The 56,882-nt window shown below is 56.4% G+C and carries 54 protein-coding genes and 1 tRNA gene (2 of these 55 running past the window's edge); 36 read left to right on the top strand and 19 right to left on the bottom strand.

Annotated features, from left to right (window positions below):
* Positions 1 to 1,243, bottom strand: partial view of a fumarate reductase (quinol) flavoprotein subunit gene (frdA, locus tag A3466_RS13370; protein ID WP_063450944.1) — the 5' portion only. The gene continues 548 nt to the left of window position 1, outside the view; only the first 1,243 of its 1,791 coding nucleotides appear in the window; it begins with the start codon at positions 1,241 to 1,243; the stop codon falls past the left edge of the window.
* 309 nt (positions 1,244 to 1,552) lie between these two features.
* Here frdA and epmA point away from each other — a divergent pair, with 309 nt between their 5' ends.
* A complete protein-coding gene (gene epmA, locus A3466_RS13365) occupies positions 1,553 to 2,530 on the top strand; it encodes an elongation factor P--(R)-beta-lysine ligase (protein ID WP_063450943.1) in 978 nt (325 codons plus the stop codon).
* Between the two features lie 179 nt (positions 2,531 to 2,709).
* Positions 2,710 to 4,209 carry a glutamate/gamma-aminobutyrate family transporter YjeM gene (gene yjeM, locus A3466_RS13360; protein ID WP_063450942.1) on the top strand — a complete coding sequence of 500 codons (1,500 nt, stop codon included), beginning with the start codon at positions 2,710 to 2,712 and terminating at the stop codon, positions 4,207 to 4,209.
* Between the two features lie 39 nt (positions 4,210 to 4,248).
* On the opposite strand, the gene mscM is transcribed toward yjeM, so the two are convergent.
* From mscM to rsgA, 3 genes are all read right to left on the bottom strand, one after another.
* Complete coding sequence (mscM, locus tag A3466_RS13355; RefSeq protein WP_063450941.1) at positions 4,249 to 7,572, bottom strand: miniconductance mechanosensitive channel MscM; 3,324 nt, start codon at positions 7,570 to 7,572, stop codon at positions 4,249 to 4,251.
* A 19-nt stretch (positions 7,573 to 7,591) separates the two neighbouring features.
* Positions 7,592 to 8,560 (bottom strand): archaetidylserine decarboxylase, encoded by a 969-nt coding sequence (asd, locus tag A3466_RS13350; protein ID WP_063450940.1) that lies wholly within the window; start codon positions 8,558 to 8,560, stop codon positions 7,592 to 7,594.
* Between the two features lie 97 nt (positions 8,561 to 8,657).
* Positions 8,658 to 9,710: a small ribosomal subunit biogenesis GTPase RsgA gene (gene rsgA / locus A3466_RS13345; protein WP_003855964.1), complete on the bottom strand. Its 1,053-nt coding sequence runs from the start codon at positions 9,708 to 9,710 to the stop codon at positions 8,658 to 8,660.
* A 107-nt stretch (positions 9,711 to 9,817) separates the two neighbouring features.
* On the opposite strand from rsgA, the gene orn reads away from it, so the two are divergent.
* Both orn and A3466_RS13335 read left to right on the top strand, forming a co-directional pair.
* Positions 9,818 to 10,363: an oligoribonuclease gene (orn, locus tag A3466_RS13340; protein ID WP_063450938.1), complete on the top strand. Its 546-nt coding sequence runs from the start codon at positions 9,818 to 9,820 to the stop codon at positions 10,361 to 10,363.
* Between the two features lie 196 nt (positions 10,364 to 10,559).
* Positions 10,560 to 10,635: transfer RNA gene (locus A3466_RS13335), tRNA-Gly, on the top strand.
* Between the two features lie 270 nt (positions 10,636 to 10,905).
* Here A3466_RS13335 and queG read toward each other — a convergent pair.
* Positions 10,906 to 12,045, bottom strand: a complete 1,140-nt coding sequence (gene queG / locus A3466_RS13330; protein ID WP_063450937.1) for a tRNA epoxyqueuosine(34) reductase QueG — start codon at positions 12,043 to 12,045, stop codon at positions 10,906 to 10,908.
* Between queG and nnr the strand changes: the two genes are divergently transcribed.
* The 14 genes from nnr to rlmB all read left to right on the top strand — a co-directional run bounded on the left by nnr (position 12,044) and on the right by rlmB (position 27,818).
* Positions 12,044 to 13,567, top strand: a complete 1,524-nt coding sequence (gene nnr / locus A3466_RS13325) for a bifunctional ADP-dependent NAD(P)H-hydrate dehydratase/NAD(P)H-hydrate epimerase (protein ID WP_063450936.1) — start codon at positions 12,044 to 12,046, stop codon at positions 13,565 to 13,567. The two genes, queG and nnr, sit on opposite strands and share 2 nt — an antisense overlap.
* Positions 13,560 to 14,021: a tRNA (adenosine(37)-N6)-threonylcarbamoyltransferase complex ATPase subunit type 1 TsaE gene (tsaE, locus tag A3466_RS13320; RefSeq protein WP_063450935.1), complete on the top strand. Its 462-nt coding sequence runs from the start codon at positions 13,560 to 13,562 to the stop codon at positions 14,019 to 14,021. The genes nnr and tsaE overlap by 8 nt, the downstream gene beginning before the upstream one ends.
* A 16-nt stretch (positions 14,022 to 14,037) precedes the next feature.
* Entirely contained in the window at positions 14,038 to 15,378 is a 1,341-nt protein-coding gene (gene amiB, locus A3466_RS13315; RefSeq protein WP_063450934.1) for an N-acetylmuramoyl-L-alanine amidase AmiB, read from the top strand.
* 9 nt (positions 15,379 to 15,387) lie between these two features.
* On the top strand, positions 15,388 to 17,232 hold the full coding sequence (gene mutL / locus A3466_RS13310) for a DNA mismatch repair endonuclease MutL (protein ID WP_063450933.1): 1,845 nt from the start codon (positions 15,388 to 15,390) through the stop codon (positions 17,230 to 17,232).
* On the top strand, positions 17,225 to 18,175 hold the full coding sequence (gene miaA, locus A3466_RS13305) for a tRNA (adenosine(37)-N6)-dimethylallyltransferase MiaA (protein ID WP_063450932.1): 951 nt from the start codon (positions 17,225 to 17,227) through the stop codon (positions 18,173 to 18,175). Before mutL ends, miaA begins: the two co-directional genes overlap by 8 nt.
* Positions 18,176 to 18,260: 85 nt before the next feature.
* Entirely contained in the window at positions 18,261 to 18,572 is a 312-nt protein-coding gene (gene hfq, locus A3466_RS13300) for an RNA chaperone Hfq (protein ID WP_006810391.1), read from the top strand.
* A 74-nt stretch (positions 18,573 to 18,646) separates the two neighbouring features.
* On the top strand, positions 18,647 to 19,927 hold the full coding sequence (gene hflX, locus A3466_RS13295; RefSeq protein ID WP_003855991.1) for a ribosome rescue GTPase HflX: 1,281 nt from the start codon (positions 18,647 to 18,649) through the stop codon (positions 19,925 to 19,927).
* Between the two features lie 56 nt (positions 19,928 to 19,983).
* Complete coding sequence (hflK, locus tag A3466_RS13290; protein WP_063450931.1) at positions 19,984 to 21,243, top strand: FtsH protease activity modulator HflK; 1,260 nt, start codon at positions 19,984 to 19,986, stop codon at positions 21,241 to 21,243.
* Positions 21,244 to 21,245: 2 nt separating this feature from the next.
* Complete coding sequence (gene hflC, locus A3466_RS13285) at positions 21,246 to 22,250, top strand: protease modulator HflC (protein ID WP_063450930.1); 1,005 nt, start codon at positions 21,246 to 21,248, stop codon at positions 22,248 to 22,250.
* Between the two features lie 71 nt (positions 22,251 to 22,321).
* The gene (locus A3466_RS13280; RefSeq protein ID WP_063450929.1) at positions 22,322 to 22,519 is read left to right on the top strand and encodes a DUF2065 domain-containing protein; all 198 of its coding nucleotides are present in this window, start codon (positions 22,322 to 22,324) and stop codon (positions 22,517 to 22,519) included.
* Between the two features lie 104 nt (positions 22,520 to 22,623).
* Entirely contained in the window at positions 22,624 to 23,922 is a 1,299-nt protein-coding gene (locus tag A3466_RS13275) for an adenylosuccinate synthase (RefSeq protein WP_032628076.1), read from the top strand.
* Positions 23,923 to 24,114: 192 nt separating this feature from the next.
* Positions 24,115 to 24,540 carry a nitric oxide-sensing transcriptional repressor NsrR gene (gene nsrR / locus A3466_RS13270; protein WP_063450982.1) on the top strand — a complete coding sequence of 142 codons (426 nt, stop codon included), beginning with the start codon at positions 24,115 to 24,117 and terminating at the stop codon, positions 24,538 to 24,540.
* Positions 24,541 to 24,578: 38 nt separating this feature from the next.
* Complete coding sequence (rnr, locus tag A3466_RS13265; protein WP_063450928.1) at positions 24,579 to 27,020, top strand: ribonuclease R; 2,442 nt, start codon at positions 24,579 to 24,581, stop codon at positions 27,018 to 27,020.
* 63 nt (positions 27,021 to 27,083) lie between these two features.
* Complete coding sequence (gene rlmB / locus A3466_RS13260; RefSeq protein ID WP_063450927.1) at positions 27,084 to 27,818, top strand: 23S rRNA (guanosine(2251)-2'-O)-methyltransferase RlmB; 735 nt, start codon at positions 27,084 to 27,086, stop codon at positions 27,816 to 27,818.
* Between the two features lie 90 nt (positions 27,819 to 27,908).
* Here the strand turns inward: rlmB and A3466_RS13255 are convergent, their stop codons facing one another.
* Positions 27,909 to 29,183 (bottom strand): MFS transporter, encoded by a 1,275-nt coding sequence (locus A3466_RS13255; RefSeq protein WP_063450926.1) that lies wholly within the window; start codon positions 29,181 to 29,183, stop codon positions 27,909 to 27,911.
* A 195-nt stretch (positions 29,184 to 29,378) separates the two neighbouring features.
* Here A3466_RS13255 and A3466_RS13250 point away from each other — a divergent pair, with 195 nt between their 5' ends.
* Positions 29,379 to 31,001 carry an isovaleryl-CoA dehydrogenase gene (locus tag A3466_RS13250; RefSeq protein WP_063450925.1) on the top strand — a complete coding sequence of 541 codons (1,623 nt, stop codon included), beginning with the start codon at positions 29,379 to 29,381 and terminating at the stop codon, positions 30,999 to 31,001.
* Here A3466_RS13250 and A3466_RS13245 read toward each other — a convergent pair.
* The 3 genes from A3466_RS13245 to bsmA all read right to left on the bottom strand — a co-directional run bounded on the left by A3466_RS13245 (position 30,998) and on the right by bsmA (position 33,853).
* Positions 30,998 to 32,929: a methyl-accepting chemotaxis protein gene (locus tag A3466_RS13245; RefSeq protein ID WP_063450924.1), complete on the bottom strand. Its 1,932-nt coding sequence runs from the start codon at positions 32,927 to 32,929 to the stop codon at positions 30,998 to 31,000. The genes A3466_RS13250 and A3466_RS13245 overlap by 4 nt on opposite strands.
* Before the next feature lie 170 nt (positions 32,930 to 33,099).
* Positions 33,100 to 33,375 (bottom strand): DUF1471 family protease activator YjfN, encoded by a 276-nt coding sequence (yjfN, locus tag A3466_RS13240; RefSeq protein ID WP_063450923.1) that lies wholly within the window; start codon positions 33,373 to 33,375, stop codon positions 33,100 to 33,102.
* Positions 33,376 to 33,523: 148 nt separating this feature from the next.
* Entirely contained in the window at positions 33,524 to 33,853 is a 330-nt protein-coding gene (bsmA, locus tag A3466_RS13235) for a biofilm peroxide resistance protein BsmA (protein ID WP_063450922.1), read from the bottom strand.
* 137 nt (positions 33,854 to 33,990) lie between these two features.
* On the opposite strand from bsmA, the gene yjfP reads away from it, so the two are divergent.
* The gene (gene yjfP / locus A3466_RS13230) at positions 33,991 to 34,713 is read left to right on the top strand and encodes an esterase (protein WP_063450921.1); all 723 of its coding nucleotides are present in this window, start codon (positions 33,991 to 33,993) and stop codon (positions 34,711 to 34,713) included.
* Here yjfP and ulaR read toward each other — a convergent pair.
* Both ulaR and ulaG read right to left on the bottom strand, forming a co-directional pair.
* A complete protein-coding gene (ulaR, locus tag A3466_RS13225) occupies positions 34,710 to 35,465 on the bottom strand; it encodes an HTH-type transcriptional regulator UlaR (RefSeq protein ID WP_063450920.1) in 756 nt (251 codons plus the stop codon). The two genes, yjfP and ulaR, sit on opposite strands and share 4 nt — an antisense overlap.
* Positions 35,466 to 35,575: 110 nt before the next feature.
* Positions 35,576 to 36,640: an L-ascorbate 6-phosphate lactonase gene (ulaG, locus tag A3466_RS13220; RefSeq protein ID WP_063450919.1), complete on the bottom strand. Its 1,065-nt coding sequence runs from the start codon at positions 36,638 to 36,640 to the stop codon at positions 35,576 to 35,578.
* Positions 36,641 to 36,999: 359 nt separating this feature from the next.
* Here ulaG and ulaA point away from each other — a divergent pair, with 359 nt between their 5' ends.
* The 6 genes from ulaA to A3466_RS13190 are packed head-to-tail and all read left to right on the top strand — an operon-like array spanning position 37,000 to position 41,407.
* Positions 37,000 to 38,400, top strand: coding sequence for a PTS ascorbate transporter subunit IIC (ulaA, locus tag A3466_RS13215; protein ID WP_063450918.1), 1,401 nt, complete (start codon positions 37,000 to 37,002; stop codon positions 38,398 to 38,400).
* Between the two features lie 12 nt (positions 38,401 to 38,412).
* The gene (ulaB, locus tag A3466_RS13210) at positions 38,413 to 38,718 is read left to right on the top strand and encodes a PTS ascorbate transporter subunit IIB (RefSeq protein WP_025758276.1); all 306 of its coding nucleotides are present in this window, start codon (positions 38,413 to 38,415) and stop codon (positions 38,716 to 38,718) included.
* Between the two features lie 9 nt (positions 38,719 to 38,727).
* Entirely contained in the window at positions 38,728 to 39,195 is a 468-nt protein-coding gene (gene ulaC, locus A3466_RS13205) for a PTS ascorbate transporter subunit IIA (protein ID WP_063450917.1), read from the top strand.
* 12 nt (positions 39,196 to 39,207) lie between these two features.
* Positions 39,208 to 39,858: a 3-keto-L-gulonate-6-phosphate decarboxylase UlaD gene (gene ulaD, locus A3466_RS13200; RefSeq protein ID WP_063450916.1), complete on the top strand. Its 651-nt coding sequence runs from the start codon at positions 39,208 to 39,210 to the stop codon at positions 39,856 to 39,858.
* A gap of 9 nt (positions 39,859 to 39,867) precedes the next feature.
* On the top strand, positions 39,868 to 40,728 hold the full coding sequence (locus A3466_RS13195; RefSeq protein ID WP_063450915.1) for an L-ribulose-5-phosphate 3-epimerase: 861 nt from the start codon (positions 39,868 to 39,870) through the stop codon (positions 40,726 to 40,728).
* Positions 40,721 to 41,407 carry an L-ribulose-5-phosphate 4-epimerase gene (locus tag A3466_RS13190; protein ID WP_063450914.1) on the top strand — a complete coding sequence of 229 codons (687 nt, stop codon included), beginning with the start codon at positions 40,721 to 40,723 and terminating at the stop codon, positions 41,405 to 41,407. The genes A3466_RS13195 and A3466_RS13190 overlap by 8 nt, the downstream gene beginning before the upstream one ends.
* Before the next feature lie 135 nt (positions 41,408 to 41,542).
* On the opposite strand, the gene yjfY is transcribed toward A3466_RS13190, so the two are convergent.
* Positions 41,543 to 41,818 carry a DUF1471 family protein YjfY gene (gene yjfY / locus A3466_RS13185; RefSeq protein WP_063450913.1) on the bottom strand — a complete coding sequence of 92 codons (276 nt, stop codon included), beginning with the start codon at positions 41,816 to 41,818 and terminating at the stop codon, positions 41,543 to 41,545.
* A gap of 341 nt (positions 41,819 to 42,159) precedes the next feature.
* Between yjfY and rpsF the strand changes: the two genes are divergently transcribed.
* The 5 genes from rpsF (at position 42,160) to A3466_RS13160 (ending at position 44,681) form a co-directional block, all read left to right on the top strand.
* Positions 42,160 to 42,555 carry a 30S ribosomal protein S6 gene (gene rpsF / locus A3466_RS13180; RefSeq protein ID WP_003856034.1) on the top strand — a complete coding sequence of 132 codons (396 nt, stop codon included), beginning with the start codon at positions 42,160 to 42,162 and terminating at the stop codon, positions 42,553 to 42,555.
* 6 nt (positions 42,556 to 42,561) lie between these two features.
* Entirely contained in the window at positions 42,562 to 42,876 is a 315-nt protein-coding gene (gene priB, locus A3466_RS13175; protein ID WP_022646836.1) for a primosomal replication protein N, read from the top strand.
* A 4-nt stretch (positions 42,877 to 42,880) separates the two neighbouring features.
* The gene (gene rpsR, locus A3466_RS13170) at positions 42,881 to 43,108 is read left to right on the top strand and encodes a 30S ribosomal protein S18 (protein WP_000135199.1); all 228 of its coding nucleotides are present in this window, start codon (positions 42,881 to 42,883) and stop codon (positions 43,106 to 43,108) included.
* A 41-nt stretch (positions 43,109 to 43,149) separates the two neighbouring features.
* Positions 43,150 to 43,599, top strand: coding sequence for a 50S ribosomal protein L9 (gene rplI / locus A3466_RS13165; protein WP_006810372.1), 450 nt, complete (start codon positions 43,150 to 43,152; stop codon positions 43,597 to 43,599).
* A gap of 152 nt (positions 43,600 to 43,751) precedes the next feature.
* Entirely contained in the window at positions 43,752 to 44,681 is a 930-nt protein-coding gene (locus tag A3466_RS13160) for a DMT family transporter (protein WP_063450912.1), read from the top strand.
* A gap of 47 nt (positions 44,682 to 44,728) precedes the next feature.
* Here the strand turns inward: A3466_RS13160 and A3466_RS13155 are convergent, their stop codons facing one another.
* Positions 44,729 to 45,367 (bottom strand): OapA family protein, encoded by a 639-nt coding sequence (locus tag A3466_RS13155; protein WP_063450911.1) that lies wholly within the window; start codon positions 45,365 to 45,367, stop codon positions 44,729 to 44,731.
* Positions 45,368 to 45,598: 231 nt separating this feature from the next.
* Between A3466_RS13155 and fklB the strand changes: the two genes are divergently transcribed.
* Positions 45,599 to 46,219 (top strand): FKBP-type peptidyl-prolyl cis-trans isomerase, encoded by a 621-nt coding sequence (gene fklB / locus A3466_RS13150; RefSeq protein ID WP_063450910.1) that lies wholly within the window; start codon positions 45,599 to 45,601, stop codon positions 46,217 to 46,219.
* Between the two features lie 314 nt (positions 46,220 to 46,533).
* Positions 46,534 to 47,943 carry a D-serine/D-alanine/glycine transporter gene (cycA, locus tag A3466_RS13145; protein WP_063450909.1) on the top strand — a complete coding sequence of 470 codons (1,410 nt, stop codon included), beginning with the start codon at positions 46,534 to 46,536 and terminating at the stop codon, positions 47,941 to 47,943.
* An 85-nt stretch (positions 47,944 to 48,028) separates the two neighbouring features.
* On the opposite strand, the gene ytfE is transcribed toward cycA, so the two are convergent.
* Entirely contained in the window at positions 48,029 to 48,691 is a 663-nt protein-coding gene (ytfE, locus tag A3466_RS13140; RefSeq protein WP_063450908.1) for an iron-sulfur cluster repair protein YtfE, read from the bottom strand.
* A gap of 245 nt (positions 48,692 to 48,936) precedes the next feature.
* On the opposite strand from ytfE, the gene A3466_RS13135 reads away from it, so the two are divergent.
* Positions 48,937 to 50,586: a methyl-accepting chemotaxis protein gene (locus A3466_RS13135; RefSeq protein WP_063450907.1), complete on the top strand. Its 1,650-nt coding sequence runs from the start codon at positions 48,937 to 48,939 to the stop codon at positions 50,584 to 50,586.
* 87 nt (positions 50,587 to 50,673) lie between these two features.
* Here A3466_RS13135 and A3466_RS13130 read toward each other — a convergent pair whose 3' ends face one another.
* The 3 genes from A3466_RS13130 to A3466_RS13120 form a co-directional block, all read right to left on the bottom strand.
* Complete coding sequence (locus A3466_RS13130; RefSeq protein WP_063450906.1) at positions 50,674 to 51,639, bottom strand: DMT family transporter; 966 nt, start codon at positions 51,637 to 51,639, stop codon at positions 50,674 to 50,676.
* 75 nt (positions 51,640 to 51,714) lie between these two features.
* Positions 51,715 to 52,539 carry an AraC family transcriptional regulator gene (locus A3466_RS13125; RefSeq protein ID WP_063450905.1) on the bottom strand — a complete coding sequence of 275 codons (825 nt, stop codon included), beginning with the start codon at positions 52,537 to 52,539 and terminating at the stop codon, positions 51,715 to 51,717.
* 81 nt (positions 52,540 to 52,620) lie between these two features.
* Complete coding sequence (locus A3466_RS13120; protein ID WP_063450904.1) at positions 52,621 to 53,469, bottom strand: SDR family oxidoreductase; 849 nt, start codon at positions 53,467 to 53,469, stop codon at positions 52,621 to 52,623.
* Positions 53,470 to 53,553: 84 nt separating this feature from the next.
* Here A3466_RS13120 and A3466_RS13115 point away from each other — a divergent pair, with 84 nt between their 5' ends.
* Positions 53,554 to 53,940 (top strand): winged helix-turn-helix transcriptional regulator, encoded by a 387-nt coding sequence (locus A3466_RS13115; protein WP_063450903.1) that lies wholly within the window; start codon positions 53,554 to 53,556, stop codon positions 53,938 to 53,940.
* A gap of 40 nt (positions 53,941 to 53,980) precedes the next feature.
* On the opposite strand, the gene A3466_RS13110 is transcribed toward A3466_RS13115, so the two are convergent.
* Positions 53,981 to 55,924, bottom strand: a complete 1,944-nt coding sequence (locus tag A3466_RS13110; protein WP_063450902.1) for a bifunctional 2',3'-cyclic-nucleotide 2'-phosphodiesterase/3'-nucleotidase — start codon at positions 55,922 to 55,924, stop codon at positions 53,981 to 53,983.
* A gap of 190 nt (positions 55,925 to 56,114) precedes the next feature.
* Here A3466_RS13110 and cysQ point away from each other — a divergent pair, with 190 nt between their 5' ends.
* On the top strand, positions 56,115 to 56,855 hold the full coding sequence (gene cysQ, locus A3466_RS13105; protein WP_063450901.1) for a 3'(2'),5'-bisphosphate nucleotidase CysQ: 741 nt from the start codon (positions 56,115 to 56,117) through the stop codon (positions 56,853 to 56,855).
* On the opposite strand, the gene A3466_RS13100 is transcribed toward cysQ, so the two are convergent.
* A protein-coding gene (locus A3466_RS13100) for a YtfJ family protein (RefSeq protein ID WP_063450900.1) crosses the window boundary here: on the bottom strand, positions 56,849 to 56,882 show its final stretch. Its footprint extends 524 nt past the window's final position; the window shows 34 of its 558 coding nt (coding positions 525-558); its start codon lies off the right edge, out of view; the stop codon is at positions 56,849 to 56,851. The genes cysQ and A3466_RS13100 overlap by 7 nt on opposite strands.

Raw genomic sequence — 56,882 nt, 5'->3', positions numbered from 1 at the left:
CACGCTCCATCGCGCGTTCGCCCGCCATGCGGCCAAAGACCACCAGCTCAGCCAGCGAGTTTGAGCCCAGACGGTTTGCGCCATGCAGACCCACGGAGGAACACTCGCCCACCGCAAACAGCCCTTTGATGCGGGTTTCGCACTGCTGGTCGGTTTCGATTCCGCCCATCGTATAGTGCGCGGTTGGACGCACCGGGATCGGCTCTTTCACCGGGTCGACGCCCACATAGGCTTTCGCCAGCTCGCAGATAAACGGCAGACGCTCCAGCAGTTTTTTCTCGCCGAGGTGGCGCAGGTCGAGGTGCACCACGTCGCCGCGCGGCGTTGAGATGGTGTTGCCTTTGCGCCACTCGTGCCAGAAAGCCTGAGAAACTTTGTCGCGTGGGCCAAGTTCCATGTATTTGTTTTTAGGCTCGCCGAGCGGGGTTTCCGGGCCCATACCGTAATCCTGTAGATAACGGTAACCGTTTTTGTTGACCAGAATACCGCCTTCACCGCGGCAGCCTTCCGTCATCAGAATACCGGAGCCGGGCAGGCCGGTTGGGTGATACTGGACGAACTCCATATCGCGCAGCGGCACGCCGTGGCGGAGCGCCATACCCATACCGTCACCGGTGACGATGCCGCCGTTGGTGTTATAGCGGTACACGCGGCCCGCACCGCCGGTCGCCATGACCACTGCATTCGCGCGGATTTGGACAAGCGTGCCTTCCATCATGTTCATCGCCACCAGCCCGCGCGCATGACCGTCGTCGACCAGAATGTCGAGAACGAAATGTTCGTCAAAGCGCTGGATTTGTGGGAACTGGAGGGAGGTCTGAAACAGGGTGTGCAGCATGTGGAAGCCGGTCTTATCGGCAGCAAACCAGGTGCGTTCGATCTTCATGCCACCGAAGCGGCGAACGTTGACGCTCCCGTCCGGACGGCGGCTCCACGGGCATCCCCATTGTTCCAGCTGGGTCATTTCCGTTGGGCAGTGGTGAACGAAATAATCAACGACATCCTGTTCGCAAAGCCAGTCGCCCCCTGCAACCGTGTCGTGGAAATGGTATTCGAAGCTATCATGATCCTGCGCAACGGCAGCGGATCCTCCTTCTGCGGCTACCGTGTGGCTGCGCATCGGATAGACTTTTGAAATCAATGCGATTTTAGCGTTCGGATTGGCTTGTGCCGCAGCAATTGCAGCGCGTAATCCAGCCCCGCCAGCGCCTATTACGGCAAGATCGGCTTGAAAAGTTTGCACGACATTCCTCCAGTTTTTTGTTTTCCCGCAACGCGATGGACTAAAGGACGTTCACCTGCCCGAACGGGCGATTGCGGAAGCGATTCCACTGCTCCTTTATGGGTATAACAGTATACCCGCGTAGATGTGAGGGAAATTTGACGCGTTCGATTTTTTTGCGGTTCTGTGCGCTGATTTATCATCGTGATTGATGAATGGCGTCACAGTATTTTTCTGTGTAATGAAAAAGGACTTTTACTGTGCAAAATTTGTCTCTGCCCCGGCTTACGAGTAGACTTCGTGCCCTTGTCTGAAAACGGAGAAAAACTCATGAGCGAAACGGCCACCTGGCAGCCGAGCGCATCCATTCCAAACCTGTTGAAGCGCGCAGCAATTATGGCGGAGATCCGCCGCTTCTTTGCAGATCGCGGCGTCCTGGAGGTGGAAACGCCATGCATGAGTCAGGCGACGGTCACGGATATTCATCTGGTCCCGTTTGAAACCCGTTTTGTTGGCCCTGGCCACTCTCAGGGCATGAATCTGTATCTGATGACCAGCCCGGAATACCATATGAAGCGTCTGCTGGCGGCCGGATGTGGCCCGGTTTATCAGCTGTGCCGTAGTTTCCGTAATGAAGAGATGGGCCGGCACCATAATCCGGAATTCACCATGCTGGAGTGGTACCGCCCGCACTACGACATGTATCGCCTGATGAACGAAGTCGACGATCTGCTGCAACAGGTGCTGGATTGCGCGGAAGCTGAAACGCTCTCCTATCAGCAGGCCTTCCAGCGCCATCTGGAAATCGATCCGCTCTCGGCTGATAAAACCCAGTTGCGTGAGGTGGCGGCAAAACTGGATCTGAGCAACGTGGCGGATACCGAAGAGGATCGCGACACGCTGCTGCAACTGCTGTTCACCTTTGGCGTTGAACCGCAAATTGGTAAAGATCGCCCGACGTTTGTCTATCACTTCCCGGCCAGCCAGGCCTCGCTGGCGCAGATCAGCACCGAAGATCACCGCGTGGCGGAACGGTTTGAGGTGTACTTCAAAGGCATTGAGCTGGCGAACGGTTTCCACGAGCTGACCGACGCGCGCGAACAGCAGCAGCGTTTCGAGCAGGATAACCGCAAGCGCAACGCGCGCGGTCTGCCGCAGCAGCCGATTGACACCAACCTGCTGGAAGCGCTTAAGGCCGGTTTGCCGGACTGCTCCGGCGTGGCGCTGGGCGTGGATCGTCTGGTGATGCTGGCGCTGGGCGCGGAACAGCTGGGCGACGTGATTGCCTTTACGGTCGATCGCGCTTAAAGAATTGCCGGGTGGCGCTGTCGCTTACCCGGCCTACCCGGTCATTTAACGCTGCCACATTAAAAACTGCTATTTTCTCTATACACGGGTCTTTTTCTTAATTTGACTCGTATAGCCACAATATTTGTCTGGTCATCTGCTACCATCCGCGCAGTTTAATTCCGCTTCGGATGGTTTATATGTCCCACTCACTCAAAAAAATGACCCTTACCGGGCTCATCCTGATGATTTTTACGTCAGTCTTTGGCTTTGCCAATAGCCCGTCCGCTTTTTATCTGATGGGCTACAGCGCGACGCCGTTTTATATCGTTTCCGCTCTGTTCTTCTTTATCCCGTTTGCGCTGATGATGGCGGAGATGGGCTCGGCTTACCGGAAAGAAGAGGGTGGCATCTATTCGTGGATGAACAACAGCGTCGGTCCACGCTATGCGTTTATCGGTACATTCATGTGGTTTTCATCCTACGTCGTCTGGATGGTCAGCACGGCAGCCAAGGTCTGGGTGCCGTTCTCGACGTTTCTCTTCGGTGCGGACAAAACCCAGGTCTGGTCCCTGGCGGGGCTGAGCTCCACGCAGGTGGTGGGTATTCTGGCGGTGTGCTGGATGGTGGTGGTCACGCTGGTGGCCTCCAAAGGCATCAACAAAATAGCCCGTATCACCGCGGTTGGCGGGATTTCCGTGATGTGTCTGAATCTGGTGCTGCTGCTGGTCAGTATCGCCATTCTGTGCCTGAACGGCGGGCATTTCGCCCAGGAAGTCAACTTTGTTTCATCGCCTAATCCGGGGTATCAGTCCGGGCTGGCCATGCTCTCGTTCGTGGTGTTTGCCATCTTTGCTTACGGCGGTATTGAAGCCGTAGGCGGGCTGGTCGACAAAACCGAAAACCCGGAAAAGAACTTCGCCAAAGGCATTATTTTTGCCGCTATCGTCATTTCCATTGGCTACTCGCTGGCGATTTTCCTCTGGGGCGTCAGCACCAACTGGCAGCAGGTGTTGAGCAATAACACCACCAACCTCGGGAACATCACCTACGTGCTGATGAAAAGCCTGGGGATGACGCTCGGTAACGCCATGCACCTGACGCCGGAAGCATCGGCTACCCTGGGGATCTGGTTTGCGCGCATTACCGGCCTGTCGATGTTCCTTGCCTATACCGGCGCATTCTTCACGCTGATTTACTCGCCGCTGAAAGCGATTATTCAGGGCACGCCAAAGGCGTTGTGGCCCGCACGAATAACCCAGCTCAATGCTGCCGGTATGCCTGCTAACGCCATGTGGATGCAGTGCCTGCTGGTGTGCGCGTTCATTCTGCTGGTGTCCTTTGGCGGCGATACCGCATCGGCCTTTTATAACAAGCTGACCCTGATGGCGAACGTGTCAATGACGCTTCCGTACCTTTTCCTGGCGCTGGCGTTTCCGTTCTTTAAGGCGAAGCAGGATCTGGAGCGTCCGTTTGTGATCTTCAAAACCCGCGCGGCGACGCTGGTGGCGACCACCGTTGTGGTGCTGGTCGTCGCGTTCGCCAACATTTTTACCGTCATTCAGCCCGTGGTTGAGGTAAATGACTGGAACAGCACGCTGTGGATGGTTGGCGGACCGATTTTCTTCTCAATGCTGGCAATGGGGATTTATGAAAACTACCGCCGTCGCATGACAATCTGCGTGGCGGAAGTGGCATAGCGGATGAAAAACCCCTCCCGACAGGGAGGGGGAAAGGGATTATAAACTTCCCGCCGGGCGCGAACGTGCCGCTGACGTCAACGTTCTTCCCGTCTTACGTCCGTCCAGCGTTTCCAGACGCATCTGGAACGGTGGGAACGGCATATCGATCCCGTGCTCGCGGAAGCCAGCCAGAATCAGCTGGTGGATCTCATGGCGCAGCGGCATACGGTGGCCCATCTCGGCGGCGTAAATACGCAGCTCGAAAATCTGGATCCCCTGCTGCAAATCAACCAGGAAGACTTCCGGCGGCGGGTTATCGATGACCAGCGAACAGCGTTCCGCAGCCGTATACAGGATTTGCGTCACCTCTTCGCTGTTGGCATCCGACGGCGCCGGTACGGTCAGCACCACACGCGTGACGGAGTCAGACAGCGACCAGTTGATAAACTGCTCGGTGATAAACGCTTTGTTCGGGACGATGATCTCTTTACGGTCCCAGTCGCTGATGGTGGTAGCGCGGGTGTTGATTCGGGTGACGCTGCCGGTCAGATCGCGGATGGTCACCGTATCGCCAATTCGAATCGGTTTTTCAAACAGAATGATCAGACCAGACACGAAGTTGGCGAAAATCTCCTGTAAACCAAAGCCCAGGCCTACGGTCAGGGCGGCAACCAGCCATTGCAGTTTTGACCATTCGATACCAATCATCGAGAAGCCCACCAGCCCACCAAACAGCATAATTAAATACTTGGTGATAGTGGTGATCGCATAGCCCGTGCCGGGGGTTAAATCAAGATGCTGCAACAGCGCCAGCTCCAGCAGAGCAGGGAAGTTACGTATCAGCTGCGTGGTGATGATCAGCACCAGAATCGCAATCAGCACGGCCCCTAAGGTGATGGGCTCCAGGCTTTCGACTCCCTGCACCGTGGACGTCACGTCCCACAACGAGATGTTCTCCAGGAAGCCAAACGCGGAGTGAATTTCCGACCACAGGTAAATCACCGACAGCAGGGCAACCAGCATCAGAATTGAGCGCACCAGCCGCAGGGACTGGGTACTGATAGCATCCAGATCCAGTTCAACGTCGTCTGCTTCCGCTGCCCCTTCCGTGCTGTTGACGTGGTTCGGCTCTTCTTCGCCCCGCGCACGCTGGGCCAGAATTTCTGCGCGACGATGTTTGGCGCGGTCAAACGCCAGACGACGACGCTGGATCAGCATGCCGCGGCGAATTACGTGGTAAACCACCAGCAGCAGGAACCAGATAGCCACCGACGTTTCCAGTCGTGCCAGCAGCGCCTGCGACGTGGCGAGGTAGCCGACAGCTGCCGCCAGCATTGCCGCCAGCGGCGCGCTGAGCAGCAGGTTCCACAGCAGACGGTTAAACATGTTATCGCCACTGCCGCTCTTATCGAGATAGAGCGGGATCCCGGCGCGCTTCAGGCTGAGCGTTACCACCGCCAGTGCCCCGCAGATCAGCATAAAGCACAGACGTCCCAGCGAGCCGGAGAACTCCCGGTCATTGAGATTATCGAACATGATCAACGCCATAATCAGCGGCACAATCAGCCCGATACTCATCAGGTAATAGCGCATGGCGCGCGCCACGCGGTTACGCGGCCAGCCAAAGTGGGCGATGAACAAGCCGTTGGGCCGCGCGAACGTGGCGCAAATCATCACGACCCACAGCAGCGGGACGGTGGCGGTTACGCCGTCCCCAATTGCGACGGCAAGCGGATAAGGCCAGGCTTCACGCAGGCCGTATCCGAGCGTCATCCACAGCACCGGCAGCGGGGACGCGACCAGAATTGACCAGAACACCGTGCGCAGCGTCAGCCAGAAGTGATCCTGGGTCACTTTTCCCACACGGGCGCTGGAGCGCTCAAGGAAACGGGTGAAGTGGCGACGGGAATAAATACTGAAGCCAACCAGAATCAGCGCTCCCAGCAGTGGGAAGATGGTCTCCTTACTGGTTAACATCATCACGCTGGCAAGGCCCAGCTGGCTGAAGGTATCCAGCGAAATAAGGCGGCGCAGATCCTGCACGATTTCAATCGGCCAGGCGAAGGTCATCGGCCGCACGTCGGACGTCCAGAAGAGATAACGGTGCGTGGCCTCGTTGACCTCCTTCAGCGCATCCTCCAGCTGGCTGTTTGACACTTTCAGCTTGGTCAGCTCAAGGATCAGCGTATCGCCACCCTGTAACAGGGAGTTCAGCAGCTCGCGCTGGGTGCGCAGCTGCGCTTCCAGAATACGACTCTGCTCGCCGGTAAGCGGCTGTCCGTCAGCCTGACGGATCTGGCGGATTTGCGGCTGCTTGTTGAGGAGGTCTTCATAGTGAAGACGCTGAACGCGCAGCTGTGCCATCTCAGTATCAAGCTGCTGCGGTTTTGGCATCTCCGGCAGACGCGCGACCTGCGCCCGTAACGCTTCGCCCAACAGGTTAGACGAGCCAAGCCACTGGGACTGTTCGCGCAGCGTGTTGAGCGCCTGACGCACCTGAAGGGTTTGATTGGTGGCCTGGCGCTGCTGCGACGCGACCAAATCCATACGCTGCGCCTGCTGATTCAGCGCCGCAGAAAGTTCGCGGTTAACCTTAAACTGGGCGACGATGCTTTCAGGCAGGTTATCGCTGTTTTCGGCCAACAACTCGGTGCTTTCCAGGGCACGTTCAGCTTCACGCTGACGCTGGCTGTTGAGCTGATTTCTCAGCGCCTGGAGATACGCATCAAGCTGTTCGCTCTGCTTCTGCGCCAGCTCGGAACGCATCCGTGACAGCTCCTGGCGGTTGTTGGCAGAAAGCTGTGCCAGCTCCAGTTCATCGACCAGCGCTTTCAGTCTGGCGGATTCAGCCTGTAGCCCAAGATTTTGCGCCTGATTCTGCGGCGTGTTGCCCGTCTGTGTCCCGATGCGGCGTTCCACTTCATTTAACTGACGGCGGGCGTCGGTTTGCTGCTGTGGAAGCTGGCTGAGGGAGTCGGCAATTTCACGCGCCCGCTCCTGCTCCTGCTGAGCCAGGCGGCTTTTTTCCAGAAGCTGGCTGCTGACTTGCAGGATCTCCTGATTCAGCGCCTCGGACGTCATCCCTGCGGGTACCTGGCGCGGTTCATCGCGCAGGTTGTTTAACTGCGAGCGCAGGGTCTGAGAGAGTTTGGGAAAGTTGTCGATAACCTGCTGATATTGCTGGGCGCGCTCAAGGGAACCCTTTCGTTCCTCCAGTGCGTTCAGGGCAGACTGGAGCGACTCAACGGCCTCCGGCTGAGCGGGTTTCGCCGCTTTTGCCTGCTCCAGCTCCTGGGTTATCTGTTTGGCGTCGGGGGCCGTCGCTGCGTACGCCCCCATGCTGAGGCACCAGGCCATCAGTAATACGATAATCGGGCGCACGTCAGCGATCCTTCTGTTGTTAGCCTTCGTCTTTTTTGTCGTCAACCAGCGGGCTGGCGTCGTGCTCGGCCTTAATCTCTTCTTCCGGCAACGGGGCTGGCGCAACGTCTGGCGTTGCAAAGATTTCAGTCGATACGGCCAGAGGCTGGCCAAGTTTGGTCACGGACAGGCTTTTCAGCTCCTCGACCAGGTTAACTTTGCCCGGTGCGAACAGGTTGATTACCGTTGAGCCCAGCTTGAAGCGACCCATCTCCTGGCCTTTCAGCAGGGCGACAGAGCCTTCTTCTTCACCGGCAGGCCAGGTCCAGCGCTTGATCACGCCTTCGCGCGGCGGCGTAATGGTACCCGCCCAGACGGTTTCGATGCTGCCTACGATCGTCGCACCCACCAGAATCTGCGCCATTGGGCCAAATTCAGTATCAAACAGGCAGATGACGCGCTCGTTGCGGGCAAACAGATTCGGGACGTTTTGTGCCGTCAGGTGGTTTACGGAGAACAGATCGCCCGGCACGTAGATCATCTCACGCAGGATACCGTTGCACGGCATATGAACGCGGTGATAGTCGCGCGGGGAGAGATAGGTGGTGGCGAACGTACCGTTGCGGAACAGATCCGCCATCAGGTAGTTACCGGCCAGCAGCGCTTCCAGGCTGTAGTTATGGCCCTTCGCCTGCAAAATTTTGTCGTCTTCAATTTTACCCAGCTGGCTGATCACGCCGTCAGCAGGCATCACCAGCACGTTCGGGTCGGTATTCAGCGGACGCACTTCGTCGCGCAGCGGACGCACAAAAAATTCGTTGAAGGTGCGGTAGCTTGCCGTATCCGGCTTCTGCGCTTCTTTCATGTCGACCTTGTAGTATTTCACGAACAGGTCGATGACCAGTTTGGTCAGCCAGCCCGCTCGTTTGCTTGCGCCCCAGCCCGCCAGGCGAGTGAGCCACAGTTTAGGCAGAATGTATTGAAGCGAAAGTTTAAATGAGTTTAACAAGGTAGCCTCCAGGCCATTGTTTTGTCGTTCCTGATCCGGCAGCGCGCTGCCGGAACCTGAAAAAAGGGGACGATTTTAGCGACGCTTAGCTTAGTTGTCAGTTATCAGAATCAGAAAAGTTTTTACGCGTTTTTACCTGATCCATGCTTTCGAGAATGCGGTGATAATTTTCGAAACGGGTTTCCGCAATTTCACCGTTCTCCACCGCTTCACGGATGGCACAGCCCGGATCGTTGTCATGTTTACAGTCGCGGTATTTGCAAGCGCCTAAATAGTCATGGAATTCGACAAATCCGTTAAAGATTTGTTCCGGCTCGAGATGCCAGAGACCAAATTCACGCACGCCCGGGGAGTCAATCACATCGCCGCCGTGCGGGAAGTGATAGAGACGTGAGGCGGTGGTGGTGTGCTGGCCCAGCCCGGAGACGTCCGACACATCGTTGGTCAGGATCTCCTGCTGAAGGCCGAGCAGATTGTTAAGCAGGCTGGATTTACCCACGCCGGACTGCCCTGCAAAGATGCTGATGCGGTCGGTCAGCGCATCTTCCAGCGGCTTCAGGCCGTCTTTGGTGCGGCTGGAAACCATCAAAACGCGATAGCCAATGTTGCGGTAGATATCCATCTGCTCATTCACAAAGGCCATGGCCTCGTCGTCCAGCAGATCGATTTTATTCAGCACGATGAGCGGCTCAACCTGTAGCGTTTCGCAGGCCACCAGATAACGGTCGATAATATTGAGAGAAAGTTCGGGTAAAATCGCCGAAACGATCACGATCTGGTTAATGTTGGCGGCAATGGGCTTCACGCCGTCATAGAAATCAGGGCGAGTAAGGACCGACGTGCGCTCATGCACGGCTTCAACGATACCTTTAACCGTTACCCCTTCCGCCGCCTCCTTGCCCGGACGCCAGACAACGCGGTCCCCGGTCACCAGTGAACGGATGGTGCGACGGATATTGCAACGGTGGATATCCCCGTCGGCGGATTCGACATCGGCGTGCATGCCGAAGCGGCTGATCACAACGCCTTCTGTCGCTTCGCCAAACAGGTTGTCGTCGTAATCGGGCTTCTCCGTAGTGGTTTTAAGACGGCGCTGGTGATTTGCATTCACGCGGCGCTGCTGCCCTTTGGAGAGTTTATTTTTACTCAATCGCGCTGGCTCCTGGTCGCCCATAGCGGGCAAAACCTCTATGATACACTCTAATTAATACTAGTTAACCTGCTACTGCCGGTTAAGCGAGAAGGGTGGAAAATAACATGAGCGCGGACGAAAACAACCTGATTTGGATCGATCTGGAGATGACCGGCCTGGATCCCGAGCGCGATCGCATTATTGAGATCGCCACACTGGTCACCGATGCCAACCTCACTATTCTGGCGGAAGGCCCAACGATTGCCGTGCACCAGTCCGACGATCAGCTTGCGCTGATGGATGAGTGGAACGTGCGTACCCATACCGGCAGCGGGCTGGTGGAACGCGTGAGGGCCAGCACCCTGGGCGACCGCGAAGCGGAGCTGGCGACGCTTGAGTTTCTGAAGCAGTGGGTACCGGCAGGAAAATCGCCTATCTGTGGCAACAGCATTGGTCAGGATCGTCGTTTCCTGTTTAAGTACATGCCGGAGCTGGAGTCCTACTTCCACTACCGCTATCTGGATGTGAGCACCCTGAAAGAGCTGGCCCGTCGCTGGAAACCGGAAATTCTCGACGGCTTCACAAAGCAGGGGACGCACCAGGCGATGGATGACATCCGCGAGTCTGTTGCGGAGCTGGCGTACTATCGCGAAAACTTTATTAAGCTCTGATTTTGCGATCCGGCGCGTTGCGCGGCCTGTATTTTGTCGTTAAATTGTTCAGCTTGCCGATTTAATAAGCACTTGAACTGAATTTCAAAAAAATCGCTTTGAGGGGGGTTGCAGCTAAACGGATTTCTCGTATAATGCGCCTCCCGTAACGACAGAGAATTACACGTTACGACAGCAACAAAAGCAGTACAGATTTGCGGGAATAGCTCAGTTGGTAGAGCACGACCTTGCCAAGGTCGGGGTCGCGAGTTCGAGTCTCGTTTCCCGCTCCAAATTCTTCTTCATATTCAAACTATCCACAGCGAAATACTTCGTTGGGGACGTTTTCTGTTGTATCTGAAATACTCTTGTAAACAGAGTTATCCACAGAAATCACGATCAAACCAGTCTGTACAAAATGTTAGCAGGGTGAATAATATCTTCGTAATCATCTGTATTATATGAAGAAATTTTGATTTCAAAATGTTATTGAGATCACTTGACCTGTTTGCTAAGCCTTATGGCGCCTCACTTTTTATTTTTATTCACAGGCTGTGAATATATCACGCATCCCGCGTAAGCCCTTTTTCAATCACCCTGACCAGACGCTGTTTCTTCGGTAACTGCACTTCAACCACGCCGGCATTTCGCTTCTCAATTTGCTGCGCAATCGCCCATTCTATGTGCTCATCAAGAAGTGGGTGCTCACCTCTGCGGCTTTCGAGCGCCTGAAGATTGGCTTCATCCCACGGGGCATTACCCAGCGCAACGGCCACATTACGCAGCCAGCGCAGGTGGCCGATACGACGTATGGCGGACCCTTCCGTAACCTTCAGGAACCAGGCTTCGGTCCAGGCGAACAGTTCAATAAGCTGTGGCGCATGCAGCGCTTTACGCGGGCTGAAGTCTTCTTCGTTCGTCAGCTGTGAATAGCGGTTCCACGGACAAATCAGCTGGCAGTCATCACAGCCGTAGATGCGGTTGCCGATAAGCGGGCGAAATTCTTCTGGAATGGCGCCTTCCAGCTCGATAGTGAGGTAAGAGATACAGCGGCGCGCATCAACAATGTAGGGTTCAACGATCGCGCCCGTTGGGCAGATGGTCATACAGGCCACGCAGCGGCCACAGCCTTCTTCCACCGGACCGTCTACCGGCAGGGGTAAATCAATCAGCAGTTCACCCAGGAAAAAGAATGAGCCCGCGTCGCGGCTTAAGATAAGTGAGTGCTTACCTGTCCAGCCAAGCCCTGCTTTTTCAGCGATCGGGCGCTCAAGAATAGGCGCAGAATCAACAAAGGGTCTAAAATTCAGCGAAACACAGTGCTGCTGGATGGTTTCCCCGAGCTTTTTTAGACGGTTGCGCAGAAGTTTGTGGTAATCACGTCCCAGAGCGTACCGGCTGACGTAACCCAGTGAGGGATTTTTTAGCGTGCGCGCAAAGGCCGCGTTAGCGGGCAGATAGTTCATGCGTACGCTAATGACGCGCAACGTACCCGGCAACAGCTCGTGGGGGCGGGCACGCATCATACCATGACGCGCCATCCACTCCATCTCGCCGTGGTATTGTTTATCCAGCCATGCCTGTAGCTTAGGCTCGCTGGCAGAGAGATCGGTGTCAGTAATACCGACCTTCTGGAAGCCCAGTTCAGCACCCCACTGTTTTATTTTTTGCGCTAATTCATTGAGATCGAGGGGCTGTGACATGACGGACCATACTGTGAAGAAAAACCCTGCAAGTATACCACACTCCATCTGGCATGCGGATGACCTTCGACGGGCCGAGAAAGAGGCCGCAGACAGCCTGGGCATTACCCTTTACGAACTGATGCAGCGTGCGGGCGAGGCGGCATTTAACGTGGCGCTCTCGGCTTACCCGGATGCCTCGCACTACCTGATACTGTGCGGTCACGGCAATAACGGTGGCGACGGCTATGTGGTGGCGCGTCTTGCCGTAGCGGCGGGGCTGCGCGTCACCCTGTTGGCGCTGGAGAGCGACAAGCCGCTACCGGAAGAAGCAGGCATGGCGAGAGAAGCCTGGCTGAATGCGGGAGGCGTTATCCATGCGCCTGATATCGTCTGGCCCGATGACGTAGACGTGATTGTTGATGGTCTGCTGGGGACGGGATTGATGCGCGCGCCTCGCGATGACGTCGCCGCGCTGATTACGCGCGCCAACGCGCACCCTGCACCGGTGGTGGCGCTGGATATTCCCTCCGGCCTGATGGCGCAAACCGGCGCGACGCCTGGCGTGTCGATTGAGGCTGCGCACACCGTGACCTTTATCGCCCTGAAGCCGGGGCTGCTTACCGGGAAAGCGCGGGATGTCGTGGGCACGTTACACCACAATGCTTTGGGGCTTGAAAACTGGCTGGCGGGACAGGATACCCATATCACCCGCTTTGATGCGTCTCAGCTTGCACAGTGGCTACCGCGGCGTCGTCCCACCTCCCATAAGGGTGACCATGGCCGACTGCTGATTATTGGTGGCGATCATGGCACGGCGGGTGCGATTCGTATGACAGGAGAGGCCGCGTTGCGCAGCGGCGCCGGATTAGTGCGCGTGCTGACCCGCAGCGAAAACATTCCCCCCATTATTACTGCGCGGCCGGAGCTGATGGTCCACGAGCTTACCCCGCAGGCGATTGAAGAGGGCCTGGAATGGGCGGACGTGGTGGTGATTGGTCCGGGGCTTGGGCAACAGAGCTGGGGTAAACAGGCCCTGCAAAAGGCCGAGAATTTTCGTAAACCGATGTTATGGGATGCCGACGCGCTTAACCTTCTGGCAATAAATCCGGATAAGCGTCACAATCGCATTCTGACGCCGCACCCCGGCGAAGCCGCACGGCTACTTAACTGTAGCGTGGCAGAAATTGAAAGCGATCGCTTACTTTCTGCCCAACGTCTGGTAAAACGTTACGGAGGTGTTGCCGTTTTGAAAGGGGCGGGGACCGTTATTGCCAGCGATGATGCCATAGGCATTATTGATGCCGGTAATGCAGGCATGGCGAGCGGCGGCATGGGCGATGTGCTTTCAGGCATCATTGGCGCATTGCTCGGACAGAAACTTCCCCTTTATGATGCAGCCTGTGCCGGCTGCGTGGCCCACGGTGCGGCGGCTGACGGCCTGGCTGCTCGTTATGGAACGCGCGGTATGCTGGCCACCGATCTTTTTTGCACGCTGCGGCGTGTTGTTAACCCGGATGTGATTGACGTAGAAAATGACTAATCGAGCGATTCCTTTACCTGATGAACAAGCCACTTTAGATCTCGGCACGCGCGTGGCGCAGGCCTGTCAGGGGGCGACCGTCATTTATCTGTATGGTGATTTAGGCGCGGGTAAAACAACCTTCAGCCGTGGCTTTTTGCAGGCGTTAGGCCATAACGGGAACGTGAAAAGCCCGACCTATACCCTGGTAGAACCGTACACGCTTGAAAATATCATGGTGTATCACTTCGATTTATATCGTCTTGCGGACCCGGAGGAGCTGGAATTTATGGGGATCCGCGATTACTTTGCCAACGACGCCATTTGCCTGGTGGAGTGGCCGCAACAAGGTGCGGGTGTGCTGCCTGACCCGGATGTCGAAATTCACTTAGATTACCAGGCACAAGGGCGTGAGGCGCGCATCAGTGCGGTTTCCTCATCAGGCTGTTCCTTACTGGCGCGTTTAGCCGGTTGAGCGTAGGGATAACGGGATGATTAATCGCGTTAAAGGTTGGGTGTTAGCTGCCACGGTCCTGCTGTGCGCGCAGGCCGGGGCGGCCAGCCTATCGGATATTCAGGTGTCGAACGGCGATAGCCAGGCCCGCATTACGTTCAGCTTTATGGGCGATCCTGAATATGCTTTCTCACAAATCGATAGCCGCAGCGTGGCGCTCGATATTAAACAGTCCGGGGTGATCCAGGGGCTGCCGCTCCAGTTCAGCGGCAATAATCTGGTGAAAAGCATCCGTTCGGGGACGCCGAAAGATCCGCAGTCTCTGCGGCTTGTGGTCGATCTCACCGAAAAAGGCAAAACGAAGGCGGTTAAGCAGCAAAACGGCGCGAATTATACGGTGGTCTTTACTATTAATGCTGATGTTCCGCCGCCGCCTCCGCCGGCACCCGTTGTGGCAAAACGCGTGGAAGCGCCGGTTTATACCCCAAGGCCGTCTGAGCCGGCCCGTAATCCGTTCAAATCACAGAATGATCGTCTTACCGCGGTAACCAGCAGCAACACGGTGACGCGTCCGGCGGTCAGCGCGCGACGTACGCCGGTGAGTGGCGATAAAGTGATTATCGCCATCGATGCCGGACACGGCGGGCAAGATCCTGGCGCCATTGGCCCGGGCGGTACGCGGGAGAAAAATGTCACCATCGCCATTGCCCGTAAGCTGCGTGCGCTTCTGAATGACGATCCGATGTTTAAAGGGGTGATGACCCGCGATGGCGATTACTTTATTTCGGTGATGGGACGCTCGGATGTGGCGCGTAAGCAAAACGCCAACTTCCTGGTCTCGATTCATGCGGATGCTGCGCCGAACCGTAACGCCACCGGCGCGTCGGTCTGGGTGCTGTCCAACCGCCGCGCCAACAGTGAAATGGCGAACTGGCTTGAAGAGCACGAGAAGCAGTCTGAACTGTTAGGCGGGGCAGGCGATGTGCTGGCAAACAGCCAGGCCGATCCGTATCTCAGCCAGGCGGTACTGGATTTACAGTTCGGTCATTCTCAGCGTGTCGGGTATGATGTCGCCACTAACGTACTGAACCAGCTGCAAAGCGTCGGATCGCTGCATAAGCGTCGTCCGGAACATGCAAGCCTCGGCGTGCTGCGCTCCCCGGATATTCCGTCGATCCTGGTCGAGACGGGCTTTATCAGTAATCACGGTGAAGAGCGTTTACTGGGCAGCGACAGCTATCAGCAGCAAATTGCCGAAGCGATTTACAACGGTCTGCGTAAATACTTTGACGCGCATCCGCTTCAGTCTGCGCCGCAGGGTGGGGCAGCCCAGACGGCGAGCGCCGCGCTGCCGGGTGAGATGACCGCGACTAATTAAGGAGAGTTCATGCCGATTCAGGTTCTACCGCCGCAGCTCGCGAACCAAATCGCCGCCGGTGAGGTGGTGGAACGCCCTGCATCGGTGGTGAAAGAGCTGGTGGAAAACAGCCTTGATGCCGGGGCGACCCGCATTGATATCGATATTGAACGCGGGGGCGCTAAGCTCATCCGCATTCGTGATAACGGCTGTGGCATCAAAAAGGACGAGCTGGCCCTGGCGCTGGCGCGTCATGCCACCAGCAAAATTGCTTCCCTTGACGATCTGGAAGCGATTATCAGCCTGGGTTTTCGCGGCGAAGCGCTGGCCAGTATCAGCTCCGTTTCCCGCTTAACGTTGACCTCCCGCACGGCCGACCAGCAGGAAGCCTGGCAGGCCTACGCCGAAGGGCGCGATATGGACGTCACGGTTAAACCTGCGGCGCACCCGGTCGGCACCACGCTGGAAGTGTTGGATCTCTTCTATAACACGCCCGCTCGCCGCAAGTTTATGCGAACCGAGAAGACCGAATTCGGACATATCGACGAGATCATCCGCCGCATTGCGCTGGCGCGCTTTGATGTCACGATCAACCTTAGCCATAACGGTAAAGTGATGCGCCAGTATCGCGCGGTGGCGGAAGGCGGGCAAAAAGAGCGTCGGCTGGGCGCAATCTGCGGCACACCGTTCCTGGAAAAAGCGCTGGCCATTGAGTGGCAGCATGGCGATCTGGCCCTTCGCGGCTGGGTTGCCGATCCGAACGCCAGCAGCGCCGCCTTTGCTGAGATCCAGTATTGCTACGTCAACGGCCGCATGATGCGCGACCGCCTGATAAACCACGCCATTCGCCAGGCCTGCGAAGACAAGCTTGGCGCCGATCAGCAGCCCGCCTTTGTGCTTTATCTGGAGATCGACCCGCATCAGGTCGACGTGAACGTACACCCCGCCAAGCATGAGGTGCGCTTCCACCAGTCGCGCCTGGTGCACGATTTTATCTATCAGGGCGTTGCTGCGGTATTGCAGCAGCGGGGCGAGCCGGCGTTGCCGCTGGCAGAAGAAGTGCCCGCGCCGCGTCCGTTGCCGGAAAACCGCGTGGCGGCGGGACGTAACCATTTTGCCGAACCGGCGGTAGCGCGCGAGCCGGCTGCGCCGCGTTTAGCCTCGACGGGCAACGCGCCGCGACCGACCGGCGCTAACTATCCCAACGCCCAGCCGGGCTATCAAAAACAGCAGGGGGCGCTGTACCGTAAGCTGCTGGATACCCCGTCCGTTGAGCATAAAGAGCAGATCACAGTTTCAACGCCTTCGCTGGATGGACATAGCCAGAGTTTTGGTCGGGTACTGACCATTGTTGCTCCCGACATGGCGCTGCTTGAACGCGAGGGCAAACTGCTGCTGCTGGCGCTTTCCGTGGCGGAGCGCTGGCTCAAACAGGCGCAGCTAACCCCGGGGGTCAATGCCGCCTGCGCGCAGCCGCTGCTGATCCCCGTGCGCCTGAAGGTATCCCCTGAGGAAACAGGGGTTTTGCGGCGCGTACAGTCTCAGCTGGCTGAAATGGGGATAGAAATCGTACTGGACGCGCAGCATGTGACAATTCGCGCAGTGCCTTTACCCTTACGCCAACAAAATTTACAAAACTTGATTCCTGAACTGATAGGCTACCTGGCGCAGCAAACGACGTTTGATGCCGCCGACACCGCGCAGTGGATCGCCCGCCATTTGGCCAGCGAACATTCACCGTGGAGTATGGCGCAGGCGATTACCGTGCTGGCGGAGGTAGAACGCCTCTGCCCGCAGCTGGTGAAAGCGCCGCCGGGTGGTTTGTTACAACCTGTTGATTTACAAACGGCGATGACCGCCCTGAAACATGACTGACGTAAGTAAGGCGAGCCTGCCAAAGGCGATTTTTTTGATGGGGCCAACGGCCTCCGGCAAAACGGCGTTAGCCATTGAGTTACGTAAAGTTTTGCCAGTAGAGTTGATTAGCGTTGATTCAGCCCTCATTTACCGAGGGATGGACATCGGCACGGCGAAGCCCAACGCAGACGAACTGCGTGCGGCGCCGCACCGTTTACTGGATATTCTCGACCCGGCACAGGCGTATTCCGCAGCAGATTTTCGCCGCGACGCCCTGGCCGAGATGGCCGAGATTACCGCTGCGGGACGCATACCGCTGCTGGTGGGCGGCACGATGCTCTACTTCAAGGCGCTGCTGGAGGGGTTATCACCTCTGCCATCGGCCGATCCGGAAGTAAGAGCGAAGATTGAGCAGCAGGCGGCTGAGCAGGGGTGGGACGTTTTGCACAAGCAACTGGAAGAGATTGACCCGGTTGCCGCAGCGCGGATCCACCCAAACGATCCGCAAAGGCTTTCCCGGGCACTGGAAGTTTTTTTCATTTCGGGTAAAACTTTAACGGAACTGACGCAAACGTCAGGAGACGCTCTGCCGTATCAGGTGCATCAGTTCGCCATCGCCCCGGCGAGCCGTGAACTGCTCCATCAACGAATTGAGCAGCGTTTTCATCAGATGTTGGCTTCAGATTTTGAAGCAGAAGTGCGGGCGCTTTTTGCCCGTGGAGATTTGCATACGGACATGCCTTCCATTCGTTGTGTGGGATACCGCCAGATGTGGTCGTACCTTGAAGGTGAGATTTCATACGATGAAATGGTTTATCGAGGTGTTTGCGCCACGAGACAGTTAGCGAAGCGCCAGATCACCTGGTTGCGCGGTTGGGAGGGCGTTCACTGGTTAGACAGTGAAAAACCACAACAGGCGTTAAACGAAGTGATTGAGGTTATTGGTGATATCGCTGACTGAATGTGTACAATTAAGCCGTATCGTGCGCAATTTTTCAGAATCGCAAGGTTCTAAGTACAAAACAAGCATATAAGGAAAAGATAGAATGGCTAAGGGGCAATCTTTACAAGATCCGTTCCTGAACGCATTGCGTCGGGAACGTGTTCCAGTTTCTATTTATTTGGTGAATGGTATTAAGCTGCAAGGTCAGATTGAGTCTTTCGATCAGTTCGTGATCCTGTTAAAAAACACGGTCAGCCAGATGGTCTACAAGCACGCGATTTCTACTGTTGTTCCGTCCCGTCCGGTATCTCATCACAGCAATAACGCTGGCGGCGGCACTGGCAGTAACTACCATCATGGCAGCAACGCGCAGGGTTCATCTGCTCCTGCGCAGGACAGCGAAGAAACCGAATAAGGTTTTGGGCTGTTTTCCACACGGGGAGCCAGGGATCCTGCGTTCCCCGCTGATCTTTTTAGAGAGGTTTACGCTTGTTTGACCGTTATGACGCCGGTGAGCAGGCGGTGCTGGTACACATCTATTTTTCGCAAGACAAAGATATGGAAGACCTCCAGGAGTTTGAATCTCTGGTCTCTTCCGCCGGTGTCGAAGCAATGCAGGTGATTACCGGTAGCCGTAAAGCGCCGCACCCGAAGTATTTTGTTGGTGAAGGTAAAGCAGTAGAAATTGCGGATGCCGTAAAAGCAACCGGCGCATCTGTTGTGCTGTTTGATCATGCGCTGTCTCCGGCTCAGGAACGTAACCTGGAAGCTCTCTGCGAATGCCGTGTTATCGATCGCACGGGGTTGATCTTAGATATTTTTGCTCAGCGTGCGCGTACCCACGAGGGTAAGTTGCAGGTTGAACTGGCGCAGTTGCGCCATCTGGCGACGCGTCTGGTGCGTGGCTGGACACACCTTGAAAGACAAAAAGGCGGGATTGGTTTGCGCGGCCCGGGTGAAACCCAGCTCGAAACCGACCGCCGTTTACTGCGTGGGCGTATTACCCAGATCCTTTCACGTCTGGAACGTGTAGAGAAACAGCGCGAGCAGGGGCGTCGGGCGCGAACCAAAGCCGACATTCCAACGGTGTCGCTGGTGGGCTATACCAACGCCGGTAAATCCACCCTGTTTAACCAGATAACCGAGGCCCAGGTGTATGCCGCAGACCAGCTGTTTGCGACCCTGGACCCAACGCTGCGCCGTATTGACGTTGCAGACGTCGGTGAAACGGTGCTGGCGGATACCGTCGGGTTTATCCGCCATCTGCCGCACGATCTGGTTGCGGCGTTTAAAGCGACGTTGCAGGAGACGCGTCAGGCGACCCTGCTGCTGCACGTGATTGATGCGGCTGACGTACGCGTGCAGGAGAACATCGACGCGGTGAACGTGGTGCTTGAAGAGATCGACGCCCACGAAATTCCCACCCTGTTGGTGATGAACAAAATCGATATGCTGGACGATTTCGAGCCGCGTATTGACCGAGATGAAGAGAACAAACCGATTCGGGTCTGGCTGTCTGCTCAGGCCGGGATTGGTGTGCCACTGCTTTTCCAGGCTTTGACAGAACGTCTTTCCGGTGAGGTAGCTCAGCACACGCTGCGACTGCCGCCACAGGAAGGCAGGCTGCGCAGCCGGTTTTATCAGCTTCAGGCGATAGAAAAAGAGTGGATGGAGGATGACGGCAGCGTGGGGATGCAGGTGCGTATGCCGATCGTTGACTGGCGTCGCCTCTGTAAACAAGAACCTGCGCTGGCGGACTATATCGTCTGATCAGAAAGGGGAAGCCTGAAAAATTCGCCCTTGCATAACAAATATGGAGCATATACATGGCGTGGAATCAGCCCGGTAATAACGGACAAGACCGCGACCCGTGGGGAAGCAGCAATAATCAAGGCGGCAACTCTGGGGGAAATGGCAACAAAGGTGGTCGCGAGCAGGGGCCGCCGGATCTGGATGATATCTTCCGCAAACTGAGCAAAAAGCTTGGTGGCCTTGGTGGAGGAAAAGGTTCTGGCTCGGGTGGCAATTCCACTCAGAGTCCGCGCCCGCCGATGGGTGGCCGTGTGGTGGGCATTGTCGCCGCTGCGGTGGTAATCATCTGGGCAGCCAGCGGGTTCTACACCATTAAAGAAGCAGAACGCGGCGTGGTAACCCGTTTCGGTAAGTTCAGCCATCTGGTTGAGCCGGGCCTGAACTGGAAGCCGACCTTCATTGATGACGTGACCGCGGTTAACGTGGAGTCCGTCCGTGAACTGGCCGCCTCCGGCGTGATGCTGACGTCTGACGAGAACGTGGTGCGCGTTGAAATGAACGTGCAGTACCGCGTGACCGATCCAGAACGCTATCTGTTTAGCGTGACCAGCGCGGATGACAGCCTGCGTCAGGCGACTGACAGCGCCCTGCGTGGCGTTATCGGTAAATACACCATGGACCGTATTCTGACCGAAGGTCGTACCGTTATTCGTAGCGATACCCAGCGCGAGCTGGAAGAGACCATCCGTCCATACAACATGGGTATTACTCTGCTGGACGTCAACTTCCAGGCTGCACGTCCGCCGGAAGAGGTGAAGGCCGCGTTTGACGATGCGATTGCCGCACGTGAAAACGAACAGCAGTACATTCGTGAAGCGGAAGCGTACACCAACGAAGTTCAGCCGCGTGCTAATGGTCAGGCGCAGCGTATTCTGGAAGAAGCGCGCGCGTATAAGACCCAGACCATCCTGGAAGCACAGGGTGAAGTGGCTCGCTTCGCGCGCATTCTGCCGGAATATAAAGCGGCTCCGGAAATTACCCGTGAGCGTCTCTATATCGAGACCATGGAAAAAGTGCTGAGCCACACCCGCAAAGTGCTGGTTAACGACAGCAAGGGCGGAAACCTGATGGTTCTGCCGCTGGATCAGATGCTGAAAGGCGGTTCTGCACCGGCAGCGAAAGACAACAGCGGTGCGAACAACCTGCTGCGTCTGCCGCCAGCCTCGTCTGGCAGCACCAGCGCGAACACAACGCCTTCTTCGAACGATGGTGACATTATGGACCAACGCCGCGCTAACGCGCAGCGTAACGACTACCAGCGTCAGGGGGAATAAGGATGCGTAAGTCAGTTATTGCGATCATCATCATCGCACTGGTCGTGCTCTACACCTCAATCTTTGTGGTGAAAGAGGGCGAGCGTGGGATCAAGTTCCAGTTCAGCAGCGTCGTGCGTGACGGTGACAAGCGTCCGGTGATTTATGAGCCGGGTCTGCACTTCAAGATCCCGTTCATTCAGTCAGTGAAAACGCTCGATGCGCGTATCCAGACCATGGATAACCAGGCCGACCGTTTCGTGACCAAAGAGAAAAAAGACCTGATCGTTGATTCCTACATCAAATGGCGCATCAGCGATTTCAGCCGCTACTTCCTGGCAACGGGCGGTGGTGACGTTTCTCAGGCAGAAGTGCTGCTGAAGCGTAAGTTCTCTGACCGTCTGCGTTCTGAGATTGGTCGTCTGGATGTGAAAGACATCGTGACCGACTCTCGCGGTCGTCTGACGCTGGAAGTGCGTGATGCGCTGAACTCCGGTTCTGCGGGCACTGAAGATGAAGTCGAAACCCCGGCGGCGGATGATGCGATTGCCAAAGCGGCTGAACGCGTTCAGGCTGAAACCAACGGTAAAGTGCCGGTGATCAACCCGAACAGTATGGCGGCACTGGGTATCGAAGTGGTTGATGTGCGTATCAAGCAGATCAACCTGCCAGCGGAAGTGTCCGAGGCGATCTACAACCGTATGCGCGCCGAGCGTGAAGCGGTAGCCCGTCGTCACCGTTCACAGGGTCAGGAAGAAGCGGAAAAACTGCGCGCGGCAGCGGACTATGAAGTCACCAAGACGCTGGCGGAATCTGAGCGTCAGGGTCGTATCCTGCGCGGTGAAGGTGATGCCGAAGCGGCGAAGCTGTTTGCCGATGCCTTCAGCCAGGATCCAGACTTCTACGCCTTTATCCGTAGCCTGCGTGCTTACGAGAATAGCTTCAAGAGCAACCAGGATGTGATGGTGCTCAGTCCGGACAGCGATTTCTTCCGTTATATGAAGACGCCGGCCAACGCAACGCGATAAACTCAGGCTCGTTTGAGTTTTCAAACCACCGCTCTTCACGGAGCGGTGGTTTTCTTTTATGAGGATGAAAAATGAATTCTACGATCTGGCTCGCGCTGGCTCTGGTTTTGGTGCTGGAAGGCCTCGGCCCGATGCTCTATCCGCGCGCCTGGCGTCGGATGATCGCAACCATGAGCCAGCTGCCGGACACTATTTTGCGTCGTTTCGGCGGCGGTCTTGTGGTTGCCGGTATCGTTATCTACTACATGTTGAGGAAAACGATTGGCTGATCAAAAACTAACCGCAATTGGCATATTTTAGGGTCAAAAAGTGCTGTATATCTGAAAAAGCGATGGTAGAATCCATTTTTAAGCAAACGGTGATTTTGAAAAAAATGGGTAACAACGTCGTCGTACTGGGCACCCAATGGGGTGACGAAGGTAAAGGGAAGATTGTCGATCTTCTGACTGAACGGGCTAAATATGTTGTACGCTACCAGGGCGGTCACAACGCAGGCCATACTCTCGTAATCAACGGTGAAAAAACCGTCCTCCATCTTATTCCATCAGGCATTCTTCGCGAAAACGTCACCAGCATCATCGGTAACGGCGTTGTGCTGTCTCCCGCTGCGCTGATGAAAGAGATGAAAGGTCTGGAAGACCGTGGTATCCCTGTTCGTGAGCGTCTGCTGCTCTCCGAAGCCTGCCCGCTGATCCTGGACTATCACGTGGCGCTGGACGTGGCGCGTGAAAAAGCGCGCGGCGCGAAAGCGATTGGCACCACCGGTCGTGGTATCGGCCCGGCTTACGAAGACAAAGTTGCACGTCGCGGTCTGCGCGTGGGCGACCTCTTCGACAAAGCGACCTTCGCTGAAAAACTGAAAGAAGTGATGGAATATCACAACTTCCAGCTGGTGAACTTCTACAAAGCTGACGCTGTTGACTACCAGAAAGTGCTGGATGACGTCATGGCGATCGCAGACATTCTGACCGGTATGGTTGTTGATGTGTCCGATCTGCTGGACCAGGCGCGCAAGCGTGGCGATTTCGTCATGTTTGAAGGTGCGCAGGGTACACTGCTGGACATCGACCACGGTACCTATCCGTACGTAACGTCCTCAAACACCACCGCGGGTGGCGTGGCAACCGGCTCCGGCCTGGGCCCACGTTATGTGGATTATGTACTGGGCATCATCAAAGCGTACTCCACTCGCGTAGGTGCGGGTCCATTCCCGACCGAGCTGTTTGATGAAACCGGCGAGTTCCTGTGCAAGCAGGGTAACGAGTTTGGCGCGACCACCGGTCGTCGTCGTCGTACCGGCTGGCTGGACGCCGTTGCCGTGCGTCGTGCAGTGCAGATCAACTCCCTGTCAGGCTTCTGCCTGACCAAGCTGGACGTACTGGACGGCCTGAAAGAAGTGAAAATCTGTGTAGGCTACCGTATGCCAGATGGCCGCGAAGTGACCACCACGCCGCTGGCTGCTGACGACTGGGAAGGCATTGAGCCAATCTACGAAACCATGCCGGGCTGGTCTGAGACCACCTTCGGTGTGAAAGAGCGTAGCGGCCTGCCAAAAGCCGCGCTGGACTACATCAAGCGTATTGAAGAACTGACCGAAGTGCCGATCGATATTATTTCTACCGGCCCGGATCGTACTGAAACGATGATCCTGCGCGACCCGTTCGACGCATAATCTTCGTGACTGCTGGCCTGCGGGGAGACCCGTAGGCCGGATAAGCGCAGCGCCATCCGGCGACCGCTCCTGGATCTCCGCTTTTTCGCCCCGTCTGTCAAATAAATTAGCCGCTAACTATCTGGCTGGTTTATCATCATTAATGAATATCTCTGCGGTTTGACCGCGTTTTCCCTTTTTCCTGAGGTTGATGTGCAGTTAACAAGTTTCACCGATTACGGCTTACGCGCGCTGATTTATATGGCGTCGTTACCCGATGGGAAGATGACCAGTATCTCTGAAGTCACAGAGGTATACGGTGTGTCCCGTAATCATATGGTCAAAATAATCAATCAACTTAGTCGTGCCGGATACGTTGCTGCCGTCCGCGGGAAGAATGGAGGGATCCGTCTCGGTAAACCGGCACAGAGTATTCGTATCGGGGATGTGGTACGCGAGCTGGAGCCCTTGTCTCTGGTGAACTGTAGCAGCGCGTTCTGCCACATTACGCCCGCTTGCCGCCTGAAACAGGCGCTTTCAAAGGCCGTGCAAAGTTTTCTCATGGAACTGGATAACTACACGCTGGCCGATTTGGTTGAAGAGAATCAACCGCTTTATAAATTATTGCTGGTGGAATGAAGAAAATTTCCACCGGAGCTGACAACGGAGGAACCGACATGTCACAAGATCCTTTCCAGGAACGCGAAGCCGAAAAATACGCGAATCCTATCCCCAGCCGCGAGTTCATCATTGAACACTTAACAAAACGCGAAAAACCCGCCAATCGTGAAGAACTTGCCGTTGAATTAAACATTGAAGGTGAAGAGCAAATTGAAGCCCTTCGCCGCCGTCTGCGCGCGATGGAGCGCGACGGCCAGCTGGTCTTTACCCGCCGCCAGTGCTACGCGCTGCCGGAACGCCTCGACCTGCTGAAAGGCACCGTTATTGGTCACCGCGACGGCTTTGGCTTCCTGCGCGTGGAAGGCCGTAAAGACGATCTGTACCTCTCATCTGAACAGATGAAGATGTGTATCCACGGCGACCAGATCCTGGCGCAGCCGCTGGGTGCTGACCGTAAAGGCCGCCGCGAAGCGCGCGTGGTGCGCGTGCTGGTGCCAAAAACCAGCCAGATTGTGGGCCGCTATTTTACCGATGCGGGCGTCGGCTTTGTGGTGCCGGACGACAGCCGTCTGAGCTTCGATATTCTGATCCCACCTGAAGAGGTGATGGGCGCGCGCATGGGCTTTGTGGTGGTGGTGGAACTCACCCAGCGCCCAACCCGTCGCACCAAAGCGGTGGGTAAAATCGTCGAAGTGCTGGGCGATAACATGGGCACCGGCATGGCCGTCGATATGGCGCTGCGTACCCATGAAATTCCGTACGTCTGGCCGAAAGCGGTTGAAGATCAGATTGAAAACCTGCGTGAAGAAGTGCCGGAAGAGTCCAAAGCTGGCCGCGTCGATCTGCGCTCCCTGCCGCTGGTCACCATTGATGGTGAAGACGCCCGCGACTTCGATGATGCCGTGTACTGCGAGAAAAAACGCGGTGGTGGCTGGCGTCTGTGGGTAGCTATCGCTGACGTAAGCTATTACGTGCGTCCACACACGCCGCTGGATAACGAAGCACGCAGCCGCGGTACGTCGGTCTACTTCCCGTCGCAGGTGGTACCGATGCTGCCAGAAGTGCTCTCTAACGGCCTCTGTTCCCTCAACCCGCAGGTGGACCGCCTGTGTATGGTCTGCGAAATGACTATCTCCAGCAAAGGTCGACTGACGGGCTACAAGTTCTACGAAGCGGTAATGAGTTCCCATGCGCGCCTGACCTACACCAAGGTCTGGCATATGTTGCAGGGCGATCAGGATCTGCGCGAACAGTACGCGCCGCTGGTTAAACACATTGAAGAATTGCACAACCTCTACAAAACGCTGGATCAGGCGCGCGAAGAGCGCGGTGGGATCTCGTTTGAGAGTGAAGAGGCCAAGTTCATCTTTAACGCCGAGCGTCGCATCGAGCGTATCGAGCAGACCCAGCGCAACGATGCCCACAAGCTGATTGAAGAGTGTATGATCCTGGCGAACATCTCGGCGGCCCGTTTCGTTGAGAAAGCCAAAGAGCCTGCGCTGTTCCGTATCCACGACAATCCAACCACGGAAGCCGTGACCTCATTCCGCTCCGTGCTGGCTGAGCTCGGCCTGGAGCTGCCTGGCGGTAATAAGCCTGAGCCACGCGATTACGCCGAGCTGCTGGAATCCATCAGCGATCGTCCTGACGCGGAAATGCTGCAAACCATGCTGCTGCGCTCCATGAAGCAGGCGATTTACGATCCGGAAAATCGGGGCCACTTTGGTCTGGCGTTGCAGTCTTACGCGCACTTTACCTCGCCGATCCGCCGTTATCCGGATCTGTCACTGCACCGTGCGATCAAGTTTCTGCTGGCGCATGAGCAGGGCCATAAAGGCAACACGACTGAAACCGGTGGGTATCACTACTCCATGGAAGAGATGCTGCAACTGGGTCAGCACTGTTCCATGACCGAGCGCCGTGCGGATGAAGCGACACGCGACGTGGCGGACTGGCTGAAGTGTGACTTTATGCTGGATCAGGTTGGTAACGTCTTTAAAGGCGTGATTGCCAGCGTCACCGGCTTTGGTTTCTTCGTGCGTCTGGATGAGCTGTTTATCGACGGTCTGGTGCACGTTTCCAGCCTCGATAATGATTACTACCGCTTCGATCAGGTCGGTCAACGTCTGATCGGCGAATCCGGCGGCCAGACCTACCGTCTGGGCGATCGGGTGGAAGTGAAGGTTGAAGCCGTAAATATGGACGACCGTAAGATCGACTTCAGCCTCATCTCCAGCGAGCGTGCTCCGCGTAACGTCGGCAAAACCGAGCGTGAGAAAGCGAAAAAAGGCGGCAACGGTAAAGCGGGCGGCAAGCGACGTCAGGCAGGTAAAAGAGTAAACTTTGAGCCAGACAGCGCCTTCCGTGGCGAAAAGAAGCAGAAGCCCAAGGCGGCAAAAAAAGACGCCCGAAAAGCGAAAAAGCCGTCGACTAAAACCCAGAAAATAGCGGCCGCGACCAAAGCGAAGCGCGCGGCGAAGAAACAGCAGGCGGAGTAATTTCCCCTCACCCTGACCCTCTCCCCAACGGGAGAGGGGAAATATTTATTACGAGAACCATCAATGAGTGAAATGATTTACGGCATCCACGCGGTGCAGGCCCTGCTGGAGCGCGCACCGGAGCGTTTTCAGGAAGTCTTTATTCTGAAAGGGCGCGAGGACAAACGTCTGATGCCGCTGATCCACGCGCTGGAAGCGCAGGGCGTCGTGATCCAGCTGGCGAACCGCCAGTATCTGGATGAGAAAAGCGAAGGTGCGGTGCACCAGGGCATCATCGCGCGCGTGAAGCCGGGCCGTCAGTATCAGGAAAACGATCTGCCGGATCTGATCGCTGAGCTGGATAACCCGTTCTTCCTGATCCTTGATGGCGTAACCGACCCGCACAACCTGGGCGCGTGCCTGCGTAGCGCCGATGCAGCAGGCGTGCATGCGGTGATTGTGCCAAGAGACCGTTCCGCGCAGCTTAACGCTACCGCTAAAAAAGTGGCCTGCGGCGCGGCGGAAAACGTTCCGCTGATCCGCGTGACTAACCTGGCGCGCACCATGCGTCTGTTGCAGGAAGAGAATATCTGGATCGTCGGCACGGCCGGTGAAGCGGATCACACCCTGTATCAGAGCAAAATGACCGGCCGCATGGCCCTGGTGATGGGTGCTGAAGGTGAAGGCATGCGTCGCCTGACCCGCGAGCACTGCGACGAGCTGATCAGCATTCCGATGGCGGGCAGCGTGTCATCCCTGAACGTTTCCGTTGCAACGGGCATCTGCCTGTTTGAAGCGGTGCGCCAGCGCGGAGAATAAACAGCAAGGCCGTCCAAAGGACGGCCTTTAGTGTTTTCTCCCTCTCCCCGTGGGAGAGGGCCGGGGTGAGGGCACCAGACGGTGACAACCTCACTCCTCTAACGACCGCAAATGGTCATCCTTTCTCAGCGTCATCAGCGCGAAAATACTCACCACCGCCGTTGCCATCACGTAGTAGGCCGGAATGTCCAGGTTGCCCGTCTGCTTAATCAGCCCGGTAATGATTAACCCCGCACAGCCCGAAAAAATCGCGTTTGATAACGAATAGGCCAGCCCCAGCCCGGTATAACGCACGCGCGTGGGGAACATCTCAGACAGCATTGCCGGCCCCGGTCCTGCCAGCATCCCCACCAGACCGCCCGCAATCAGCACCACCATCGCTTTGACCGCCAGCGTACTGGATTCTGCCTGCAAAATTTTCAGCAGCGGCAGGGCGAGGATCAGCAGGAGCACGGTGGCGATAATCATCACCGTTCGCCGCCCGATCCTGTCGCTCAGCATGCCCGACGGAATGATAGTGAGCGCAAACCCAATGTTAGAAATCACCGCAATTAACAGCGCCTGGTTAAAACCGGTGTGCAGCGCAGATTGCAGATAGGTCGGCATAATCACCAGATAGGTATACCCCGCCGCGGACCAGACCATCACCCGGCCAATGCCCATCAGGATGGTTTTGAACGTGGCGGCGGTGCTGGCCTGAGTCATAACCGGTTTTTCCCGTTGCTGCACAAAGCTCGGCGTCTCTTCCATGCTCACCCGCAGCCATAGCGCGACCGCACCCATCGGCAACGCCAGGAAGAACGGAATGCGCCAGCCCCAGTCGTGCAGAGCGTCAGGGGAGAGAAGAGCAGAGAGCAACGCCACAATGCCTGCGCCCGCTAACAGCCCGAGCGCCACGGTGAAGGACTGCCATGCCCCGTAAAGGCCACGCTTGCCGCGCGGGGCGAACTCTGTCATCAACGAAACCGCACCGCCGTACTCTCCGCCCGCGAACAGTCCCTGGAGAATACGCAGGAGCGTAACGATCAGCGGCGCGGCAATGCCGATGCTGGCGTAGACCGGCACAATGCCAATAGCGGCGGTGGCGAGCGTCATCAGTATCAGCACAATAATCAGCGTCGGCTTGCGGCCAATCCTGTCGCCAATGCGGCCAAAGACCACCGCACCCAGCGGGCGGAAGAAGAAGGCAATGGCGAACGAGGCCCAGGTGAGGATCAGGCTGGTTAGCTCCGCTTCCCCTTCAAGCTGGAAGAAGTTTCTGGCAATGACGGTTGCCAGAAAACCGTAAACCGCAAATTCATACCACTCAATGAAGTTGCCGATGGAGCCTGCAATTAATGCACGCTTGTGCGCATCCTGTTGCATAACGATCCTCACAAAAACGGGGTAAGAATAAATTATTCAGCATTAGCGAAGTAATGAAATAGTTTATTCTTATGTTCTGTGAGCTATTTCACGGATGATATCAACACGATCGCCGTCGTGTGACCCCTCTCCCATGCAGCGTGTTTGCCCTCTGTCCATACTTACCTTTATTGCCAATGAAAGGAGGGAGACAGCATGCACTGGCAGACGCATACCGTTTTTAATCAACCTGCACCGCTATCGAACAGCAACCTTTTCCTCTCTGATTGCGCCCTGCGCGATGCGGTAGCGCGTGAAGGGGCGGAGTGGGATCTGGATCTTCTTGCCAGCATCGGACAGCAGTTGGGCACGGCGGAGTCGCTGGAGCTGGGCAGGCTGGCGAACGTTAACCCGCCGGAACTGCTGCGTTATGACGCCACGGGAGCGCGGCTGGATGACGTCCGCTTTCATCCGGCATGGCATCTTCTGATGCAGGGGCTTTGCGCCAACCGGGTACACAACCTGGCGTGGGAAGAGGCGGCGCGAAAAGGAGCGTTCGTCGCCCGGGCCGCGCGTTTCGTGCTGCATGCTCAGGTGGAGGCGGGAACGCTATGCCCGGTAACCATGACCTTTGCCGCCACGCCGCTGCTGCAACAGTTGCTGCCCAAACCCTTTCAGAACTGGTTAACCCCGCTGATGAGCGATCGTTACGATCCCCATCTCGCGCCGGGCGCGCAAAAGCGCGGCCTGCTGATCGGCATGGGAATGACGGAAAAGCAGGGCGGTTCGGACGTGCTCAGCAACACCACCAGAGCAGAAAAATGCAGCGATGGCAGTTACCGGCTGGTGGGGCACAAATGGTTTTTCTCCGTACCGCAGAGCGATGCGCATCTGGTTCTGGCACAGGCGAAAGGCGGGTTGTCCTGCTTTTTTGTCCCGCGTTTCCTGCCCGACGGGCAGCGCAACGCGGTGCGTCTGGAGCGTCTGAAGGACAAGCTCGGCAACCGCTCGAATGCCAGCAGTGAGGCTGAGTTCCTTGATGCTTCCGGCTGGCTGCTGGGCGAAGAGGGAGAAGGTGTCCGGCAAATTCTGAAGATGGGCGGGCTGACGCGCGTCGACTGCGCGCTTGGCAGTCACGGACTGATGCGTCGTGCGCTCTCGGTGGCGCTTTATCATGCCCATCAGCGGCAGACCTTCGGCAAAAATCTGATCGACCAGCCGTTAATGCGCGAGGTGCTAAGCCGGATGGCGCTGGTACTGGAAGGGCAGACGGCGCTGCTGTTCCGACTCGCCCGGGCGTGGGACAACCGTACCGATCCGCAGGAAGCCGCATGGGCGCGGCTTTTCACGCCGGCGGCAAAATACAGCGTCTGCAAAGCGGGCATACCGTTTGTGGCAGAGGCAATGGAGGTGCTGGGTGGCGCAGGCTATTGCGAAGAGAGTGAGCTTCCGCGGTTGTACCGTGAAATGCCCGTTAATAGCATCTGGGAAGGCTCTGGCAATATTATGTGCCTGGATGTCCTGCGCGTGCTGGCGAAGCAGCCAGGCATTCTCGACCTGCTCGCCGATGATTTTGCGCAGGTAAAAGGCCAGGACAGGCACTTCGATCGCAGCTGGCGGCAGCTACAGCAGAAGCTGCGTAAGCCACAGGAAGCGCAGGGCAGGGAGATCGCGCAGCAGCTCTTTTTACTGGGCGCCGGAAGCCAGATGCTGCGGCACGCATCGCCGCCCGTGGCGCAGGCGTGGTGCCGCATGATGCTGGATGCCCGGGGCGGCGCGCTAATGAGCGAGCAGGTGCAAAACGACCTGCTGCTGCGCGCCACGGGCCGGGTCGGTTAAGCCTTTAGCTGGAACAGGCTCACCAGCCGGGTGAGGTGCGAACCTTTCTCGCGCAGCGTCTGTGCCGTCTGCTCGCTGCGTGAGATACGATCGGCATTAATATGCGATGCCTCACCGATGTGCGTCATCGCCAGATTCACCTGGCGAATCCCCGCAGACTGCTCGCGAGACGCGTGATTGATTTCGGTGACAAGCTGGCTGATGTTATCGATATGAACAATGATGGAGTCCATCGCCAGGCGCGTTTTTTCAGACAGCGCGTGGCCTTCGCTTACCTTGTTCAGCGTGTCGCCAATCAGCTGTTCAATCTCTTTAACCGCGTTGGCGCTGCGTGCCGCCAGGGCGCGCACTTCCTGCGCCACCACGGCGAAACCTTTGCCGTGTTCGCCCGCCCGCGCCGCTTCTACCGCCGCATTGAGCGCCAGAATATTGGTCTGGAAAGCGATGGACTCAATCACGCGGGTGATATCTTCAATGCGTTTTGATGCGTCGCGAATATCATCCATGGTGGAGACCGCGTGGGTCACTGTCTCTCCACCCTGATGCACCGCGCGCGAGGTTTCACCCACCAGCTGCTGCGTTTGTTCCATGTTAGCGGCGTTTTGCTGCACGGTCGCGGCTAACTGTTCCATGCTGGCGGAGGTCTCCTCAACGCTGCTGGCCTGCTTGTTGATCTGCTCGGAGATCTCGCCGGTGTCTGAAGCCAGCGCATTAGTCCCCAGATGGATCTCGCCTGCGGCCTCGCGGACCTGCATTACAATTTTTTGCAGACCGCCGCCGATGCCGTTAATGGCGTCAACCAGCTGACCGACTTCATCCTGTCGCGTGACCGGCAGGCTGGCACGCAGATCGCCTGCGGCATACTGCCGGGCAAGCTCAATTACCGCGCGCAGTGGGCGGGTCAGCATCCGGCGAATGAGGATAACGAACAGGCCCGCGAAGAGCGCGGATAACACCATGCCCGCCATCAGGAAGCGATCGCGCAGGGTGGTGACGCTTGAAAGCAGTACGGCTTTGTCCACTTCACCCACGATGGTCCAGTTCCAGCCCGCCAGCGGCGTGTAGGCGACTTTGAGCGTACGGCCATCCGCGCTCACGCGTTCCAGCGTGCCGGGTTTGTCGCTCAGAAGCTGCTGCTGCGTCGCGGCGTCCCAGGCGGGCAGTTTGCCCTCTTCGCTGGCGTGGAACAGGTACTGTCCGCGCGTTTTACCGCTGCTACGGTCCAGCACGTAGAAATGACCGCTCTCGCCCAGACGACGGTTCAGGATTTTCTCGCGCATGACGTTCCACGAATGGGTGATGTCCACGCCGACAAAGATAATCCCGATAACCTGGCCTTCCGCATTCTTAACAGGCTGGTATTGCGTGATGTAGCGCTTGCCGAACAGCAGAGCGAGACCACGATAGACTTCACCTTTCGTGACGGCGGCAAATGCCGGGCTGGTGGTATCCAGAACGGTTCCGATCGCGCGGTCACCGTTCTCTTTTCGCAGCGATGTCGCCACGCGAATAAAATCGTTACCGCTGCGGACAAACAGCGTCGAGATAGCCCCCGTTCGGCTCAGGAAGTCATCAGAAAGCGTATTGTTTTCATGCAACTCCGTTTCACCGCCCTTCAGCAGAGGAACGGTAAGGCCGTTAATGGTCCGGCTCTGGCTGCTGTCGCTGTTCAGTGGCTGTGGCAAAAAGGTGGTGAACAGACGGGTATAGCTTTCAACTTCTTCGCTCAGGCTGGTGTTGAACATCTCTACCATATCCACCATGCCGGTAGACTGGTTATGCAGGTCTTCAACCGCAAGATCTTCAAGCTGCTGGCTGGCGTTGTGGCTCAACAGGAAGGTGAACAGCAAAAAAAGCGTGGCGACACTTGCACCTGTAAGCAGCGATAGCTTCGTGCCCAGACCTGCCCGACGGAAAAAAGTGATCATAAATTGCTCATCATTGAAAAGGTATGGCTGTTCAACGGCAGAGCGGAGAGAACGTTTATCTTTTTACTGTAACTGAATGTTACAAGATTGTTTTTATTGCATTTCTGGAGAGATAAAAAATTTGCAAAAGTGAAAAGCCACTAAAATTAAGTGGCTTTTATCGGAAGGGATTATGCATAAAGAATGGCCTGCACGCGCCAGAGATTAACATGGTGATCTTCCTGCATCTGGACGATGCGATACCAGGAGGCACCCTGTTCGTCGGCCTTCAGGGCAACGACACGTTCCACGTCTTGCGGACTCCCCGTTATATTGTTAACGGAGATCTGACCAATCTCGTTCAGGCCTGTGACGCAATCCGCGCTGGCAAATTCGGCTGACTGCGCGGTGGTGCTTAGCAGGCCTGCTGAAAGTAATAGCGTCGTTAAAGCAAGGGTTCGTTTCATCGTCAGCTCCTTTTCACGTGTCTCCGGTATCCGCCGGGCAATCCTTCGCGAATAAACGCATTTCCATTGTTGCTGGCATGCAGTTTATTGTGGACAGGAAAATGTCTACGGACGAAAAGCAGTGTAAAGGTCGTTCAAATGATGATGCCTACTTACGGTACAAAATTCCCTGCGCGTACCACTGTCCCGTAATAATGGTTTCATCAATCATAATGATGACGTAATAATCTGCTTTTGCGGCAACGGCCTGCGCTTCAATTGCGTCTTCTGCATCATCCGGTGAACCGCGAACCATCGCGGATACGGTTCCCAGGCGTTGTAATCCTTCCGTCTGATTACGACGAATTTCCTGGGGATGATCGGTAACCGGCGGTGCCGGTTCTGGCGTACCCTGCAATACGGAACATCCGCCGAGCAGTGTGACCAGCAATAAAGCGGTAAGCCTGCGCATAGCCCTGTCTCTTTTCCTGATAGCCATAGTGTAGTTGTCTGCGAATTTAGTTTTGGGGGAATGTTCCCGAAGTGTTATCTGGAACGTAGATTTCGAATGAAAATATCGTGAAACCGTAATCCAGCTCTCAACATTATGAATCATTCATCAGCACAGGATCGACAATGATTGAAATTGAAACGCGCCGCCTGAATGACCATGAAATCCTCCATGCTTTCCCGGCAGGTAAAGGTGAACAACCGCTGCCAGCGGTGGTTTTCTATCATGGCTTTCTCTCCTCGAAGCTGGTTTACAGCTATTTTGCCGTCGCGCTGGCGCAGGCCGGCTTTCGCGTCGTCATGCCTGATGCGCCGAACCATGGTGCACGCTTTAACGGCGATGAGCAGGCGCGGCTGGGGCTGTTCTGGCAAACGCTGCACGGCAATCTGACCGAGTTCGCCGGGCTGCGTGACGCGCTCTTACAGGCGGGGCTGGTGGAGGGGAAACGGCTGGCGGTCGCAGGCGCATCAATGGGCGGTATGACGGCGCTGGGGATCATGGCCAGGCATCCTGAGGTAACGTCCGTGGCTTGCCTGATGGGGTCGGGCTACTTTACGTCACTGGCAAAGACGCTGTTTCCGCCGCAGGCACCTCAGGAGATTGAGGCTCTGTTGTCTGAATGGGACGTCAGCCACGCGCTTTCGCGGCTGGCCGATCGTCCGCTGCTGCTCTGGCATGGAGATGCCGACGACGTTGTACCGCCCGGTGAAACGTTCCGTCTGCAACAGGCGCTACAGCGCGAAGGGCTGGACAGCAATCTGACCTGCCAGTGGGGAGCCGATGTCCGGCACCGCATTACCCCGGCAGCACTGGAGGCGACGGTGGCGTTTTTCCGCCAGCATCTTTAAACGCGGAGCACCTTAACACCCTGATCCTCAAGCTTGCTGAGGATCTCAGGGTTAGCGTTTTTGCCGGTGATCACCATGCTGATTTGCTCGGTGCGGCTGAAAAGCATGCCGGCGCGTTCACCGACCTTGCTGCTGTCGACCAGCACCACCAGCTTGCCTACCACGTTAAGCATGTTTTGTTCCGCCATTGCGGTGAGCATATCGGTTTTATACAGGCCATCCGCCGTCAGGCCCTTGCCGCTGGTAAACATCCAGTGCCCGGCATAAAGGCTATTTTCACTGTCCTGCGGGCTGAGGGTAATGGACTGGCTCTTGTTGTACTGGCCGCCCATGATCACCACGCTTTCATGTTCCTGGTCAATGAGATAGTTGGCCAGCGGCAGGTAGTTGGTAATGATTTGCACCGGCTTGCCGCACATCTCGCGGCCCAGCAGAAACGCCGTCGAGCCGCAGTTGATCACCACGCTCTCGCCGGGATTCACCAGCTGTGACGCCGCTCGGGCAATCCGCACCTTTTCATCGTGATTCTGCGCCTGGTGGATGTTCATTGGCGTCCAGCGTGGACGCTGCTGGCTGATGGCCTCTGCGCCGTTGCGGACTTTTTTCAGCTTGCCGCTCTCATCCAGCTTGTTGATGTCCCGCCGCGCGGTAGCGGGGGAGATCCCTAAACGTTCGATCACTTTCTCGACGGTGATAAACCCTGTTTGCGCCAGGAGTTCCAGTAAAATTTGATGCCGTTGCGCTTCCGTCATGAGCTATTCCGATAAGAATTGATTTGAAAAGATAATATTTGAAATAGCGTGGAATTACTAAAATAAAAATGACATCGCCAGACGCAGGGTCTGGCGACTGGGCTTCACAATCAGAGGAAGGATTTAAACGGCAGGTCTGGCTCAATAGTAAAGCAATCATCGAAGCCACGCGGGTAGTGGTACTCAAGATTGTCTTTATCCAGCGGCCAGGTGAATTTGCCGCCAACCTGCCAGATGAACGGCTTGAAGCCATACTTGAGGCGGTCTTTTTTCATCTCCCACAGGACGCGGATCTCTTGCGGATCGGCCTGGAAGTTTGACCAGATATCGTGATGGAACGGGATCACCACTTTGGTGTTCAGCGCTTCCGCCATGCGCAGCATATCCGCGCTGGTCATTTTGTCCGTAATACCGCGCGGGTTTTCCCCGTAGGAGCCGAGCGCCACGTCAATCTGATGCTCGTTGCCGTGCTTCGCGTAGTAGTTAGAGTAGTGGGAATCTCCGCTGTGATACAGGGAGCCGCCAGGCGTTTTGAACAGGTAGTTCACCGCGCGCTCGTCCATCCCGTCTGGCAGTACGCCTGCGGCTTTCTGGTCGGCAGGCAGGGTAATCAGCGCGGTGCGGTCAAAAGCATCGAGCGCGTGAATTTCAATGTCTTTGATTTTCACTACGTCGCCCGGCTTCATCACGATGCAGCGCTCTTTTGGTACGCCCCAGCCGATCCACAAATCTACGCAGGTCTGCGGCCCGATGAACGGTACGTCGTCCGCGCAGTTTTGCATTACCGCGGCCGCCACGTTCACGTCAATGTGATCGTTGTGATCGTGGGTAGAGAGAACGGCGTCGATCTGGCGAATGGCAAAAGGATCAAGCACAAAAGGCGTGGTGCGCAGGTTCGGCTGAAGTTTTTCCACCCCGGCCATGCGCTGCATCTGGTGACCTTTTTTCATTAGCGGATTGCCGTGGCTCTGCTTGCCGGTGCCGCACCAGAAATCGACGCAAATGTTGGCGCCGCCTTCTGACTTCAGCCAGATGCCGGTGCAGCCCAGCCACCACATCGCAAAGGTGCCAGGAGCAACCTGTTCCTGCTCGATCTCTTCGTTCAGCCAGCTACCCCACTCTGGAAAGGTGCTCAGGATCCATGATTCACGGGTGATGGTTTCCACTTTACTCATCGTTTGACTCCTGCTTTTAATCAAAAATAATCATTGTGTGATTTGTTGTGATTAATGCTGGCACTGTTTGCATCGATTTGCAATGGCTGGTGTACGGAAAATTCCCCTCGTCACATCACAGAAAAACCCTCTGTTCGTTGTTAAGATAACCGCTATATATCATTAACTTTATGAATTTTAAGAGTTAATTTGCTGTATTTCATCGGTGATGAAAATCATTACTAACGCTATGGAAATAAATTGCGTGATCCGTCACAAATAATCAAATGCAATCTTGTGGTGATTATTTGTGATTAATAGAGTGATGGCACCAACCACATAAGGATTACCCCTTGTGTTCTCACTTTCTGGAGAGAGTTATGGAGATCCTCTACAACGTCTTTACCGTGTTCTTTAATCAAGTAATGACCAACGCCCCGCTGTTGCTGGGTATCGTGACGTGCCTGGGTTACATCCTGCTGCGCAAAAGCGTCAGCGTGATTATCAAAGGCACCATCAAAACCATCATTGGTTTTATGCTGTTGCAGGCGGGGTCTGGCATTCTGACCAGCACGTTTAAGCCGGTCGTTGCCAAAATGTCCGAGGTGTACGGCATTAACGGCGCCATCTCTGACACTTACGCGTCCATGATGGCCACTATCGACCGCATGGGGGATGCGTACAGTTGGGTTGGGTATGCGGTACTGCTCGCGCTGGCGCTGAACATCATTTACGTGCTTCTGCGGCGCATTACCGGTATTCGTACCATCATGCTTACCGGACACATCATGTTCCAGCAGGCGGGGCTGATTGCCGTTTCTCTCTATATCTTCGGCTACCCAATGTGGACCACGGTCATCTGCACGGCAGTGCTGGTCTCGCTTTACTGGGGCATCACCTCCAACATGATGTACAAGCCCACGCAGGAGGTCACGGACGGCTGCGGCTTCTCCATCGGTCACCAGCAGCAGTTCGCCTCCTGGATTGCCTACAAAGTTGCGCCTTATCTGGGCAAAAAAGAGGAGAGTGTCGAAGACCTCAAACTGCCTGGCTGGTTAAATATCTTCCACGACAACATCGTCTCAACGGCGATTGTGATGACCCTTTTCTTCGGTGCCATTCTGCTCTCCTTCGGCATTGACGTGGTGCAGGCCATGGCGGGTAAAACCCACTGGACAGTCTATATCCTGCAAACCGGCTTCTCCTTCGCCGTGGCCATTTTCATCATCACCCAGGGCGTGCGCATGTTCGTTGCCGAACTCTCTGAGGCGTTCAACGGCATCTCCCAGCGCCTGATCCCTGGCGCGGTACTGGCGATTGACTGTGCGGCTATCTATAGCTTTGCGCCTAACGCCGTGGTCTGGGGCTTTATGTGGGGCACCATCGGCCAGCTGATCGCGGTCGGCATCCTGGTGGGCTGTGGCTCCTCCATCCTGATTATTCCCGGCTTTATCCCGATGTTCTTCTCCAACGCCACCATTGGCGTGTTTGCGAACCACTTCGGCGGATGGCGCGCCGCGCTCAAGATCTGCCTGGTGATGGGCATGGTTGAAATCTTCGGCTGCGTGTGGGCGGTCAAGCTCACCGGCATGAGCGCCTGGATGGGCATGGCGGACTGGTCAATTCTGGCACCGCCGATGATGCAGGGTTTTGCCTCCGTCGGGCTGGTCTTTATGGCCGTGATCATCCTGATTGCACTGACTTATATGTTCTTCGCTGGCCGTTCGCTGCGGGCTGAAGAAGATGCGGAAAAACAAACAGCAGAAGTTTCTGCTCACTAAGGAGTTTCGATTATGACCGTACGTATCCTGGCTGTGTGTGGCAATGGGCAAGGAAGCTCCATGATCATGAAAATGAAAGTGGACCAGTTTTTAACCCAGTCAAACATTGACCACACGGTGAACAGCTGCGCAGTGGGTGAATACAAAAGTGAACTGAACGGCGCGGACATCATCATCGCCTCAACGCACATTGCCGGTGAGATTAGCGTCTCGGGTAACAAATACGTGGTAGGCGTGCGCAACATGCTGTCGCCTGCGGATTTTGGACCAAAACTGCTGGACGTGATCAAAGAACACTTCCCACAGGACGTGAAGTAAGGACGCCACATGAAACTACGTGATTCGCTGGCAGAGAATAACGCCATCCTTTTACAGGCCGACGCCAGCACCTGGCAGGAAGCGGTGAAGCTGAGCGTGGATCTGCTGGTTAAGGCGGACGTTGTCGAGCCGCGTTATTACCAGGCCATTCTTGACGGCGTGGCGCAGCACGGCCCCTATTTTGTGATTGCCCCGGGGCTGGCCATGCCGCATGGACGTCCGGAAGAGGGCGTCAGGAAAACCGGTTTTGCGCTGGTGACGCTGAAAACGCCGCTGGTGTTCAACCACGAAGATAACGACCCGGTCGATATCCTCATCACCATGGCAGCTGTCGACGCCAACACCCACCAGGAGGTGGGCATCATGCAGATCGTCAATCTGTTTGAGGACGAAGCCAATTTTGACCGTTTACGCGCCTGCCGTACCGCGCAGGAAGTACTGGATTTAATTGATCACGCCACTGCGGCGGCCGTTTAAGAGGAATTGAACATGTCATTACCAATGTTGCAGGTCGCGCTGGATAACCAGACGCTGTCTCACGCTTATGAAACCACCCGCCTGATTGCGGAAGAAGTCGACATCATCGAAGTGGGCACCATTCTGTGCGTAGGCGAGGGCGTTCGCGCGGTTCGCGACCTGAAAGCGCTCTACCCGCATAAAATCGTGCTCGCAGATGCCAAAATCGCCGATGCGGGCAAAATTCTCTCTCGCATGTGCTTCGAAGCCAACGCTGACTGGATCACCGTGATTTGCTGTGCGGATATCAACACCGCGAAAGGTGCCCTGGATGTGGCAAAAGAGTTTAACGGCGACGTGCAGATAGAGCTGACCGGTTTCTGGACCTGGGAGCAGGCGCAGGCGTGGCGCGACGCGGGTATCCAGCAGGTGGTGTATCACCGTAGCCGTGATGCGCAGGCCGCAGGCGTGGCGTGGAGCGAGGCCGATATCAGCGCAATCAAACGCCTGGCCGATATGGGCTTCAAAGTCACCGTTACCGGTGGCCTGGCGCTCGAAGATCTGCCGCTGTTCAAGGGTATTCCAATCCACGTCTTTATTGCCGGCCGCAGCATTCGCGACGCGGCATCTCCGGTGGAAGCGGCGCGTCAGTTCAAACGCTCCATCGCTCAGCTTTGGGGCTAAGGAGCGGGTATGCTGTCAAAACAGGTTCCGCTTGGCATCTATGAAAAGGCACTCCCTGCGGGGGAGTGCTGGCTGGAGCGGTTACAGCTGGCGAAGCAGCTGGGTTTCGATTTTGTCGAATTGTCGGTGGATGAGACGGACGAGCGCCTTTCTCGCCTGGACTGGCGTCGCGAGCAGCGCCTGGCGCTGGTGAGCGCCATTGCCGAAACCGGCGTGCGGGTGCCATCCATGTGCCTGAGCGCGCACCGTCGTTTTCCGCTTGGCAGTGAAGACGATGCCGTGCGCGCTGAAGGGCTAAAGATCATGCATAAAGCCATCCGCTTTGCACAGGATGTCGGTATCCGCGTGATCCAGCTGGCGGGTTATGACGTTTACTATCAGGACGCCAACGATGAAACGCGCCGTCGTTTCCGGGACGGCCTGAAAGAGAGCGTTGAGATGGCCAGCCGCGCGCAGGTGACGCTGGCGATGGAGATCATGGATTATCCCTTGATGAACTCCATCAGCAAGGCGCTGGGCTACGCACACTACCTGAACAACCCGTGGTTCCAGCTGTATCCGGATATCGGCAACCTGTCGGCATGGGATAACGACGTACAGATGGAGCTTCAGGCGGGCATCGGGCATATCGTGGCGGTGCACGTCAAAGATACCCGTCCCGGCGTGTTTAAAAACGTGCCGTTCGGCACCGGGGTGGTGGATTTCGAACGGTGCTTCCAGACGCTCAAACAGACCGGCTATTGCGGGCCTTATCTGATTGAGATGTGGAGCGAAACCGCGGACGACCCGGCGGCAGAAGTGGCGAATGCCAGGGACTGGGTGCGCGAGCGGATGGCGCGGGCAGGCCTGCTGGAGGCGGAACATGCTTAAGCTAAAACAGCAGGTCTTTGAGGCCAATATGGATCTGCCGCGCTATGGCCTGGTGACGTTCACCTGGGGCAACGTGAGCGCCATCGATCGCGAGCAGGGGCTGGTGGTGATTAAGCCGAGCGGCGTAGCCTATGATGCCATGCGCGCTGAGGATATGGTGGTGGTTGACCTCGAAGGACACGTCGTTGAGGGCAAATGGCGCCCTTCTTCAGATACGGCAACCCATCTGGCGCTGTACCAGCGTTATTCGTCTCTGGGGGGCGTTGTGCATACCCACTCCACGCACGCGACCGCCTGGGCGCAGGCGGGGCTGGCAATTCCGGCGCTGGGCACAACCCATGCGGACTACTTCTTCGGTGATATTCCCTGCACGCGCGCGTTAACGCAGGCTGAAGTCGAAGGGGAGTACGAACTCAACACCGGCAGGGTCATTATCGAAACGCTGGGTGAGACGGAACCACTGCACACGCCGGGCGTTGTGGTGTACCAGCATGGACCGTTCTCGTGGGGTAAAGATGCGCATGACGCCGTGCATAATGCGGTGGTCATGGAAGAGGTGGCTCGAATGGCGTGGATTGCGCGCGGCATTAACCCGCAGCTTCAGGGCATTGATGATTACCTGATGAACAAGCATTTCATGCGTAAGCATGGTCCCAATGCTTATTACGGGCAGAAGTGAATATGTGCTCTGGAATACCGAAACAGCTGTAACCGGTGGTATTCCGGAGCCATTCATAAAAAAAGCCCCCGCGCAGGGGGCAAGTCATATATTGCTTTGATTTTCGTTGGCTTTCCTGGTGCTGGCGATAAAGCGTTACTGGTAAATATCTGCACTGGCGTGCATATTGCCGTTGCTGCCGGGCTCATGTGTCAGAATGACGTGATAGTATTTTGCGCCCCGCGCGTCGGTTTCTTCATTCAGCGCCCGATCTGCTTCACTTTCAGTGGCGAAGTTATGATTGATGTAAATTACGCCTAAGCTCTGCACATCATCCATGTTTCTGGCCTGTCGGCTGTCTATCCTGATGGCTGCCGTTGCGTTTGCACTGAGCAAAAGCGCAGCCAAAATGGCGATTGCGATTCTTTTCATGATATGCGCTCCACGACTGCGTGCGGTGATACGGGGTAATGCGCTCCTTCTCTGTTTAAGGGATTCTGATTAAAGTGTAATCGCTCCTCTGGCTGCGATGGGTGACCATTTCTGATGGTGTTGTTCAAAAAAACAGCGCTTCTGATGCGAGTGATTTTAAATCACCCACTTAGATCAGCTTTACGCTTTGTGCGAATTATTTGTGCAATCACCTTGTGTTTAGCGGGGGGCGCAAGTATTATGACGCGTCAATTTTTCAGCCGACCTTTAACACGTTCCTTGCCTCCCCGGGCCTCGGCTGACCCAGACAGGAGGCTGAATAATCCGTAAGGAGCAATTCGATGCGTCATTACGAAATCGTTTTTATGGTCCATCCTGACCAGAGCGAACAGGTTCCGGGTATGATCGAGCGTTACTCTGCTGCCATCACTGGTGCAGAAGGCACGATCCACCGTCTGGAAGACTGGGGCCGCCGTCAGCTGGCTTACCCAATCAACAAACTGCACAAAGCTCACTACGTTCTGATGAACGTTGAAGCGCCGCAGGAAGTGATTGATGAGCTGGAAACTACCTTCCGCTTCAACGATGCCGTTATCCGCAGCATGGTTATGCGTACCAAACACGCAGTGACCGAAGCATCTCCGATGGTTAAAGCGAAAGACGAGCGCCGTGAGCGTCGCGATGATTTCGCAAACGAAACCGCAGATGATTCTGATGCTGGGGATTCTGAAGAGTAATTTCTGATGACCAACCGTCTGGTGTTGTCCGGCACCGTGTGCAGGACCCCCCTTCGAAAGGTCAGCCCATCAGGAATTCCGCATTGCCAGTTCGTGCTTGAGCATCGTTCTGTGCAAGAGGAAGCCGGGTTTCACCGGCAGGCGTGGTGTCAAATGCCCGTTATCATTAGCGGACACGAAAACCAGGCCATTACTCACAGTTTAACGGTCGGTAGCGCAGTAATCGTTCAGGGGTTCATCTCTTGCCACAAGGCAAAGAACGGCCTGAGCAAAATGGTTCTGCATGCCGAGCAGATTGATTTGATAGATACTGGAGACTAGCCAAATGGCACGTTATTTCCGTCGTCGCAAGTTCTGCCGTTTCACCGCGGAAGGCGTTCAAGAGATCGACTATAAAGATATCGCAACGCTGAAAAACTACATCACCGAAAGCGGTAAGATTGTCCCAAGCCGTATCACCGGTACTCGTGCAAAATATCAGCGTCAGCTGGCTCGCGCTATCAAACGCGCTCGCTACCTGTCTCTGCTGCCGTACACTGATCGTCATCAGTAATCGGGCACGGTCCATTAATACGACTTTAAGAGGATAAGGTAATGCAAGTTATTCTGCTTGATAAAGTAGCAAACCTGGGCAGCCTGGGTGATCAGGTAAACGTTAAAGCGGGTTACGCTCGTAACTTCCTGGTACCACAGGGTAAAGCTGTTCCAGCTACTAAGAAAAACGTAGAGTTTTTCGAAGCACGTCGTGCTGAACTGGAAGCCAAACTGGCTGACGTTCTGGCGGCTGCTAACGCTCGCGCTGAAGCAATCAACGCACTGGGCACCGTTACCATCGCGTCTAAAGCTGGCGACGAAGGTAAACTGTTCGGTTCCATCGGTACCCGCGATATCGCTGATGCAGTCACTGCGGCAGGCGTTAAAGTGGCTAAGAGCGAAGTTCGCATGCCGAACGGCGTTCTGCGTACCACTGGTGAGCACGAAGTTGACTTCCAGGTTCACAGCGAAGTGTTCGCTAAACTGGTTGTTAACGTAGTAGCTGAGTAATTTTTTACTCTGCTCACGTCGAAGCGCCGGCCTTGTGCCGGCGTTTTGCTTTTTAGCGTGACCCTACGTCATGTTTTGCTATTGTAAGGTCGCTATTCCTGACGCATTCTCTGATAATAAATTGAAACGCAATTTTATTTATGAGATTTGCCATGGATACTGCTCTGCCCACGCCCGTCTTTGCCCGTCGAAATGTGGCCTATGCCTGCGCCACGCTCTGCTGTCTGCTTTGGGGAAGCTCTTACCCGGCCATTAAAAGCGGATACGAACTTTTTGAGATCGCGACCGATGATATCCCGTCCAAAGTCGTCTTTGCCGGATACCGTTTTCTGTTTGCCGGTGCGCTGCTGCTGCTCTTTGCCCTGGCCCAGCGAAAACCGATTGGCAGGCTCACGCCCACGCAGTTTGGCCAGCTCACGATCCTTGGGCTTACCCAGACCACCATCCAGTACACCTTCTTTTATATCGGCCTGGCCTACACCACCGGGGTGAACGGCTCGATCATGAATGCCACCGGCACCTTCTTCAGCGTGCTGCTGGCGCACTTTATCTACCACAATGACAAACTCAGCTACAACAAAACGCTGGGCTGCGTTCTGGGCTTCGCCGGGGTGATGCTGGTGAACTTCCACGGCGGGTTACGTGATTTCCAGTTTGTCTGGCAAGGTGACGGATTTGTCGTGCTGGCGGCCTTTATTCTCTCTGCCGCCACGCTTTACGGGAAACGCATTTCCCAGACCGTTGACCCGACGGTGATGACGGGCTGGCAGCTGGCGATAGGCGGGGCGGCACTGGTTGCGGGAGGCTATATCACGGGCGGAACGCTGGAAGTGCACAGCATGAAGGCCGTCGCCGTGCTGGGATACCTGACGCTGCTCTCATCCGTGGCGTTCGCCCTGTGGAGCGCGCTGCTGAAGGTGAACCGCGTGAGCATGATTGCCCCGTTCAACTTTGTCATTCCTGTTGCAGGGACGGTGCTTTCCGCCATCTTCCTCGGCGAAAACATTCTGGACATCAAATACGCGATTGCGCTGGTGCTGGTCTGTTCGGGGATCTGGTGGGTGAACAAGCGGAGCGCCTGAGAAATGACGTGCCGGGAGGCGGCTTCGCCTGACCCGGCCTACGGGAACTAGCGTGCCCGGATAAAACTGCCGTCCGGCTGACGGGTAAACAGCACCTGCTGACCATTCCCCGTATCAATGGTCAGCCCCGTCACTACGCCGCTGGCATTCTGACGGATCTGCACCATCTGACCATTTTGCAGGTTGCTGAGCGGTTTGCCTGCCCCTTCAACCTGCGCCATGGCATACACATCCGTTGCCGGCAGATTGTGGTCGCGGAACAGCTGGGCAAGGGTTTTCCCTGACTCTACGCGATACGAACGCCACTGCTGCTCAATGCCGGTCGGCTGTTGCGCCTGCGGCTCTGAAGGAGCGGCGGCCTGCTCCTGATCTTCCTGAACGGGTTCAGGTTCAACCGGCGCAACCTGGCCCGGATCGTTAGAGGGCGTGACCAGCTGCGTCTGCATCGGCTGTGAATCCGGCTGCGGCTGGCTTTGCGACTGGATATCCAGCTCCGCATTCCGGCTGACCGGCGCGGTATCAACGTTGTCACTGCCGGAAGGAAGCAGGAAGCCGATGACGATCAGCAGCGCGCCAATGATAATGCCTCTGCGGTGCAAAGGCGGCAGCGGGTCCATGATGCGAAAGTTATCCGGCGCATGCCAGATTTTCGCCAGGGTAGGTTTCAGTTCAAATCGCCCGGGCATGGCTCTCCTCCTGCTCCGCGTCTTTTTATCCTGTCCTGAGAAGTGTAGTTTGCTAACTGCCTGATGGGCGTAACAAAGCCAGCTTTCGTGACATATATTTGGGAAAATCCTGACGGCTACTATTGTTTCCGTTTCGCCGCTGTTTGTCACCTTTACTTAAGACAAAGTTTTACCCATAAGGGCATGGCTGATATGCTGCCCGCTACTTTAAATGTGATGGAAGGAAAACCCATGACCACCCCGACTTTTGACACTATCGAAGCGCAGGCAAGCTACGGCATCGGCTTGCAGGTAGGACAGCAGCTGAGCGAATCCGGCCTGGAAGGTCTGTTACCGGAAGCGCTGGTGGCGGGTATCGCTGATGCGCTGGAAGGCAAGCAGCCCGCCGTGCCGGTTGACGTTGTGCACCGTGCGCTGCGTGAAATCCACGAACGTGCTGACGCCGTGCGTCGCGCGCGTTTCGAAGAGATGGCGGCAGAAGGCGTTAAATATCTGGAAGAGAACCGCGAGCGTGAAGGCGTGAACAGCACCGAGTCCGGCTTGCAGTTCCGCGTAATCAACCAGGGTGATGGTGCCATCCCGGCGCGTACCGACCACGTTCGTGTGCACTACACCGGTAAGCTGATCGACGGTACCGTGTTCGACAGCTCCGTTGCGCGTGGCGAACCGGCTGAGTTCCCGGTTAACGGCGTTATCCCTGGCTGGATCGAAGCCCTGACCCTGATGCCGGTAGGCTCAAAGTGGGAACTGACCATCCCGCACAATCTGGCTTACGGCGAGCGCGGCGCTGGCGCGTCCATTCCGCCATTCAGCACCCTGGTGTTTGAAGTCGAGCTGCTGGAAATCCTGTAATCGGTTTTTCTTATTTTCCTCTCTCCAGTCGGGGAGAGGAAAATAGCGATAAAACCTGGAGTTACGACGGAATCAACATTTTGTATTGCAAACGAAACTGTTACGTGTATTTTTGTGAGCTGTTTCGCGCTGTATGAGTGATATGACACTCACTTTCAACATATTATTAACATAATATTCAAATCATAGTATTCATCCCGCCGATTCTTACCTACTATCGATTAGTCCTTACAAAGGGACCGTCATTTATTTGGCGTATTTAAAGGCCAGAAGAGCCGTAACAACACAGACAGGCATAAACAGGAAAATATCACATGGTAGATCAGGTCAAAGTCGCCGCCGCGGAAGAGGCGACGTCTGAACAGTCGCTACGGCGAAATCTCACAAACCGTCACATTCAGCTCATTGCCATTGGGGGCGCCATCGGCACCGGGCTGTTTATGGGATCGGGCAAAACCATCAGTCTTGCCGGCCCGTCGATCATCTTCGTTTATATGATCATCGGTTTTATGCTCTTCTTCGTGATGCGTGCAATGGGTGAACTGCTGCTCTCGAATCTCGAATATAAATCCTTCAGCGATTTCGCGTCCGACCTGCTCGGCCCTTGGGCAGGCTATTTCACCGGCTGGACCTACTGGTTCTGCTGGGTGGTCACCGGTATGGCGGACGTTGTCGCCATCACGGCCTACGCGCAGTTCTGGTTCCCCGGCCTGTCGGACTGGGTGGCCTCGCTGGCGGTGATTATCCTGCTGCTGAGCCTTAACCTCGCCACCGTAAAAATGTTCGGTGAGATGGAGTTCTGGTTCGCGATGATCAAAATCGTTGCCATCATCGCGCTGATTGTCGTCGGGCTGGTGATGGTGCTGACGCACTTCCAGTCGCCAACCGGCGTTCAGGCGTCGTTTGCCCATCTGTGGAATGACGGCGGCTGGTTCCCGAAAGGCATCAGCGGCTTCTTTGCCGGCTTCCAGATTGCGGTGTTCGCGTTCGTGGGGATTGAGCTGGTCGGGACTACGGCGGCGGAAACCAAAGATCCGGAGAAATCTCTTCCGCGCGCGATTAACTCCATCCCGTTGCGTATCATCATGTTCTACGTATTCGCGCTGATTATCATTATGTCCGTGACGCCGTGGAGCTCGGTGGTGCCAACCAAGAGCCCGTTCGTTGAGCTGTTTGTGCTGGTCGGTCTGCCGGCGGCGGCAAGCCTGATTAACTTCGTGGTGCTTACCTCTGCGGCGTCGTCTGCAAACAGCGGCGTGTTTTCCACCAGCCGTATGCTGTTCGGACTGGCGCAGGAGGGCGTTGCCCCGAGCGCATTTGCCAAACTCTCAAAACGCGCGGTGCCGGCGAAAGGGCTGACCTTCTCCTGCATCTGCCTGCTGGGCGGCGTGGTGATGCTTTACGTCAACCCGAGCGTAATCGGCGCGTTCACCATGATCACCACGGTGTCGGCGATCCTGTTCATGTTCGTCTGGACCATCATCCTCTGCTCGTACCTGGTGTACCGCAAGCAGCGTCCACACCTGCACGAGAAGTCGATCTACAAGATGCCGCTGGGCAAGCTGATGTGCTGGGTGTGCATGGCGTTCTTCGTCTTTGTGCTGGTGCTGCTGACGCTGGAAGACGATACCCGTCAGGCGCTGATCGTCACGCCACTGTGGTTTATCGCGCTGGGGCTGGGCTGGCTGTTTATCGGTAAAAAACGTATGGCAGGCATGCGTTAAGCATGTGCCGGGTAGCGCTGACGCTTACCCGGCCTACGTTCGAGGACGTTGTAGGCCCGGTAAGCGCTAGCGCCACCGGGCTTTTTTATTTATCAGCCAATGCCCGCGGGAACAGCACGTTATTCTCAAGACTGATGTGCTCCATCAGATCGTCAATCATCTCATTAATGCCGTTGTACATGGCTTTCCAGGTGGTGCACGCCTCAGGCGGCGGCGTGACGTTGTTGGTGGTGTGTTTGATCACCTCCAGCAGTTCCCCCGCGTCATCATGTTCGCTTTCCATCACGCTGATGGGCCCCATCGCCTGGCTTCCCATTCCCTGTTTAATCATCGGGAAGAGGATCTGCTCTTCTTTCATCATGTGGCTGGAAAGTTCTTCGTGCAGCATGGTCAGGTATTTCGCCAGGCCGCGCGGTACGGAGGGTTTATCGGCGTGAACGCGCTCAACTTTGGTGGCCTGTAAAATCAGCTCCGGCAGCTGTTCACGGTGACGGTCGTGGTAACGCACGACGATGTGGTCGATGATTTCAGCCAGCGGCGCGGTGCGCCAGTCTTTGTCGACAGGCTGTTCTGCCAGCTTAGCCAGCTCCGCTTCGATAGCTTCTACATCCAGCTCTTTACGCGACGCTGCGCGCGCCAGCGTTTGCTTACCGCCGCAGCAGTAATCCATATCGTATTTACGGAACAGCGCAGAAGCGCGAGGGATGGAGAGCGCCAGCTCGCCCAGGGGTTGGTCGCGGAAGGCCATAGCAGTTACCTCATCATCAGAAATATAAGATGCATTTTAAATGCATCTTTAAGGCGATACTATAACCCTTTAGAGGCAAGGGTAAAAATGAGAGGGCGATCACAAAAAATAGCGTGCTTTTAACCTGCTGATTGAATGCAGAAAAAAGCTTTCGAAAGTTTTTAAAGGTGGAGAAACAGTAAACAACCTGCCGCACGTGCCGATAGATACAGGTCAGACAATACCTGCATATCAAAAGGCAACGCATGTTTAAACGTATAAAAGTCATTACTCTTCTCATCTCGGTGCTGCTCGTGCTTGGCATCATGCAGCTGATCTCAGCCGGCATTTTCATTAATGCGCTCAATAACGATAAAGAGAATTTCACCGTTTCTCAGCTTTCCAGCCAGAACGTCGCGGAGTTGACCGACGCCTGGATCAGCCTTAACCAGGCGCGCGTCACCCTCAACCGCGGCATGCTGCGCCTGCAAAGCAGCATGGCATCTCAGATTAATGGCGGGCAGTTGAACGAGCTGGTCAATACCGCGAAAAACCTGCTGGCCGATGCCCAGACCCATTACGATAAATACTACGCGCTGCCGGAAACGCCGGGCATGGACGAGCACCTGGCCGACAGGCTTGAAGAGCAGTATCGCATCTACTCCGCCACGCTCACGCAGATGAACGTTCTGCTGGGTCAGGGCAACCTGGAAGAGATGTTCAAACAAAATGCCGAACACAAGCAGACCGCGATGCAAAAGGTCTATCGCGAGTGGCGCGAGGCGCAGGCCGCGCTCACCGACAAAGGCATTAAGGACAATGAAAGCGACTACAAGCGGATTCTGTGGATCCTTTCTGCGGTCATGCTGCTGGTGGTAGCCGTCATTATCTCCAGCTGGATTGCCATGCGCCGCGTGCTGCTGTTGCCGCTGGAAGAGGTGATCAACCACATCCGCGCCATTGCGGCAGGCGATTTAACCCAGCCGATTCACGCTGAGGGTAAAAACGAAATGGCGATCCTGGCGCGTAACGTTCAGGAGATGCAAACCGCGCTGGCGAATACGGTGGGCGTGGTCCGCGAAGGCGCAGATACAATCTACACCGGCGCGGGTGAAATCTCGGCGGGCAGCAACGACCTCTCTTCTCGTACCGAGCAGCAGGCCGCGTCTCTGGAAGAGACGGCAGCCAGCATGGAACAGCTGACCGCCACCGTGAAGCAGAACGCGGATAACGCGCGTCAGGCGTCTCGTCTGGCGCTGGATGCCTCCTCAACCGCGAAGAAGGGCGGTAACGTGGTGGAAGGCGTAGTGCGTACGATGGATGAAATCGCCACCAGCTCCAGCAAGATTGCGCAGATCACCAACGTGATCGACGGTATCGCCTTCCAGACCAACATTCTGGCGCTGAACGCGGCGGTAGAAGCGGCGCGTGCGGGTGAGCAGGGCCGTGGCTTTGCGGTGGTTGCAGGAGAAGTACGCACGCTTGCCCAGCGCAGCGCCCAGGCGGCGAAAGAGATTAAGGCGCTGATCGATGATTCCGGCGAGCGCGTGAACGCGGGTTCTCAGCTGGTGAACGAAGCGGGCGCGACGATGGCGGAAATCGTTAACGCGGTTACCCGCGTGACCGACATCATGGGCGAGATTGCCTCAGCCTCCGACGAGCAGAGCCGCGGTATCGATCAGGTGGGCCAGGCGGTAGCGGAGATGGATCGCGTTACCCAGCAGAACGCCTCGCTGGTGGAAGAGTCTGCGGCAGCGGCAGCGGCGCTGGAAGATCAGGCCGCGCGCCTGAACGAAGCGGTGGCGGTGTTTAAGATCACCCGCAACCAGGCGGTTAAAGCCGCGCCCGTGAAGGCTTACGCGCCTAAGGCGCAGCCCGTAGCAACGGCGTCTGAAGCGAACTGGGAAACGTTCTGACATTATGCCGGGTGGCGCTGACGCTTACCCGGCCTACGTTCGAGGACTGTGCAGGCCGGGTAAGGCGCAGCCGCCACCCGGCAATCATCACCCCTCCGACGCCGGAACGACCCTCGGTTTTTCCGGCTTCGCTCTCACCGCAATCACTACCCCAACGACCAGCAGCGCGATCCCGCAGGCCGTTAACAGCGGCGGCATGCTCTGGCGCATCAGGAAGGTATAGAGCAGCCCGGCCAGCGTCTCAAAGACAATCAGCGGCCCTAATATCACCGTCGGCAGCTTCTGGCTGGCAATGTTCCAGCACAGCGCGCCCACCCACGAACACAGCACGGCAATGGCGACCATTAACGCGACGAATACCCACGGGCGCGGGCCGAAGGGCACGGCGAAATCCGGATGCTCGCTACCCAACCAGACACACGCACCCACATAGCCCAGCAGCGAGACGGGAAGCGTGACCAGCGCCTGCGCCGTGGCCCACATCATTGGATGCTTATCCGGGTTTTCCCGCAGCCAGCGTGCGTTGCGCAGGGCATACCAGGCCCAGCAGACAACCGAAATAACCGCCAGAAAGATCCCTGAACCGTAACGCCACACGCTGAAATTTTCCAGACCATGGCGAAGTTCGGCAATATTCACGCAAGCCAGCCCCACGGCGATGCATACCAGCGCGGGCACCATTTTTGACCACGCCAGTTTGCCGTCACGCTGGCTGTACAGCAGGTTCGCGAACACAGGAATAACGACCGGCAGCGTGCCGATAATCATGGTGGAAACCGGCGCGCCGGTGCGCTGAATGGCGCTGGCCAGGCAGACGTAGTAAATCAGGTTGCCCATCATCGTCAGCGCCAGCGCGGTGAGCCAGTCCTGGCGACTCAGCTGGCGCAGGCGTGCACGCCCCAGCCACGCCAGCGGCACGGCAATCAGTCCCAGCGCCAGATAGCGTCCGGTCGACTGCAATATCGCCGGGTACTCCGGCACTATCAGCGGGCCGACGAAAATCAGCCCCCACATCAACCCTGCAAGCAGAGCATACAACACGCCGCTAATCATCTTTCTGTCCACAGTAATACATGTTGTAGCCAGTGTAGGAGGCACAGGTGCGTGCGTATTGTATGAGGTTGCGCATTAGCGCGGCGAAACCTGCTTCTGGTAACGCACGGGCGTAATGCCGTAGCGGCGGGTAAAGGCGCGGGTCAGATGAGACTGATCGGTCAGCCCCGTTGCGGCGGCGACTTCGGCGGCAGGCATGCCGTGAGTGAGAAACGCCTTGGCGCGCCACAGGCGAATCGCCATCAGCATCTGGTGTGGCGTAACGTGGAAATGGGCTTTGAACTGGCGCTGGAAATGGTACGGACTGAGCGAAACGACGCTCGCCAGCTCGTCCAGGGTGAGCGCGCGCATATAGTTGTCGTGCAGATAGTCGCGAACGCGCTCGAAGCGGTGCGCGCCCTCCCGGGCTTCCGGCGCATGACGGGCCAGCGGCTGGAACGTCTCAATCAGATCCAGCAGCAATCCTTTCTGTGCCAGCGGATCGTCCGTGTGCCACAGGCCATAAATCAACTGGCCTATCTGTTGCGAGCGCAGCGGATCGTGACGCGTGACGTCGCTAAACCACCAGTGGCGCAGGCCGGTGACTTCTTCCAGCAGGTCGGGTTCAATATAGACCATCCGGTAGCGCCAGCCGCCTTCGGTGGCGGATTCGCCGGTGTGGATCTCGTCCGGGTTCATGGTAACAACGGATTTTTCTGCGGCAAGATGCTGTGTACCGCGATAGCGGAAGCGTTCGGCGCCGGTTTCAATGGTGCCGATGCCAAACGCTTCGTGAGTGTGCGGCTCGAAGGCGTAGTCAGAAATATGGGCGTGATAAAGCTCCAGACCCGGCAGTTGCGCCAGATGGCGAAAGCGCGCGCTGTCTCTCTCATCAGTAAACTGTTCCGGTACGCCTTGCACGGTGAGCCTCCTTGTGGGTCATCGCCTCATTATCAGAGATGACCCGAAGGGATGCCACCAAAAATAACCAATTCTTAACAATTACAGAATCGCTTTGATGCTCTCCGCCAGCGGCGTTGTCGGGCGACCGATCAGTTTGCTCAGGGTACGGCTGTCGTCAAACAGGCCGCCCCTGGACGCGCCGGTATCGGAATCCGCCAGCATATCCGCCAGCCCGGCAGGCAGGCCTGCGCCCTTCAGCGCGGCGGCGAAATCCGCTTCGCTCAGGTTCTGATACGCCACCGGCTTGCCGCTCAGTCTGCTCAGCTCCGCCGTCAGTTCGCTCAGCGTCCAGGCACTGTCGCCCGCCAGTTCATACACCTTGCCGGCATGACCCTCTTCAGAAACCACTTTTGCTGCCGCCGCCGCGTAATCCGCTCGGGTCGCCGAGGCAATTTTGCCTTCGCCTGCGGCACCAATAAATACGCCGTGCTCCAGGGCAGGCGGCACGCTCGCAAGATAGTTTTCGGTATACCAGCCGTTGCGCAGCAGGGTATAAGGCACGCCGGATTCAGCCAGCGCTTTCTCGGTTTCTACGTGCTCAACGTGCAGACCCAGCGGGGAGGTATCCGCATGCAGCAGGCTGGTGTAGGCGATACGTTTCACCCCGGCGGCTTTGGCGGCGTTAATCACATTCTGATGCTGTGCGGCGCGCTGGCCCACTTCGCTGGAGGAGATAAGCAGCAGCTTATCCACGCCGTTCAGGGCGTTGGTGAACGCGGCCTGGTCGGTATAGTCCGCCTGACGTATCACAATTCCCCGCTGGCTTAAGGCGTCGGCTTTTGCCGGGTTACGCACAATAGCCACGATCTGGCTGGCCGGAACGGTTTTCAGCAGTTCTTCAATAACGAGTTGGCCAAGCTGGCCGGTTGCGCCGGTAATCGCGATCATGATGAATCTCCTTCGTGTTTGTCTGGTGTTGTGGCACACTATCACCATAACTAACTTTTAGTAAGTACGTACAAAAAGGTAAGTATGAAAACAACGTTACCGACGCTCAGCGAGCAAATGCGCGATGGCAATCTCTTTGCGGAACAGTGTCCGTCAAGGGAGGTGCTCAAACACGTTACCAGCCGCTGGGGCGTGCTGATCCTGGTGGCATTGCGTCAGGGCACGCATCGCTTCAGCGACCTGCGCCGCAAGATGGGCGGCGTCAGCGAGAAAATGCTGGCCCAGTCGCTTCAGGCGCTGGAGCAGGACGGATTTGTGAACCGCGTTTCTTATCCGGTTGTGCCGCCGCACGTGGAGTATAGTCTGACCCCGATGGGCATCGAGGTCAGCGAGAAAGTCGCCGCGCTGGCGGACTGGATTGAGGTGAATACGCCGAAGGTGATGGCGAATCGGGATGAGCGTGCGGCGTAAAAGCCGGGTGGCGGTTTCGCCTTACCCGGCACAATCACCGCTACCTGCTTAAATCCACCTGATAAATCGCGAACCCGATATCATCCGTCGCAACCTTCTTCATCGGATACTGCGCCTTATCCTTAATAAACGCGGCTGCCTTATCGGACGGTGACGTTTCAAAGCGGATATCCAGTTTCGCATCGCTGTGGATTGGCGCAAGACGCCAGTTGTTATCCACCGCCGGGTGAATTTCGCCCGCCTTCTTCGACTCCGCGCCGATCCACGCCGCCAGCACCGAGCGGTTTTCGTCCGGTGACGCAAAAGCGATGTGGCTATCGCCCGTACCGGCAAACTTACCGCCGTAGGCGCGGTAGTTATTGGTCACCACCAGGAAGGTGGCATTCGGGTCGATCGCCTTGCCGTTGAACGTCAGATTTTTGATGCGTTCGGCCTGCGGGTTAATCGCCTGGCACTCGCCGTCATATTTCGCCGGCTGGGTGACGTCAATCTGGTAATTTACACCGTCGATCACGTCGAAGTTGTAGGTGCGAAAGCCGTCCCAGTTAATCAGCGACTGCGGCTTGCTGCTATGCGGATCGATCTGGTTGAACTGCCCGGCAGAGCACTCCAGCCACTCCTTCAACTCTTTCCCCGTGGCTTTAACCACTACCAGGGTATTCGGGTAGAGATAGAGATCGGCGGCGTTACGGAAGGTCAGCTGGCCTTTTTCGACCTCAACATAGCTTGCCGGGTCGTTCTTGCGTCCGCCCACTTTGAATGGCGCAGCGGCAGACAGCACCGGCAGTTTTGCCAGATCCGGATCGCCCTGAACAAAGTGTTCGGCATAGGCTTTCTGGGCCATGTTGACCACCTGAACGGTCGGGTCATCCTGCACCAGCGCCAGGAAGCTGTACATATTGTCGGCGGATTTGCCGATCGGCTTGCTGACGAATTCGCGGGTGGCGTCGTGGTCGTGCTTCAGCACGTCAACCAGCTTTTTATCTTCCGCGGCCAGGGATTTTTTAGCCGCCGCGTCGTAAATTGGGCGCGCTTCGGCTTTTGACTGCGTCACCTTCCAGCTGCCGCTGTCGTTATTTAGCACCAGATCCACCACGCCAAGGTGGTCGCCCCACATCCCCGGCATCACCGCTGGCACGCCGTTGAGCGTGCCTTTTTCAATATCTGCGCCTTTGATGCTGGCGAAGTCTTTACCCGGGAAGACGGCGTGGGCGTGGCCGAACAGGATCGCATCGACGCCCGGTACCTGGCTGAGGTAATACACCGAGTTCTCAGCCATCGCCCGATACGGATCGGCGGAGAGACCCGAGTGGGCGACAACCACCACCAGATCTGCGCCTTTCGCGCGCATTTCCGGCACATACTTGCGCGCGGTTTCGGTAATGTCATTAACGGTCACTTTGCCGTCGAGGTTGGCTTTATCCCAGGTCATGATCTGCGGCGGTACAAAGCCGATATAGCCGATTTTCAGCGTCTGTTTTTTACCGTCCTTGTCGACCACCTCGGTCTCTTTAATCACGTAAGGGGTAAAAAGCGGTTTCTCCGTCTTAACGTCGATGATATTGGCGTTAACGTACGGGAACTTTGCCCCTGCCAGCGCGTCGTGCAGGTATTTCAGACCGTAGTTAAATTCGTGATTACCGAGGTTGCCGACAGCATAGTCCAGCGTATTCATTGCCTTATAAACAGGATGGATCTCGCCTTTCTTCAGCCCCTTCGCCGCCATGTAGTCGCCGAGCGGGCTGCCCTGAATGAGATCGCCGTTGTCCACCAGCACGCTGTTTTTTACTTCACCGCGGGCGGCGTTGATTAAACTTGCCGTACGTACCAGTCCGAATTTTTCGACAGGCGTATCTTTGTAGTAATCGAAGTCCATCATGTTGCCGTGCAGATCGGTTGTTTCCAGAATACGGAGATCCACCGTCGCTGCCTGAACGCTGGCCGCAATCAGCGTTGCCAGGAGCGTTGCGCTAAACTTAATCATCTGAGGAGTCCTTTTTTCGATCCAAGCCACAAAAGAATATGTATGTAGTATTTGTTGCTTACAGAAGTGTGAATGCTGCCAGAAAAAAGAGCGCTGAAACCAGAATTGCTTCACAGATAGCGGAATTGTTCACATTACGATATAACTAAAACAATAAGTTATGCCCACTGCGTTAACGAAGAGGTGGAGAATGTTAGATAAAATTTGTCAGCTGGCACGGGATGCGGGTGATGCCATTATGCAGGTGTACGACGGTGCAAAACCGATGGACGTTGTCAGCAAAGCGGACGACTCTCCGGTGACGGCGGCGGATATCGCGGCCCATGCGGTGATCCTGAAAGGCTTGCAGGCCCTGACGCCGGATATTCCGGTCCTTTCTGAAGAAGCGCCCCAGAGCTGGGACGAACGTCAGCACTGGCAGCGTTACTGGCTGGTCGATCCGCTGGACGGCACGAAAGAGTTTATCAAGCGTAACGGTGAGTTCACCGTCAACATCGCTCTGATTGAAAAAGGAAAGGCGGTGCTTGGCGTGGTCTACGCCCCGGTGATGAAGGTGATGTACAGCGCGGCGGAAGGCAAAGCCTGGAAGGAAGAGTGCGGCGTACGTAAGCCGATCCAGGTGCGCGATGCCCGTCCTCCGCTGGTGGTGATCAGCCGCTCGCACAGCGACAGCGAGCTGGAAGAGTACCTGCAACAGCTGGGCGAACACCAGACGACGTCGATCGGATCCTCGCTGAAGTTCTGCCTGGTGGCAGAAGGGCAGGCGCAGCTTTACCCCCGTTTTGGGCCGACTAACGTCTGGGATACCGCAGCAGGCCACGCCGTTGCCGCAGCGGCGGGCGCGCATGTGCATGACTGGCAGGGTAAGCCGCTGGACTATACCCCGCGCGAGTCATTCCTGAACCCGGGCTTCCGGGTGTCACTCTACTGATCCAGCAACTTGTGCAGCAGGGCAACC

This window comes from Enterobacter genomosp. S (genome assembly GCF_001631805.1).
GTDB classification, from domain to species: Bacteria; Pseudomonadota; Gammaproteobacteria; order Enterobacterales; family Enterobacteriaceae; genus Enterobacter; species Enterobacter quasihormaechei.
This window is presented reverse-complemented; position numbering and strand designations above follow the sequence as displayed.

Bases quoted from the DNA above. Each gene is read 5' to 3' on its own strand.
- epmA (WP_063450943.1), top strand. From the start codon at position 1,553: ATGAGCGAAACGGCCACCTGGCAGCCGAGCGCATCCATTCCAAACCTG.
- yjeM (WP_063450942.1), top strand. From the start codon at position 2,710: ATGTCCCACTCACTCAAAAAAATGACCCTTACCGGGCTCATCCTGATG.
- orn (WP_063450938.1), top strand. From the start codon at position 9,818: ATGAGCGCGGACGAAAACAACCTGATTTGGATCGATCTGGAGATGACC.
- nnr (WP_063450936.1), top strand. From the start codon at position 12,044: ATGACGGACCATACTGTGAAGAAAAACCCTGCAAGTATACCACACTCC.
- queG (WP_063450937.1), bottom strand. From the start codon at position 12,045: ATGTCACAGCCCCTCGATCTCAATGAATTAGCGCAAAAAATAAAACAG.
- tsaE (WP_063450935.1), top strand. From the start codon at position 13,560: ATGACTAATCGAGCGATTCCTTTACCTGATGAACAAGCCACTTTAGAT.
- amiB (WP_063450934.1), top strand. From the start codon at position 14,038: ATGATTAATCGCGTTAAAGGTTGGGTGTTAGCTGCCACGGTCCTGCTG.
- mutL (WP_063450933.1), top strand. From the start codon at position 15,388: ATGCCGATTCAGGTTCTACCGCCGCAGCTCGCGAACCAAATCGCCGCC.
- miaA (WP_063450932.1), top strand. From the start codon at position 17,225: ATGACTGACGTAAGTAAGGCGAGCCTGCCAAAGGCGATTTTTTTGATG.
- hfq (WP_006810391.1), top strand. From the start codon at position 18,261: ATGGCTAAGGGGCAATCTTTACAAGATCCGTTCCTGAACGCATTGCGT.
- hflK (WP_063450931.1), top strand. From the start codon at position 19,984: ATGGCGTGGAATCAGCCCGGTAATAACGGACAAGACCGCGACCCGTGG.
- hflC (WP_063450930.1), top strand. From the start codon at position 21,246: ATGCGTAAGTCAGTTATTGCGATCATCATCATCGCACTGGTCGTGCTC.
- A3466_RS13280 (WP_063450929.1), top strand. From the start codon at position 22,322: ATGAATTCTACGATCTGGCTCGCGCTGGCTCTGGTTTTGGTGCTGGAA.
- A3466_RS13275 (WP_032628076.1), top strand. From the start codon at position 22,624: ATGGGTAACAACGTCGTCGTACTGGGCACCCAATGGGGTGACGAAGGT.
- rnr (WP_063450928.1), top strand. From the start codon at position 24,579: ATGTCACAAGATCCTTTCCAGGAACGCGAAGCCGAAAAATACGCGAAT.
- rlmB (WP_063450927.1), top strand. From the start codon at position 27,084: ATGAGTGAAATGATTTACGGCATCCACGCGGTGCAGGCCCTGCTGGAG.
- A3466_RS13255 (WP_063450926.1), bottom strand. From the start codon at position 29,183: ATGCAACAGGATGCGCACAAGCGTGCATTAATTGCAGGCTCCATCGGC.
- A3466_RS13250 (WP_063450925.1), top strand. From the start codon at position 29,379: ATGCACTGGCAGACGCATACCGTTTTTAATCAACCTGCACCGCTATCG.
- A3466_RS13245 (WP_063450924.1), bottom strand. From the start codon at position 32,929: ATGATCACTTTTTTCCGTCGGGCAGGTCTGGGCACGAAGCTATCGCTG.
- yjfN (WP_063450923.1), bottom strand. From the start codon at position 33,375: ATGAAACGAACCCTTGCTTTAACGACGCTATTACTTTCAGCAGGCCTG.
- bsmA (WP_063450922.1), bottom strand. From the start codon at position 33,853: ATGGCTATCAGGAAAAGAGACAGGGCTATGCGCAGGCTTACCGCTTTA.
- yjfP (WP_063450921.1), top strand. From the start codon at position 33,991: ATGATTGAAATTGAAACGCGCCGCCTGAATGACCATGAAATCCTCCAT.
- ulaR (WP_063450920.1), bottom strand. From the start codon at position 35,465: ATGACGGAAGCGCAACGGCATCAAATTTTACTGGAACTCCTGGCGCAA.
- ulaG (WP_063450919.1), bottom strand. From the start codon at position 36,640: ATGAGTAAAGTGGAAACCATCACCCGTGAATCATGGATCCTGAGCACC.
- ulaA (WP_063450918.1), top strand. From the start codon at position 37,000: ATGGAGATCCTCTACAACGTCTTTACCGTGTTCTTTAATCAAGTAATG.
- ulaB (WP_025758276.1), top strand. From the start codon at position 38,413: ATGACCGTACGTATCCTGGCTGTGTGTGGCAATGGGCAAGGAAGCTCC.
- ulaC (WP_063450917.1), top strand. From the start codon at position 38,728: ATGAAACTACGTGATTCGCTGGCAGAGAATAACGCCATCCTTTTACAG.
- ulaD (WP_063450916.1), top strand. From the start codon at position 39,208: ATGTCATTACCAATGTTGCAGGTCGCGCTGGATAACCAGACGCTGTCT.
- A3466_RS13195 (WP_063450915.1), top strand. From the start codon at position 39,868: ATGCTGTCAAAACAGGTTCCGCTTGGCATCTATGAAAAGGCACTCCCT.
- A3466_RS13190 (WP_063450914.1), top strand. From the start codon at position 40,721: ATGCTTAAGCTAAAACAGCAGGTCTTTGAGGCCAATATGGATCTGCCG.
- yjfY (WP_063450913.1), bottom strand. From the start codon at position 41,818: ATGAAAAGAATCGCAATCGCCATTTTGGCTGCGCTTTTGCTCAGTGCA.
- rpsF (WP_003856034.1), top strand. From the start codon at position 42,160: ATGCGTCATTACGAAATCGTTTTTATGGTCCATCCTGACCAGAGCGAA.
- priB (WP_022646836.1), top strand. From the start codon at position 42,562: ATGACCAACCGTCTGGTGTTGTCCGGCACCGTGTGCAGGACCCCCCTT.
- rpsR (WP_000135199.1), top strand. From the start codon at position 42,881: ATGGCACGTTATTTCCGTCGTCGCAAGTTCTGCCGTTTCACCGCGGAA.
- rplI (WP_006810372.1), top strand. From the start codon at position 43,150: ATGCAAGTTATTCTGCTTGATAAAGTAGCAAACCTGGGCAGCCTGGGT.
- A3466_RS13160 (WP_063450912.1), top strand. From the start codon at position 43,752: ATGGATACTGCTCTGCCCACGCCCGTCTTTGCCCGTCGAAATGTGGCC.
- A3466_RS13155 (WP_063450911.1), bottom strand. From the start codon at position 45,367: ATGCCCGGGCGATTTGAACTGAAACCTACCCTGGCGAAAATCTGGCAT.
- fklB (WP_063450910.1), top strand. From the start codon at position 45,599: ATGACCACCCCGACTTTTGACACTATCGAAGCGCAGGCAAGCTACGGC.
- cycA (WP_063450909.1), top strand. From the start codon at position 46,534: ATGGTAGATCAGGTCAAAGTCGCCGCCGCGGAAGAGGCGACGTCTGAA.
- ytfE (WP_063450908.1), bottom strand. From the start codon at position 48,691: ATGGCCTTCCGCGACCAACCCCTGGGCGAGCTGGCGCTCTCCATCCCT.
- A3466_RS13135 (WP_063450907.1), top strand. From the start codon at position 48,937: ATGTTTAAACGTATAAAAGTCATTACTCTTCTCATCTCGGTGCTGCTC.
- A3466_RS13130 (WP_063450906.1), bottom strand. From the start codon at position 51,639: ATGATTAGCGGCGTGTTGTATGCTCTGCTTGCAGGGTTGATGTGGGGG.
- A3466_RS13120 (WP_063450904.1), bottom strand. From the start codon at position 53,469: ATGATCGCGATTACCGGCGCAACCGGCCAGCTTGGCCAACTCGTTATT.
- A3466_RS13115 (WP_063450903.1), top strand. From the start codon at position 53,554: ATGAAAACAACGTTACCGACGCTCAGCGAGCAAATGCGCGATGGCAAT.
- A3466_RS13110 (WP_063450902.1), bottom strand. From the start codon at position 55,924: ATGATTAAGTTTAGCGCAACGCTCCTGGCAACGCTGATTGCGGCCAGC.
- cysQ (WP_063450901.1), top strand. From the start codon at position 56,115: ATGTTAGATAAAATTTGTCAGCTGGCACGGGATGCGGGTGATGCCATT.